A 56,251-nucleotide genomic window follows, 5' to 3' on the forward strand; every position below is an offset into this window, starting at 1 on the left:
CGAGGGCATTTCGTTCTCGGTGAAAGCAGGTGATCGTCTCGCCGTGCTCGGCCGCAACGGCATGGGCAAGACCACGCTGCTGGCGACGCTGATGGGCCTGACGACGCGCCATGGCGGTGAGATCAGGATCGGCGACCAGGACGTCACGGCCAAGCGGACCTCGGCGCGCGCCGACCTCGGTATCGGCTATGTGCCGCAGACCCGCGACATTTTCGCCTCGCTGACGGTGGAGGAGAATCTGCGCACCGGGCTGAAGGGGCGGCCGGCGTCGGCGCTCGATGAGGCCTATGGGATGTTCCCGAGGCTACGTGAACGCCGCGGCAATTACGGCAAGCAGCTGTCAGGCGGAGAGCAGCAGATGCTGTCGATGGCCAGGACACTGCTGGGCAAGCCCTCGATCCTGTTGCTCGACGAGCCTCTGGAAGGTCTGGCGCCCGTCATATGCGACGAGCTGATGGCATTGCTGGCGAAACTGGCCGCCACCAGTGAAGTCACCATCATTCTGGTCGAGCAGCAAATCGAACGCGCGCTGGATTTCGCGAGCAGCGTCATGGTGATGGAGCGTGGCCGCACGAGCTGGAGCGGGGCGCCGGATGTGCTGACCGCCGACCGCGCGCTGGTCGATCGGCTGGTCGGCGTCGGCATTCACTAGACCCCGGATTGGCGCGCCGCCCGGCGCGTCAGGCCCGAAAGATCGTGATCGCCAATACCAGCAGCACGATGCAGATCACGAGGAAGATATAAAAAAGCACGCGCGCGACGTCGGCCGTCGCGGCGGAGATGCCGGTGAAGCCGAATAGGCCGGCGGCGACGGAAATCAGAAAGAAGATCAGCGCCCATTTCAGAAGGCTCATCGGGGAACTCCGGTTGCAGCAATTCCGGAACGCCCCGCTGCGAGATTTGGTTCCGGCTCGCAACCAAGCTGCCGTACCTACCTAGCTCGCTAATGCGGCACCGGTCCGGGGGGATGCGTAACAGCCTACTAATTAGGCAGCGCAAAGGTATTGGTTAGCATTTTAAACCCGCCCTTAACCAAAACATCCCTAATGAATGGATAGTAGACCTGCTCCCCGCAGTGGATTTGTGGTTCGGGGGACAAAGGGTTCAGTATGCGTGTCGCGGTCGGTCATGGGTGGTTGCGCTGGGTGAGCACCGTTACGGCGCAGGGATGTGCGGCGCCAGCGCCCCGTAGTAAAGTCTGACGCGCATGTTCACCAAACGCGCCATCGTTACGAATACGGAAGCCGCCGATGGCGCGGCGGGCGAGAGCCCGCTGCTCAGGGTTTGGCGCAATCGTAGCCTGTTCGGCGCTGTGTTTCTCGGCGTGATGATCCTGACGGTCATTGCGCTGGTCGTGCTGCCGGTGCGCTATCTCGCCACAGGTTCGGTGATCGTCGCCGAACAAGAGCCCAGCAACAGCAACGCATCGGCCGCCTGGGCGCAGAAAATCGGTGACCCCGCCGACGTCGAAAGCCAGCTCTTGATCGCGCGCTCGCCGCGGGTAATGCGGCTCGCCATGCAGCAGCCGGGCGTCACGGAAGCTGCCATTGAAGAGTGTCAGAGCAGGAGCAGCAGCTCCACCTGCGAAAAAATGCGGACCGATACGGCGGCGCTGATTGACTACGTGTCGGGGAATTTCGCGATCGGTGCTGTCGGACGTTCGCGCGTCATCAATATCTCCTACACTTCGTCGATCCCCGAAGTCGCGCAGAAGATGGCGAATGCGCTGACCAATGCGTTTCTCGACGAGCAGCGCACATCGGGTGCCAGCAGCCGCGAGGTCGCCGCGTCCTATCTTTGGAAGGAAGCCAAGCAGCTGGATGCAGAGTTGCGCGACGCTGACGCCAAGATCCAGGCATTTCGCCGCAACAAGGGTCTGATGCGCGGATCGCTGGCGCCGATTAGCTCGGAGCGGCTGAGCAGCATCAGCCAGCAGCTGTCGACCGCCGAGACCGCGCGTGCCGATGCGCTCGCCCGCTTGCAGGAGATCAAGGCCAATCAGGCGCGCGCTGTCGATTCCCCTTCAGTGCTGTCGAACCGCTCGATCGCCGATCTCAAGCAGCAGCTCACGGTCGTCACCGCGCAGCTCGCCAGCCAGGCCAATGTGCTCGGGCCGCGGCACCCGTCGCTGCGCGCGCTGGAGCAGGAGCAGTCCGCGATCAAGGAGCGCATGGCGACGGAAGTCGCGAGCATCGCCGCCAGCGCGCAGAAGGCGTTCGACGCCAATGATGCCCTCGTGAACGCGCTCAGAAAGCAGATGGATGCCGTGAAGGCTGAAGTCGGCTCGGCGACATCGGACGAGGCCTCGATCGAGAGCATGGTGCGCAGCACCGAGATCAAGCGCCAGCAATATGCCGATCTCTACAAGCGCGCCAGCGAACTCGAAACCGAGCGGCGCGTGCTGATTGGCAATACACGACTGGTCAGCCTTGCCGAACTGCCGACCAAGCCGTTTTTCCCGAAGAAAATTCCGTTCCTGGCCGCTGGCGGCACGCTCGGCCTGCTGCTCGCATTCGTCGCAGCCTTCTTCGGCGATCGCGTCAATCTTGCGGGTCTGTCCCGGCTGCGGACTGCAACTATTCGCCCGGTGCGCGCAGCCGCGCCTGCCGCCGCTGCGCCTGCCGCCGTAACTGCACCTGTCGCAGTCGCTGCACCAGTCGCTCCAGCCCCTGTTCAGGCGACTGCCCCCGTGGCGCCGCGTCCCGGACCGCCACTGCCGACGTCGTCATCGGAATTGGCCGTTGTCACCGGCGCGCCCGTTCTGGCACGATTGCCGACCGTCAAGCGCGATCCATCGGAATCGCCGATCGGTGCGATCCTCACGGCGCAGTCCGGCGCCTCGCTGGCGCGTGCGCTGCCGCTCGCGCTGCAGGATCGGCACTATCAGGATGCACTCCGCGATCTGGCGACGGGCCTGCTCGCGTCGAACGACGCCAGGACACGCCGCAAGATTCTGGTCGCGTCGCCGACGACGGCCGAGGGCAAAACGTTTCTGACCCTGACTCTGGCGCAATATCTCGCAACGGCTGGCCGCAGCGTGCTGGTGATCGAATGCGATTTCGGCGCGCCGAAGTTCGAAACAGCCTTGGGCTTGCGCAGCAGCTTGGGGCTACAGGGGATTCTGCGCGGCGACATCACGCCGCGCGAAGCGGTGGTCCGCACCGCGACTCCCAATCTCGACGTCATTCCTGCCGGGCCGTTCTCGGCATCCGCCGAATTGCTGATGCGTAAACCGCTCGGTGATCTCCTGCTCTGGAGCCAGATCTACGACGTTGTCCTGATCGACGCGCCATCGCCGGGCATCCAGACCGATCTGGGTGTGCTGGCCAGGCAGGTCGACGGCGTGCTGCTCTGCATGCGTTCCGGCCGCTCCTCGATCGGGCAGGCAGTGGCGACATCCAGCGCGATCCGTGTCGCTGGCGGCAATGTCTTCGGTATTGCCGTCACGATGATGCCGGACGCCAATACGCCGAGCGGCACAGACCGGGTTTCGAATAATGCCTATGCCGGAGCGACATGATGCCCGCTCCCAGCGTTCTGTTCGTCTGCCATACGGGCTCGATCTCCGGCGCTGAACTCGTTCTGATCGATCTCGTTCAGCCATGGGTGGGCGAGGCGGCCTTCCTGTTCGAGGATGGCCCGCTGCATCAGGCGCTTGCAGCCATGGGCCTGAAGGTGCGCGTGTCGCGGTGGGGCGAGGGGCTCTCGGACGTCAGGCGCGACAGCTCGATCCTGAAAGCCTTTCCGCTGATTGGCCGGCTCGGGGCCATCATTGCCGAATTGACGCGCGAGGCGCGCCGTCATGACGTCATCTATGCGAACTCGCAGAAGGCTTTTGTACTATCGGCCGTGGCCGCCACGCTGGCGCGGCGTCCGCTGATCTGGCACCTGCACGATATCATCAGCAGTGAGCATTTCGGCGCCACGCAGCGCCGCGTACAGGTCGCACTGGCGAATTATTGCACGGCAAAGGTGGTCGTTCCTTCGCAAGCTGCTGCAGATGCCTTTGTTGCACAAGGCGGCCGCAAGGAGCTGGTCGCGATCGTGCCCAACGGTCTTGATGTGCCGCCGGACGCCAGCACGCCGCTCGAGATCAGGCGCGAGTTGAAATTGCCCGAAGGACCGCTTGTCGGCGTCTTCAGCCGCCTCGCGGCCTGGAAGGGCCAGCATATCGTGTTGCAGGCCCTGGCAAAGACGCCGGGCGTCAGCTGTATCATTGCAGGATCTGCGCTGTTTGGCGAAGAGCCCTATGCCGAGAAGCTCAGCCGGATGGTGGCGGATCTCGGTCTTGGGGATCGCGTGCATTTCCTTGGTCAGCGTAGCGACGTGCCGCGGCTGATGCGTGCCGTCGATGCGATGATCCACCCGTCGATTGATCCCGAACCCTTTGGTCGTACGCTCGTCGAAGCCATGCTCGCGGATGTGCCTGTGATTGCAACAGATGCCGGCGCTGCCTCCGATATTCTCGAGGCCGGCAAGGCGGGGACGCTGGTGCCGCCAGGGGATGCCGATGCGCTGGCCGCCGCTATTACCAAGGTCATGTCACGCCCGCCTGAACTGGCGGGCCAGCTGCAATATGCCGAAGCGCGGGCGCGCTCGCATTACAGTGTCGATCAGATGCTGCAGACGGTTTCAAACCTGATCGGGCGAGCGGCCGCGGGAGCGCCCGTGTGACTACACATGGCCGATCAGCTCGCAATTTGAGTTCTCGGACGGCTCCTGATCGGGCCGTAGCGGCGCACCCATGAGCGGTGCCCGGCATTCGACGCGCAAGTTTACAGCGATTCTCATCAGCGGTGCGCTGACCAGCAAGCTGCTGGGCTTCGGCCGCGAGATATTGATGGCGCAAGTGCTTGGCGCCTCGCTGGTCGCCGACGGCTTTCGTGGTGCGATCACGGCGGTGATGTTGCCGCTGGCCTTCCTGCAGAATGAGACCGTCCCTGCTGTGATGATCCCGATGCACCGGGATGCGCTGAAGGAGGGCAACGGACCTCAGCGCCTCGGTGCCATGACGGTGGCAATCACCGGCATCGCCATGATCCTGATGGTTGGGTTACAGGCGCTGGGCGAGCGGGTTGTGGATGCGCTGGTTGGCGGCTTTTCGGCGGAGGGGCGTAGCCTCACTCTCGACTTCATTCGCATCATGGCGCTGGGTATGCCGGCGTCGGCGATGATCAATGTGCTGGCCGCGGGGGAAATCGCGCTCGGTCGGACCCGCCTGACGAATATCCGCGCCAGCATTCTGAACATCGCTGTACTCATGGGCATCGCGCTGCTCGCTGTGTCCGGAAATTTCCATACGCTGGCCTGGTCGTTCTCGGTTGCCTTCAATGCGCTCGGTGCCTGGGGTCTCTACACGATGTGGCGCGAGGGTGTGCTCAGCTTCAAGGGCCTGTCGCTGTCATCGGTGCTGGCATCGGGCCGCGATTTCTTCCGCCGGCTGCGACCGCTGCTCGCGCTGCCGGTCGCCGAACAGGCCAATGTCTGGATCGAACGCCTGCTTGCATCGCGGGTCGGGACCGGTGCGGTGGCCTCGATGGATTATGCGCGGACGTTGACCGAAAGCGCGTTGCTGCTGATCAGCCAGCCGGTCGGGCTGGCGGTGTTGTCCAGCCATCCACCAAAGGATGTCGGTGTGCAGATCGAAGGGATCGCTCGGCCCATTCTCGCACTCGCGGTGCCGGCGTCAGTCTTTCTCGCGATGTTCGCGCCGGAGATCGTGCGGCTGGTTTTTCTGCGTGGCGCCTTTAACGAGCATGCACTGTTTCTGACCAGTCAGGCCTTGCGCGGCATTGCACCTGGCCTATGGGCTGCGACGCTTGGCTGGATCCTGATCCGCATCCTCAATGGCGCAGGCCGGAATCTTGCCGCCGCGGCCATCATTATCTGTGCCTATCTGGCTAATATCGTAGTTAACCTTCTCACCTCATACCTGCCCACGGCGCACGAATGGGGCACCTTGTTGCTTGGACTGGGTGAAGCCGCCCGTGGTATCGTTCTTCTGGCTGGCGTCATGATAGTCTTGGGGTCCCGGCGCAAGCTGCTCTACCTGATGTTTCTCGCGTGTTTCCCGGCAGCGCTGATGGCGGTCTTCAGCTGGCAGATTCATGAGGTTCTGACGGGCCCGTGGCAGCGACTTTTCGCCGGTGGTTTTGCCTATCTGGTCTGCCTTGCGCTCTCTGTCGCGGTGCTGATGCCGGGCGTCTACATTGCGGCATTTGCGCGCGTCCGGGGGCGCTTGTGATTTTAATATGCGTTTCTGTATTAGAGAGTGCCTTGATCGTCTGAGGACTTTTCGATGAAGCACCTGATATCCAGCGCCGCCCGACGCATGGCTTCTTCTGAAGCGCTGGTCCGCCCGATCAGCATGGCTGCCGATATGTTTATGGGTATGCGTGGCTGCCTGATGACCTTTCACCGCGGCGCCTCCGCCCATGCCTGGGAAAAGCTGCCGAACCGTGACTTCTATCTCGATACGAATTTTCTCGATCGGTTTCTGTCGCATCTGAAGGAGCGCGGCTGGGACGTCGTGACGATGGAAGAGGCGATCCAGCGCTCGAAGGCCGGTAAGTCCAACGATCGCTTCGTCAACTTCTCCGTCGACGATTGCTATCGCGATACGTATGAGGAAATCGTGCCGCTGTTTCGCCGGCACAGCGTGCCGGTGACACTGTTCGTTACGACCGGCATTCCTGACGGCACGCTTCCGCTGTGGGCTGCAGGTCTGGAAGATACATTGCTCAACAACGATCGCGTCATCCTTGAAGACGGTGCGATCGACGTGCCGACGTCTGACGCCAAGCGTGCGGCGTTCCATCGCATTGCAGACCGCTGGGACGGTCCGCAGGCGTCGGCCTCTTACAAAAAGTTTTGCGAGCTTAATGGTGTCGACATCGACGCAATGCACAGGAAGCACGCGATCACCTGGGAAATGATCGAGGAGTTGCGCGACGATCCGTTGGTGGAGATCGGCGGCCACACCGTGACGCATGCCCGCATTTCGTCGCTGTCGCCCGATGGCGCACGCTTCGAGCTCAAGGGCAGCCGCGACCGGTTGGTCGAACGCCTTGGAATTCCCGCTCGGCATTTTGCATTTCCCTATGGACGTTCGGGCGATTGCGGTCCGCGCGATTTCGCGATCGCGCGCGATGCCGGTTATGCGAGTGCGGCGACGACCCGCAAGGGCCTCATGCGCAACGGCCAGGATGCCTACAACCTGCCACGCTGCACGATCAACGGTGCGGATCGCAGTCTCGCAACCATGGAATTGCATCTATCTGGCCTGACGGGCGTGGCCGCGAGGATGACGGGGCGTGTCTAGCAGTCGTCGTCTCAAGGTTCTCTCGATTGCACATTCCGCCGTCAGCCGCGATGCGGGGCGTCTGCGATACTATCCACTCGTCGGGCGCGATGACGTCGATATGCATCTCGTCGTTCCGGCTACCTGGTATCAGTTCGGCCGTACGATTATTGCGGATCCATCCGACGATCCCGGCATGACCGTGCATGTGATGCCGATCCGCCTGCCGCGCGCCGGCCCGATGAGCTGGTATCTGCATTTTTATCCGGGCTTGCGGCGTCTCATCCGCGAGGTCGATCCGGATGTGATCCATCTCTGGGAAGAGCCGTGGAGCGTCGTCGCGATGCAGGCGCGCATCCTCAAGGGGCGCGCCGCGATGGTCCTGGAAGTCGATCAGAACATCCTGAAACGCTTGCCACCGCCGTTCGAGTTCATCCGCAAGGACGTGCTGCGGAACACCGACCATATTCTCTCGCGCAGTCCGGAGGCGACAGCAGTCGTCCGCGTGCGCGGTTATGCGGGGCCAGCGTCGCCGATTGGCTATGGTGTCGATCTCGCGACCTTTAATCAGACCGGCGCGCGCCAGGCTCCGATTGCGCCCGGGCAGGGACTACGCATCGGCTATGTCGGGCGCCTCGTCGAGGAGAAGGGTCTCGACGATGCGCTCGATGCCATGAAGCGCGCCACGGCACATGTGATATTGGCGATCATGGGCGAAGGCCCGCATGAGGCGGCGCTGAAGCAGCGCGTTGCCGAACTGGGTCTGGCGGATCGAGTGACGTTTCAGGGCTGGGGCAAGCCGGCGGATGTCGCGGCGTTTCTGCGGAGCCTCGATGCGATGATCTTGCTGACACGCACCACCAGCGCCGTACGTGAACAGTTCGGCCGGGTAATCGTCGAGTCGCAGGCTTGCGGCGTGCCGGTGATCGGATCAATGGGCGGCGCTATTCCCGATGTTGTCGGGAAGGGCGGCTGGATCATTCCCGAGTGCGATCCGGGGGCGCTGGCGACACTGCTGGATCGGCTTGCTGGCGATCCGCAGCAGTTGCTGGATCGCGGCGCGGCCGCGCGCGACAACGTGCTGACGCGTTTCACTTACGAGGTGGTGGCGAATGCGCTGGTGTCGGCCTGCCAGCAGGCCGCCGATGCAAAGCGTGGGGTTGACCAGCGCCGCCCTTAAAGCAGGCGTCTGTGATCAGGCGCCGACTGCCATGGCGCCCGGCGCAAATTCGTTCTTCGACGCCTGCACCTGCTCGAGCAGCTCGATATAGCGCGAACCGACATAGTCCCAGCCGTAATTCAGTGCCGTGGCATGCGCGCCTTCGCACAGCCGGGCCAGTGTCGCCGGATCGGAGAAAGCCATCGCGATCTTCTCTGCGACGTCTGCGCCGTCCATCTTGATCCGATAGCCGTTCACGCCGTCGACAAGGTAATCCTCGATGCCGCCGACCGGCGTTGCGAAAACCGGCGTCGAACAGGCCATGGCCTCCATGCAGACCAGCGAGAAAGTTTCATAGGCAGTCGGCAGCACAAAGGCATCGGCCGCGGCGTAGAGGGCCGGCATATCGGTGCGCGATCCCGCGAACACCAGCCGATCGGCTGACGTCTTCGCCAGTTTGCGATAGGGCACCGGATTGTCCGAGCCCACCACGAGCATCCAGACATCGGAGCCAAGACGTTCGAGCGCGCTGATGGCATGCGCGAGACCCTTGCGGCGAAATTCATGGCCGGCGAACAGCAGAAGCCTGGCGTTCGCTGGGATGCCGAATTCTTGACGGATCCTGAGACCGGCCGCGGTGTCGCGGGCGAAGCGATTGAGGTCGATGCCGTTGGGGATTACGCGGATGCGCGACGCTGGCACCTTGTAGATCTGTTGCAGTTCGGTTGCGACGCGCGGCGAGACCGCAACATACATGCGATAGCGCAGGCCGCCGATCATCCAGCGATCACGCAGGGCCACCCACAGATGCAAGGGATTCAGCATCCATGACCAGGAGCCGGCGTTACGCTTTTCGGCGAGGCTCTGGGCGTTGACCGCGTGCACGACCAGCACATCGCCGGTCAAGCTGTCACCGTGACTGATGATGACGGCCTTCGGATGGTGATAGGCGGCGCGCGTCGCCAGAAGTGTGAATGTCGGGACTACGAGGACGCGACCAAGATAGCGCAGGATGCCGCGCGTCTTGATGTGCGAAAGCCAGGCGCCGACGCGCTCGATGCGCGTACCTGGCGTTGCCTTTTCGCCGACGGCGCTGGCGAGAACAGTGTTGGCGATTTTGGCGCGACTGAAGGCGCATGCGAGTTCGCTGGCCACGCTTTCAACGCCGCCGACCGAACTCAATTCCTGGACGATCTGGACGATCTCGATGGTCATGGGCCGACACTATGAAAACGGGTGGACGCCAATTCCGTAGGTGCGCTGATAAGTCGCAATTTCATCAATGTCCTGCTTTCGCAGGCTTTTGTTGCCAATACAACGTCTAAGATTTGACCTTCGCGATAAGGCATATCGGCGGAAACACTCGGACACAGTCGAGTGAATGCAGCCGCGCCGCGCCAAGTAGTATTCCGCTCTACCTGGAGTCGGTAATTGGCGCGGTCGCATGCGTCTTATTGGTGCGATCCTATGTCGACGACGCCTCGTAGGGCAGCATTTACCAGCGCTTCGGGCCGAATAGTGAACGGCATCTTGAAGTGACATCTGAAACAGAGCGCGGAAATGGATGTTGTGACCCCACTTCAATATCGAGTCATGCTTAACACGCGGTGTTCCAAATTGATCACGCAGGTTTCAAATAGACACAGCGCTGATCGAGCGTGGGACAGTTACGGCCAGGCTGCATAAGACGGGCCGTGCTGACTTGGATCGAGCCGCGCGCGACGCCGATACGCGCCGGGCGACGCATTCTGATACTTGCGGAAAAAGCGATTGAAATAGCCGGGATCACGGAAGCCGAGGCCATAGCCAATCTGCTCGACAGGCAGATCGAGCTGCCGCAACCGCATACAGGCTTCGTGGATCAGGCGCTGATGCACGATGGCGCGCGGGCTGTAGCCCTTCTCGCGCTTGCAATGCGCGTGCAGCTTGTCGTCAGTGACGCCAAGTGCAGCCGCATAGCGTGCGATAGGCCAGCCGTCGCGATAATGTAGTTCGACCATCTGCAGGAAATTGCCGACGAGGCGGGGACCGTCGCCGCGCTGTGCTGCATCGTCGGATGCTTCCTCCGAAATCATCGATCGCCAGAGATGCAGGCACAGCAACAACACATGCGTCGATGTCATCGTCGCGCTGCCGCGGCCGGGCGTGCCCAACTCACGCACCAGCGTGCTGCAGGATTCCGTGATGGCCGCAAACATCGTCGCGAGTTGCGCGCCTTCGCGCAGGACCAGCCGGTCGATGGTTCGCCGCAGATGCAGCGCCTCGGCACTGCCGGCGACGGTGCGGGTGAGGACATCGTCCGACACTGAAATCAGATAGCCTTGCGCGCCGGCTTCGACCTCCAACGTGCCTTCGTGATCGCCGGGTAGCCACAACAGGCCGGGGGACTGAATGGCAATCGTGGTGCCGCGCATCGTGGCGGTGCCGTGCCGGGTTTCGATCACCAGCAGGTGCGAGCGCCTGGCAACGGACTGCCGGATGATCCAGCTGCGCGGCGCCAGTCCGGGTGCGAATCTGTCGGCATGCAAAGCGGGACGCAGCTTCTCCATGAAGCCGGCCGGACCCGAAACGATGTGCGCGGTCTCAAGCACTGGGACAATCCGTCGCGTGAAATAGCTCGTCTACACGGATCAATACAATCTTTCCCCGGATGCGTCCAATTCCCAGCCCCAACCGCTGGACTAGTCTCCGGCCATCGAACGCCACAAGGCGTCGGTGAAAAGGAATCCGGGGAGGATAACATGGTGTCAGCAGTCAAGCGCTTTGCGGCGGGACTACTCGCAGTGGCCGGTGCGGCTGCCGTCGGATGGGGCGGCGGAGCCGAGGCCCAGACGTCGGTCAAGATCGGTTATGCCATCTCGCGCACCGGCCCAGCCGCTGGCGGCGCCGCGGTGACGACGATTCCGAACTACGAGCTGTGGGTGAAGGAGGTAAATGCCGCCGGCGGCCTCAAGCTTGGCGACAAGCGCGTGCCGATCGAAGTCGTCCAATACGACGACCGCTCAAGCGCCGAGGAAGCCGCCAAGGCGCTGGAGCGCCTGATCACCCAGGATAAGGTCGATTTTATCCTGCCGCCCTGGGGCACAGGTCTGAATCTCGCGGTCGGCCCGATCCTGAACAAGGCCGGCTACCCGCACATTGCATCGACGGCGGTCACCGACCGTGCGCCCGAACTGGCGAAGCGCTGGCCCAACAGTTTCTGGCTGCTCGGCACCAGCGCCGACGCAGCCAAGACGCTGGTCGATCTGCTGACGAAGCTGCGCACCGAAGGCAAGATCGGCGACACCGTGGCGATGGCTAGCATCGCCGACGGCTTCGGCATCGATCTCTCGGGTGCAGCCAGGCCCGCGCTTACGGCCGCCAAGTTCAAGCTCGCCTATGACAAGACCTATCCGGTCGGCACGCAGGATCTCAGCCCGATCATCAATGAGGTGAAGGCACTGAACCCCGACGTGTTCATCGCCTTCAGCTATCCGCCGGACACGATCGCGATCACTGAACAGTCGCGCATCTCCGGTTTCAATCCGAAGATCTTCTACACCGGTGTCGGCACGGCATTCCCGCTGTTCAAGCAGAAATTCGGCGCCAATGCCGAGGGTGTGATGGGCATCGGCGGCTGGAGCGGCGACAGCCCGGCCATCAAGGACTATCTGGCGCGCCACAAGGCGTCGGCGGCGAATGGCGCGGAGCCGGATCGCTGGGCCAGCGCGGTCACCTATGCCGGTCTGCAGATGTTGCAGCAGGCGATCGAACGCGTTGGCAAGGTCGATCGCGCTGCGGTCATCAAGGACCTGCAGAGCGGCACGTTCGATACGGTGATCGGCAAGGTGAAGCTCGAGAACAACATGCCGACCAAATACTGGTGGGTCGGGCAGTGGCAGGACGGCGAGTTCTACGGCGTCGGCCCGTCGGGTAACGAGGGCGCGCGTGCGCCGGTCGTGCCGAAGCCCGCATGGAAGGCGCAGTGATCGCGTCGCTCCTGTATCTGGTCTGACAGAATGACAAACGCGGTTCTCACCGGCCTCGTGCTGGGCGGCATGTATGCGCTGATCGCCATGGGGCTGACCCTGCAATATGGCGTGGCGCGGATCATGAACCTGTCCTATGGCGAGTTCCTGATCGGCGCGGCCTTTGCGTCCTATTGGCTATTCACCGGCTGGGCGCTCAATCCGCTCGCAGGACTGGCGTTTGTCATTCCGGTCAGTTTCGGCATCAGCTATCTCTTGTACCGCGTGTTGCTCACGCCGCTCGTGCGCCGCGCGCGCACCCGCGACGCCCTTGAGGTCGATAGTATCTTGGCGACCTTCGGCATGATGTTCATCGTGCAGGGCATCATGCTGACCATGTTCGGTGGCGCGTACTTCAGCTATTCGTTCCTCGCCATTCCTGTGAAGATCGTCGGCGAAGTATTGGCGCTCAATCGCCTGATTGCTTTCGGCCTCGCGGTCATCGTTGGTCTGGCGCTCTATCTCACGTTGACCCGTACGCGGATCGGCACCTCGATCCGTGCCGTGGCCGTTGATCCCATTGCGGCGCAGCTCGTCGCCATCGACGTGACCAGGACATCGGCGCTGGCCTTTGCGCTCGGCGGCGCGCTGGTGGCGTCTGCCGGCGTGCTGATCAGCATGTTTCTGACCTTCAGCGCCACCTCCGGCGTGGTGTTCACCATGAAGGCGCTGATCGTGGTCGTGATGGGCGGCGTCGGCAATCTGCTGGGCTGTCTCGTCGCCGGGCTGGCGCTGGGATTGAGCGAAGCGCTGGTGGCGACCTTCATCGATCCCGGGCTGACATTGGCAGTGAATTTCGCGCTGTTCCTCGGCGTGCTGCTGGTGAAGCCGGCCGGCATCTTCGGAAGGGCGCAGCGATGAGCCGTACCCAAATGACCACCGGTGCGATCTGTCTCGCAGCCGTCGTTGCGCTCGCATTCGTCCCGATGATTGTCGACGCCTATCACCTCGCGCTCGCGATCAGTCTGTTGCAATTCACGGTGCTGGCGACGGCATGGGGCATGTTTTCGGGCCCGACGCGCTATGTGTCGCTGGCGACCACAGCCTTCTTCGGTGTCGGCGCATACACCGTCGCCGTTCTGGGCGAACAATTGCCGTGGTCGCTGGTGCTGCTGATAGCGGCTGCGATCGGCGCGGTCATGGCTGTCATCGTCGGCCTGTCGACGCTGCGACTGAGCGGCGTGCATTTCGTCATCTTCACCTTCGGTCTCGCCGAACTCGTGCGCCAGATCGTGGTCTGGTACGAGGTCAACAAGACCCGCGTGCTTGGGCGTTACGTCTTTGTCGATATTACTCAGAACGACATTTACTGGCAGCTGCTGGCGCTTGCCGTCATCGTGTTCGGAACCGGCTGGCTAATCGCCCGCTCGCGCTTCGGCTTTGCGCTGCGGATTATCGGCGAAGACGAGACCGTGGCGCGGCATTGCGGCATCAACGTCACTATTGCCAAGGTCGCGCTGTTCACCATCTCGGCCACCGTCATGACGCTGGTCGGTGCGGTCATGGCGCCGCGCTTCACCTATATCGAGCCGTCGATCGCCTTCAACGCCACGATCTCGTTTGAAGTGGTGATCATGGCACTGCTCGGCGGCGCCCATCGGCTGTGGGGCCCGGCGCTCGGCGCCATTCCGCTGACGCTGCTGTTCGACTTTCTGTCCGCGCGCTTCCCCAGCACATCGACGCTCATTATGGGCGTGGTGTTTCTGCTCATCGTCTACGCGCTGCCATCAGGTGTGGTCGGCCTCTGGGAGAAGTTGAAAGCCTGGCGACCCTCAGCCTCGAACGTGCGGGGAGCACAGGCATGACCGCCAGTGCAACGCCAGTGCTTCGCATCGAAGGTCTGACTCGCGCCTTTGGCGGTCTCATCGCCGTCAACGGCATCGATCTTACGGTCCATGCTGGCGAGATCGTCGGCCTGCTCGGTCCCAACGGGTCCGGCAAAACGACGGCGCTCAACCTGATCTCCGGCGTGCTGTCGCCGAATGCCGGCGTGATTGCCTTCGCCGGCCACGATATCGCGGGCTGGCCGACCCATCGCATCGCGCGTCTCGGTCTCGCGCGCACGTTCCAGCTGGTGCGCGTGCTCGACGGCATGACCTGCGGCGAGAATGTTGAGGCCGGGCTGGCCTTTCATCATGCGCCGCTTGCACGCGACGCGAAGGTGGCGGCTGCGGCCGGCCTGCTCGCGCGGGTCGGTCTCGCCGGCTTTGCCGGACGGCCCGCATCGGAGCTCACTTATATCGACCGCAAGCGGCTCGAACTGGCACGCGCGCTGGCGCTGCAGCCGCGCCTGCTGCTGCTCGACGAATGGCTCGCCGGTCTGAACCCGTCCGAATTGCTGATCGGGATCGAGCTGATCCGATCGCTCAAACAGGAGGGGCTGTCGATCCTGCTGGTCGAGCACGTGATGGATGCGATCCGTTCGCTCTGCGATCGCTGCGTCGTGATGAGCAGTGGCCGCAAGATTGCAGAAGGGCCTGTAGCTGCTGTGCTGGGCGACCCCGCGGTGATCGAAGCCTATCTGGGAGTGCCGGCGGATGCTTGAGGTCTCCAACATCAGCGTCACCTATGGCCAGCATCACGCGTTGAGCGATGCGGCGCTCCATGTCGAGCGCGGCGAGATCATTGTCATTCTCGGCGCCAATGGCGCCGGCAAGTCATCGTTGCTCAAGGCCATTGCCGGCTTGCTGCCGTCACCAGCCAAGATCGTCAAACTCGCCGGTCGTGATCTGTCCCGTCTGCCGCCTCATGAGATCGTGGAAGCCGGGCTCGCGCTGGTACCGGAAGGGCGCGGTGTATTCGGCGAGTTGACCGTGGCCGAAAACCTGTTGCTCGGCGCCAATCCAAAGCGTGCGCGGGCGGTCGAGGCAGCGCAGCGTGCCAAGGTGATGACGCTGTTTCCGCGGCTTGGCGAACGCTTGGCGCAGACGGTGCGTACCATGAGCGGCGGCGAGCAGCAGATGGTCGCCATTGGCCGCGCACTGATGTCCAATCCCGACATCCTTCTGCTCGACGAACCGTCGCTCGGCCTGTCGCCGTTGCTGGTGCGCGAGCTGTTCGCGGCATTGCGCAAGGTCCGCGACACGGGAGTGGGTCTGCTGCTGGTGGAGCAGAACGCCCGCGAAAGTCTCGCTATCGCCGATCGCGGCTACCTGATCGAGAACGGCAGGATCACCGGCAGCGGCACCGCTGCGGCCCTGCAATCCGACGACGCGGTGCGCCGCGCCTATCTCGGCGGACTCGCCAGTGGTGCCGCCTGATCATTCAAGAAACATTCAACGGAGGATACCGTCATGAACCAGATCAATCTGCTGCTCGAGAACCAGGATGTGCAGGCCATCGACGGCGCGACTTTCGATCGTCTTAATCCGATGACCGGTGACATCGCCTCGCGCGCTGCTGCTGCGCAGGTCGCCGATGCCAAGCGCGCCGCCGATGCAGCGGCCGCTGCCTTCCCTACGTGGTCGGCGACCGGTCCTGGCGCACGTCGTGCCATCCTGCTGAAGGCCGCTGATATTCTCGCCAGCAAGGCGCCCGATTTTATCAAGCTGATGGCGACGGAAACCGGCGCAACTGCCGGCTGGGCCGGCTTCAATGTTCATCTCGCGTCCAACATGCTGCGGGAGGCTGCGGCGATGACCACGCAGATTGCGGGCGAGGTCATTCCCTCCGACAAGCCCGGCTGCATCTCGATGGCGATCCGCCAGCCCGCGGGCGTTGTGCTCAGCATCGCGCCGTGGAATGCGCCGGTTATTCTCGGCACCCGCGCCGTGGCTCTGCCGCTGGCCTGTGGCAATACGGTCATCCTGAAGGCCTCCGAAATCTGCCCTGGCACGCATCGGTTGATCGGCGAGTGCCTGCGCGAGGCTGGCCTGCCACCCGGCGTGCTCAACGTCATCACCAATGCGCCGGAAGATGCGCCCGCGCTGATCGATGCACTGATCTCGCATCCTGCCGTGCGCCGGATCAACTTTACCGGTTCGACCCGCGTCGGCCGCATCATCGCAGAGACCGCCGCCAAATATCTCAAGCCAGTACTGCTTGAACTCGGCGGCAAGGCGCCGTTGGTGGTGCTCGACGATGCGGATCTTGATGCAGCAGTGGCGGCCGCTGCCTTTGGCGCATTCATGAATCAGGGGCAGATCTGCATGTCCACCGAGCGGCTTGTTGTCGATCAGAAGATCGCCGACACCTTCGTGGCCAAGCTCGCGGCCAAGGCGGGTCATCTTGTCGCCGGCGATCCCCGCAAGGGCGATACACCGCTCGGTTCACTGATAGGCAAGGATGCTGCGGATCGCATGCAGGCGCTGATCAAGGATGCGGTGGCCAAGGGCGCGCGCGTCGTGGCCGGCGGCAGCGTCGATGGCACGCTGATGTCGGCTACAGTGCTCGATCACGTCACCTCGGCGATGCGCATCTATAATGAGGAATCGTTCGGCCCGATTGTCAGCGTGGTGCGTGTCGATGGTGTCGAGGAAGCCGTGCGGGTGGCCAACGATACCGAATACGGGCTATCGGCAGCGGTGTTCGGCCGCGATATCGCCCGCGCGCTGGATGTCGCCAAGCGGATCGAGTCTGGAATCTGCCACATTAACGGCGCGACTGTGCATGACGAGGCGCAGATGCCGTTCGGCGGGGTGAAGGCGTCGGGCTACGGTCGGTTCGGCGGCAAGGCTGGCATCGCCGAATTCACCGAACTGCGCTGGATCACCATTGAGACTGGTCCGCAGCATTATCCGATCTGATCGTGTCCGTTAAACGCGGGCGTCAGAGGGTGACGGCCGCGTAAGCCTTGCTAATACCCGTGGCTGCATGCTGCAGATGTTCACGCAGCTTGATTTGGCTGGCTTTCGGCGTGCGGAACGCCGGTGTCACGAAAGAAATCGCGGCGATCACGCCACTGGAATCGCGGACGGGAACGGAGACGGCATAAACATGCGGTGTGATTTCCGCGCGCGACTCCGACCATCCCTGCTCGCGGATCACGGCGAGCTCGCGCACCAGCAGCCTGCGATGCGGTGCGAAGCCGGGATCGCGCCGAACGGCGTCGTCGAGGATTGTGTCGCATTCAGCTTCGGGCATATGCGCGAGCAGCATCTTCGGGCCTGCACCGCGGTGCAGCGGCAAGGCCGTTCCGACCTCGAAGGTCAGGCGAATGCGTGACGACGATTCGGCGCGCTCGATACACACGGCGCGATCGGCCGATCGGCGCAGCAGGATGATGGTCTCTCCGACCTCCTGAGAGACGCGCTTCATGAAGGGGCGCGCAATGGAGGCGAGATCGGTACCGGCTCGGGCCGCCTGAGCCAGGCCGATGACGCGCGGCGCGAGCACAAACGAGCCGCGGCCGTCTTCGTCGATGAGGTCGGCTTCGCGCAATATGCCAATGTACCGATAGGTCGACGACAGTGGCACCCCGATCTGTTCAGACAGGCTTTCTGCGGAATGCCGCGGGCGATCGGTGGAGAAGGCCAGCAGGGCGCGAAGTATCTTTCGCGAACTGCCATCTGCAGCAGCAGGACGGTCCGTCTGGTCGACGCGTTTCGACGCAGTTGCGGCTCTCTTGATGGCCAACGGAACCTCCATTCGATAATGCTTGCCAATGGAAACGGCAGCATGTGGATATCATTTGCGCACCAACAAACATTGCCGTACGCGTGCCTTCTTATAAGATAAGATAGTGTTCTCAGCAATTGAGAAGTAGCAAATCAGCCCATGAAGCTTCCGCCGCTGGACTATATTTGCCCTGTCACGCTGCCCGAGGCGATTGCTGCGCTCGCGGCTCATGGCGGCAATGCCAAGGTGATCGCGGGTGGGCAGAGCCTGATGCCGATGCTTGCTTTCCGGCTGGCGGCGCCAAGCGTGTTGGTCGATATCGGACGGCTGCCAGATCTCAGAAGTATCAGTATTTCCGCTGAGGGCATCGACTTTGGCGCCCTCGTGACCTGGCGGGATATCGAGCGTGATGCGCGGCTCGCACAGGCGCATCCGCTACTGGCGGCGGCCATCGCCCATGTCGCGCATTACCAGATCCGTAACCGCGGCACCGTCGGCGGGAGCATGGCCCATGCCGATCCGGCCGCCGAGATGCCGGGCATTGCGGTGACCTGCGATGTGATGCTGACGATCGTCGGATCGACCGGGACCCGCATCGTGCGCGCAGATGAATTCATCACCGGCGGCCTCAGCACGGTTCTGGGGGCCGACGAAATCTTGACCAGCATACGCCTGCCGCTCTGGAAGAAGGCGCGGCGCTGGGCCTTCGAGGAATTCGCACGCCGCCGCGGAGATTTTGCGCTGGCGGGTGTTGCAGCATTTTACGACATCGACGCGCAGGGCCTGGCGTATAATGCGCATATAGGGGTGATCGGCGTTGCCGATCGTCCGATGCGGCTGCCCGGTGTCGAGGCCATTCTCGATGGCCGCCGGATCGATGCCGACGTGATTTTACGAGCCGCTGCTGCCGCGCGTGAAGCGGTCGATCCTGCCGATGATATCCACGCGGAGGCTGCCTATCGCCGCGACCTTCTCGGCGTGTTGCTGGAGCGGGCTCTGGCGCGTGCGGCCGACATCACTTTGCCGGAGGCTGCATGATATCGGTGCGCCCCGTCCGTTTGACCGTCAACGGCACGCAAACGACCATCACGGTTGAGCCGCGCACCACGCTGGCGGATGCGCTGCGCAACGAATTGCGTCTGACCGGCACGCATCTGGGTTGCGAGCACGGTGTCTGCGGTGCCTGCACGGTCATCGTCGATGGCGCCGCTATGCGCGGCTGCCTGATGCTGGCAGCCCAGGCAGAAGGGCGCGAGATAACCACCGTCGAGGGTCTTGGCAGCGCCGCGCATCTCGGTGCGTTGCAGCTTGCGTTCCGCAAGCATCACGCTTTGCAATGCGGCTTCTGCACCGCCGGCATCCTCACGACTGCCCATGCATTGCTGACCGATGAGCCGCACGCGGACGAGGACCGCATCCGCGAGGTGATTTCCGGAAACCTATGTCGCTGCACCGGTTATCTGCCGATCATCGCGGCGATCATGGAAGCCCGCATTGCCTATAGCGACGTGCAATGTGAGGCGGCGCAATGAGCGATGTCGCCAAACTCCTGGTCGGCAGCGCGGTCGAGCGCATGGAGGATGCGCGCTTCCTGTCGGGATCCGGCAATTTTGCTGACGATCTTGCCGTCGAAGGCATGCTGCATGCCGCGATCCTGCGCAGCCCGATCGCGCATGCGCGGATCATTGCGATCGATGCATCGGCTGCGCTGGCCATGCCGGGCATTCACGCCGTGCTCACGGCCCGCGACGTTGATGGCGATATTCCCGTCATCCCGCTTCGCCTGGCGCCGCTGCCTGAGTTCGAACCGTTTCGTCAGCCTGTCATCGCAAGCGACAAGGTGCGCTATGTCGGCGAGCCCATCGCGGTCGTCGTCGCCGACAGTCGTGCTTTGGCCGAGGATGCGTTGGAGACGATCGGTATCGAATTTGAAGCGCTGTCCGCAGTCACAGAGCGCGGCGCAAGTGAAACCCCGCTGTTCGACTTCGCCGAAGACAACGTTGCGCTGCGCTACGATGCCGGGTTTGGCGATGCCGATGCGGCCTTCGCGTCGGCGGACTATGTGCGCACCGAGCGCTTCAGCGTGCAGCGCCACACGGCGCTGCCGATGGAGACGCGGGGCCTCCTCGCAGAATGGAATTCATCGGCCGGTCGGCTCGTCGTCACAGGCGCGACAAAGGTCACGTTCTATAATCGCCGCGCGCTGGCGCAGATGCTGGGTCTTCGCGAGGATGACATCGATCTGATCGAGATCGATGTCGGCGGCGGCTTCGGTGTACGCGGCGAATTCTATCCCGAGGATTTCCTGATCCCCTTCGCGGCCCGTAAACTGGCACGTCCGGTCAAATGCATCGAGGATCGCCGCGAGCATCTGATGGCGATCAATCACTCACGCGATATCGCTTGTGAATTGTCGCTCGCCTGCCGCAGCGACGGAATGATGCTGGGTTTGCGCGGCCGGGTATTCGCCGATATGGGCGCCTATATCCGCACCAATGGCGGCGTGGTGCCGGCCAAGGCGGCGCAGTTTCTGCCCGGCCCTTACCGCATTCCCCATGTCAGTGTGTCGGTCGAAGCCTTCATGACCAGCAAGACGCCGGTCGGCACCTATCGCGGGCCGGGCCGCTTCGAGGCGAATTTCTTTCGCGAGCGGTTGATCGACATGGCCGCCATGGATCTCGGCATCGACGTCGTGGAATTCCGGCGCAAGAACCTGATCACCGAACAGGAATTGCCTTATCCGATCGATGGGCTCGTACCCTATGAGGGGCCGACCTCCTACGACACCGGCGACTATGTCGAGGTCTTCGAGCGTGCCTTGAAGGAGATCGGCTGGCACGAGAAACGTCATCTGCAGGGTAAACTGATAGATGGCGTACGTCATGGCATCGGGCTCGGCTGTTTCGTCGAAAGCGGCGGAGCCGGCCCGAAGGAGAACGCCGCGCTCACCCTCGAAAAGGACGGCTCGCTGACGGTGGCCGTCGGCTCATCGGTGCTGGGGCAGGGTCTGGAGACGGTGCTCGGCCAGATCGCGTCGGATACGCTGTCGATCCCGTTCGATCGCATCCGCGTGCTGCATGGCTCGACCACGCTGCTCGATGAAGGCTTCGGTACCTATCATTCGCGTGCGGTGGTGATGGGCGGTTCGGCCGTGCTCGATGCAGCCACCCGGCTCAGCGAGAAGATCCTCGAGCAAGCGTCCAATCACCTGGGCAGGCCGAACAGCGAATTGAAGATCGTGAATGCGAACGTCGTCGCCGATAACGGCGCGTCGGTGTCGCTCGCCGCGCTCGCAGTCGGTAGCGAATTGCGGGCAGAGGGCACATTCGCCAACGATGTGCGCACCTATAGCTACGGCACCCATGCGGCGCATGTCACCGTCGATCCACGTACTGGCGCGGTGAAAGTTCTCGATTACATCGCAGTCGAAGATGTCGGTCGGGCCATCAATCCGGCCATCGTGCACGGACAGGCGATCGGCGCTATCGTGCAGGGACTGGGTGGCGTTTTCCTCGATCATCTGATCTATGACGATCAGGGACAGCTCTTGAACGCCTCTCTGGCCGATTATCTGGTGCCGACCGCGAGCGACTTTCCAGTGCTGCGGGCGGTGACACTGGAGCTGCGGCCATCGCCGAGCAATCCGCTGGGTGCCAAGGGCGCGGGCGAGGGTGGCATCGTCGCTGTGGCCGCAGCGACGGCTAATGCGGTCGCAGCAGCGCTGGCGCCGCTGAATGTGGAAATTTATCACCTGCCGCTGACGCCGCCGCGTCTGTGGCGCCTCATCAAAGATGCGCGCAGGCGCGCAACGAACGCCGCATAGGGACTGATTGTGCCGATCGATATCCATGCCCATTATGTGCCGCCGCAGCTGCTGTCTGCGATCGAAGGCCGTGGCGCCTATTGCGGCGTCAGGCTGCTGCCATCAGGGAATGGCAAGCCGCCGGCCCTCGGCTTCGACTACGGCTTCCGGGTTCGGCAGTTCTTTCCGCAACTGGTCGAGCCGGTTGAGCAGCGCCGCGCCAGCCTCGATCGCCAGGGTCTCGACCGGCAGCTGGTGGCCACTTGGCCGGATATCTACGGCTACGGTCTGGCGAAAGATGCCTGTGCGCATTGGCACCGCATGCTCAACGATACGCTGGGCGAGTGGTGCCATACGAACAGCGACCGCTTTTCCTTTGTCGCATCGGTGCCGCTGGTCGACGCCGCCGATGCCGCGGCCGAGCTCGATCGCGCCGTTGGCCTTGGCGCTGTTGCTGTCATGGTCCCGGCCAATGTTGAAGGCGTCAATATCGGCGAGAAGCCGCTCGATCCGTTCTGGGCCAGGGTGGAAGCCCTGGGGCTGCCAGTTATCCTGCATCCCGTGCTGGTGGATGCCGCGCCACGCGCCGCAAAATTCGCGCTGACGCAGATTGCCCAATACACATTCGATACCACGCTCGGTATCGGTTCGATCATCTTCTCAGGTGTGCTCGATCGCTTCCCGGGGCTCTCGATCGTCCTCAGCCATGGCGGCGGCACATTTCCTTATCTGCTCGGCCGTTTCGACGTAATGCATGCGCGGATGGATCGCGCGGGACAGGGCGATGTCGCTCAATGCGACCCGTCGGTCTACGCCTCGCGCATCGGCTATGACAGTATCGTTCATGCGCCGAAGGCATTGCGGTTCCTCGCCGATACCGTGGGCATCGAACGCGTGGCGCTCGGTACTGACGAGTCCTTCCCGCCGGCAGATCGCGATCCCCTCGCCAGCGTCAAGGCGGCGGGTTTTTCCGCTGCCGATATCGAACTGATTACTGAAACCAATCCGAGGCGTCTGTTTCCACGTTTGCCCTGAGCTGCGGCACGTTCTGCTGTATCACTTTCATGCGAAATAAAGAGGACCGATCATGCTGAAACGTCTGCTTGTTGCCGCCGGTGTTGCGATGTCGATGCCAGGTCTTGCGAACGCCCAGGAGATGAAGACGGTCAAGGTCGGGACGACCAATCTGTCATCGGATATCGGTCTGTTCCTCGCCGAGAAGCGCGGCTACTTCAAGGAAGAGGGTGTCAAGGTCGAATTGATACCGTTCGACTCCGGCGCCAAGATGGTTGCGCCGCTCGGCGCGGGTGATCTCGACGCATCGGCAGGCGCGGCCTCCGCCGGGCTTTATAATGCCGTCAATCGCGGCCTCAAGCTGAAGATGGTAGCCGACAAGGGCACCAATATCGCGGGCTATAGCTACAAGGCGCTGATGGTGCGCAAGGATCTGATCGAGTCAGGTGCGTTCAAGTCGCTTGCGGATCTCAAGGGCAAGAAGGTCGCGATCATCGCCAATGGCGCGGCCGATGAATCCGTCATCAATCAGGCGCTGAAGAAGGCCGGGCTAAAGGACGAGGATATCGAAAAGGTCTTCCTTCCGTTCCCGCAGCATCTCACCGCCTTCGCCAACAAGGCGATCGACGCCGCGATTTCGGCGGAGCCGGGCGTGACGGCGATGGTGCGTAACAATGTCGCTGTGCGCTTCGTCGGCCTCGACGATTTCTATCCGGTGCAACAGACGGCCATGCTGTTGATCAATGGCAAGTTTGCCGAGGACCGCAAGACGGTGACGGCGTTTCTCAAGGCCTATCTACGCGGCGTGCGCGCCTATGCCGCGACGCTGAAGGACGGCAAGATCGCGGGGCCCGGCGCTGAAGACATGATCAAGGACATCGCCGAGATGACGGGGATCAAGGACACGGCGCTGCTGCATCAGATCGTGCCGGTGTTTATCGATCCCGACGGCCAGATCAATCTTCCAAGCGTCGAAACCGATCTCGCTTATTTCAAGTCGCGCGGGCTGGTTACCAGCGATATCGAGGCAGCCAAGGTTGTCGACATGTCCTATGTCGATGCACTGAAGCCGGTCCTGGGGCCGTTCGCGCGGCCCAAGTGAAACGGTGTAGAGAAACGTAACGATGGCAGTGCAGATGTCGACAGCAGCAATCGGGGATAGCGGGCTAGTGCCCGCGCCGAAGATCAGCCTGCGCGACGTCACCAAGCGGCACGATACGCAGCTTGCGCTCGACCGGATCACGCTCGATATCCCTGCCAGTACCTTCTTCGTTGTGGTCGGTCCAAGCGGCTGCGGGAAGACGACCCTGCTGCGCATGCTCGCCGGGCTGGATGCGCCATCGGACGGCCGGATCGACATCGCCAATTCGCAGCCCGGCCATCCGCAGAATTCCATGGTGTTCCAGGGCGACTCGTTGTTTCCCTGGATGACCGTATGGGACAACGCCGCTTATGGCCTGACGATGCGTAACGCCGCGAAGGCGCGCATCGATGAGGTGGTTGGGCACTATCTGAACAAGACCGGCATGTATGGTGCGCGCACGCTTTATCCGCATCAGCTCTCCGGTGGCATGCGACAGCGCGTTTCCATCGCGCGCGCCTTCGCCAACGATCCCGACATTCTGCTGATGGACGAGCCGTTCTCGGCGCTCGACGAGCAGAACAAGACGTTGCTGCACGAAGAGCTGCTGCGGATCTGGGAAGAAACGCGCAAGACCGTGGTCTTCATTACCCACAGTGTCGATGAAGCCGTCACGCTCGGCGACCGCATCATGGTCATGACAGCGGGGCCGGGGCGCATCAAGACCATCGTGCCGGTCGATCTGCCGCGGCCGCGCAACGTGGTCGAGCTCAGGCACACGCCGGCCTATGGCGAGCTGGTCTATGACATCTGGGCTCAACTGCGCGAAGAGGTCGACCGCGCACGCAGCCGCGAGCCGGGGAGCAAGGCATGAGCGCGGGCCAGACTCGCTCGCTGTGGAGTGACCGCACCATCAGCGTCCTGTCGCCGCTGGTGCTGCTCGGCCTGTGGGAAATCTGCGCCCGCACCGGCATCGTTGACGTCAGGTTCTTTCCGGCGCCCTCTAACATCATTGGGCATCTGTTCGAGCTCGCTTCCTCCGGGGCGCTGTGGCGTCATGTGGGAGCCAGCCTGTATCGCCTCGCTGCCGGTTTTATCGTTGGCTGCGTGCCGGCCATCGTGATCGGGCTTGCCATCGGGCTCTATCGCCCCGTGCGAGCTGCCTTCGATCCCTTGATCTCGGCGACCTATCCGATCCCGAAAAGTTCGCTGCTGCCGCTGATCCTGCTGATTTTCGGTCTCGGTGAAAGTTCGAAGATTGCGATGGTCGCGATCGGCGTGTTCTATCCGGTGGTCATCAACACGGCGGCCGGCGTGCGCCAGATTGCCCCGATCTTCCTCGATGTCGGCCGCAACTTCGGCGCCAGCCGCTTCAATATGTTTCGTACCGTGGCGCTGCCCGGGGCATTGCCCCTGATCATGACCGGCATCAAGCTCGGCGCCGGCATGGGGCTGGTGCTGATCGCCATCGCCGAGATGGTCGGCGCCAAGCAGGGGCTCGGTTACATGATCTGGAATGCGTGGGAGCTGTTCGACGTCCAGACCATGTATGTCGGCCTCTTCGTCATCGCGATCATCGGCTTCGTGATGAACGCCGGCTTCGATGCGCTGGAGCGCGTCATCGTGCCGTGGCGGAACGGCTAGAGCGTCTTCAACTGCTCGCTCACGGCCAGCAACTGTCGCCGAATGTTGGATGCCGCAGTCACTTCCCAGAACGCGCCGCGTGTCGCCGGGCCGATGGCATAGAAGCCGGGTTGAACATGACCGGTGCTGTCACGCAGCTCGCAGGCTGGGGCGACATCGAGGCCGAGGCCGTTGAAGCCGGTCCGGACTTGCCCGGTCGCAAGCAGCGACTTGATGAGCGGGTCGCCCAAGCGATCATAACGCTCTTCCGGGCCGGTACAGTTCAGAATCCAGTTGGTGGCGAGGTTGATCGTTTCGCCGTGCCCGCGCTTGCGGATAGTGACGGCATGTCCCGACGGTGTCGCAACCGCGCTGGTGATGCGACCTGCGATCACATCGAGCTGCTTGTCTCGCTGCAACTGCTCCAGCAGCTCGGCGACGTCGGGTGCCAGCCGATGCCGGTGCACCATCCAGATCGCACGCAGATGCCGCGCAAAGCGGGCGCGTTCGGTCTCGGAGGCGTTCCTGTAGAGTTCACCAATCGACAGTCGAAACGTGTCGACCATGGTTTGCCATGGAATTCCTGCGGCCACCTTGCGGCGGGTGTCCTTCAGTAACGCCGCCAGAAGGCCGCGCGCGGTGGGCACCGGGAATGACGTCATGGGATCAGGATCGGTCTGCGCGGGCACATCGACCAGTGGCAGCAATCCGCGCCGCGAGACCATCGTGATGGGTGCGCGCATGCCACGATGGACGAGATCGATCACCATATCGACCGCGGTGGCACCGGTGCCGATGACCAGCACGCGATCGTCCTTGCCGATCGGATCGAGCGCGCCCGGCGCCCAGACGTTGGTGATCGAGCGCGGCGAGGCATCGACGCCAGGAAACGGCGAGGGCGGCGGATTGCCAAGACAGAGGAACACCAGATCGGCATCGATGGTTGCGCCCGATGCTGTCGCAACGCGATAACCATCGCCCTGTCGCGTCACACTCAGAGCCACATCCTGCCGCGGCGTTACGCGTCCGCTACCGGTCAGTTCGTTGAACTTCGTCGAGATGTAGTCGCCATAGACCCGGCGAGGCACGAAGGAGGTTGAATAGTCCGGCCAGTCGGCCTGGCCTGTCTCGGTCAGCCATTCAACAAAGCCGTCATCGTCGGCACCGAGCCCGCCCATCTTGTAAGCGGGAACGTTGATGCGGTGCCACTTGGCCTTGGCGGAATAGGCGAGCCCACGTCCGAAGGCGCCGTCGCGATCCAGCACGGTGATCGTCCCGATCTGCGGCAGCTTGGAAAGGATAAGCGCGGCAAACGCGCCGGCCACGCCGCCGCCGATGACGGCAACACGCAGAGAATGGGGAGAGACTGATGTCATGCTGCCGGACGATGCGAGGGAGGGGGTCGAGAGATCAAGTCGGCGGCGCGTAGGCGGCCGGATCGACCGATGTTGGGCGGCCATCGAGCGCGAGCCGGCCGATCCGCGCGGGCGTTTCGGCGATCACCTTGCCGCGGCGCACGACCGCGAGCCGCGTTGCCTTCAGGCGGATCGCTTCGATGGGATCGTGCGCCTGCAGCAGCACGAGGTCGCCGTTGCAGCCGACATCGAGGCCGTAGCCATCGAGGCCCATGATCTTTGCCGGATTGGTGGTGACCGTATCGAAGCAGAAACGCATCGCGTCGCGGCCGGTCATCTGCCCGACATGCAGGCCCATATGCGCGACTTCGAGCATGTCCGCCGAGCCCAGCGAATACCACGGGTCCATACAGCAGTCCTGGCCGAAGGCCACGTTAATGCCGTAGGGCCGCATCTCCGGCACGCGGGTCTGGCCGCGGCGCTTCGGATAGCTGTCGTGGCGGCCCTGCAGCACGATGTTGATCAGCGGGTTGGCGATCGCAGCGACACCGGCCTCCGCGATCAGCGGCAGCAGTTTCGAGACATAGTAATTGTCCATCGAATGCATCGAGGTCAGGTGCGAGCCGGCGACGCGGCCTTGCAGTCCGAGACGCTGGGTCTCATAGGCGAGGGTCTCGATATGGCGCGAGAGCGGGTCGTCGCTTTCGTCGCAATGCACGTCGACGCGCAGTCCGCGCGCGGCGGCGATCTCACAGAGTGTCTTCACCGATGCGGCGCCATCGGCCATGGTCCGCTCGAAATGTGGAATGCCGCCGACGATGCTGACGCCCTTGTCGAGGGCGCGGGCAAGATTTTGTGCAGCCGAGGGTGAACGGAAATAGCCGTCCTGAGGGAAGGCCACCAGTTCGAGATCGAGATAGGGCGCGACCTGCTTCTTGACATCGAGCAGCGCGTCGACAGCCAGCAGCCGGTCGTCGCAGATATCCACATGGGTACGCACCGCGAGCAGGCCCTGTGCCACCGCGAGATCGCAATAGCGCAGCGCGCGTTCGACCAGTGCCTCATAGGTGAGGTGTGGCTTCAACTCGCCCCACAGTGCGATGCCCTCGAGCAGGGTACCCGACACATTCAGGCGCGGCAGGCCAAGCGATAGCGTTGCATCCATATGGAAGTGGATGTCGACGAAGGGCGGCGAGACCAGATGCCCGGCGGCATCGATCACACGTCCGGCTTCTCCCGCCAGATTGGGTTGCACCGCGACGATACGGCCCGCTTCGATGGCGATATTCTGGCCCGTGCGGCCGTCGGGAAGCGTGGCGTTGCGAATGAGGAGGTCGAACGGCATGAAACCCTTGCTGCTGCAGGTGCGATCGCCGAATTATCGGCGTTGCGCTGCAGCAATGCAAGACGGTCCCACGCGGACGGCATCCGCCGGTCCGTTTTGACCTGTATCAGTGAAACGATTGTTGTGCGGCGCGGAGCAGATCGATCGGGCTCCACGGCTTGGCCATGAACAGGGTGCCGTCGGGCAGCCGACGCACGCGAGGCGCACCTGAGGTCACGATCACATGCATATCGGGGTATCGTTGCTTGGCGAGATAAGCGAGTTCGATCCCGTCCATCATGCCCGCGAGTTCCACGTCGGTAAAGACCATCGCAACATTGTCGCCGGATTCCTCCAGCACCAGCACAGCCGCCTCCGCGCTTTCGCATTCGATGACGTTCATCTCGCTCTCTTCGAGCAGCAGGCTGACCAGTGTGCGTTGTGCTTCGTCGTTCTCGACCACCAATGCTGTCGACCTGTGTGCATATCCCATGGGGAACCTCCGTGGTTTGTTGCGACAGGAAGGCAATGCATCAGTCTATGGGGAGTTCAGATAAAAGTGAGTTCCGTGAGCAACAATGTTGCTATCGCATATGCATGCCTGCGCAGGATGATGCGCCCGGCAGAACTACAGTCAACCCGTTATGGAAGTTGAGGTCGCAATCTGTTGCATCATCTGCGGCAGCAGATAGGGCGCGCCATCGTCGGTGCGTGCGACAGCGACGTCGATATCGAACACGCGGCGGATCACATCGCTGGTGATCGTCTCCGATGGTGTCCCTTCCGCTGCAACGGCGCCGTTGCGCATCACGATGATGCGATCCGCAAACCGAACGGCGAGATTGAGATCGTGCAGCACTGCGATCACCGCCGTGCCGTTGCGCGCACGCTGCCGCGAAATTTCGACGAGTTCGATCTGGTGACGCAGATCGAGAGATGATGTCGGCTCGTCGAGCAGCAGGATGCCAGGACCATGGGCAGCTTCGCCGCAAGCGAGCTGCACGAGGATGCGCGCGAAATGCGCGCGCTGTTGTTCGCCGCCGGAGAGCGTCGGCAATTCGCGATGCCGGAAGTCGCCAAGGCCCACTTCATCGATGGCGGCATTGACGAGCGATTGCGCAGAAGCCAGCGGCAGGTTGCCCCGACCCATCTGCACGACTTCCTCGACCGTAAACGGAAAGCTCACACTGACATGTTGCGACAGCATCGCGCGCCGCATCGCCAGTTCGGCGGGCGACCAGGCGTGGAGATCGCGGTCTTTGAGCGTGATTGCGCCGCGCGACGCACGCAGATCGGCCGACAACAGGCGCAGCAGCGTCGACTTGCCGGCGCCGTTGGGACCGACGATGGCGACCATCTCGCCGCTGTTGACGGTGAGATCGACATGATTAAGCAGCGTGGCCTGGCCGATCGTCAGCGAGATGCCGGATGCCGTCAGGACGGACGATTTGGCCATCTGTGTCACAGCCCCACCAGCCCGCGCTGACGCAGCAGGATCAGCAGGAAGATCGGCGCGCCCACGGCGGCAGTCAGGATACCGATGGGCATCTCGGCCGGCGCCACGATGGTGCGGGCCAGCGTATCGGCTCCGACCAGCAGGCTGGCGCCAAGACCGACGGAAGCCGGCAGAAGCAGGCGATGACCCGGTCCGACCATCAGCCGCAGCAGGTGCGGCACCACGATGCCCACGAAGCCGATCACGCCGCAGACCGAAACCGCTGCGCCGGTCATGACGGAGACCAGCACGATGCAGATGCGCTTGAGACGCTCCACATCGACACCGGAATGAAACGCTTCGGATTCGCCGAGGATCAGCACGTCGAGGCCACGGCTGGTGAACAGCATTCCGATCAGGCCCAGCGCTAGCATGGGCGCAATCGTCGCTGCCTTGTTCCAGGTCGCGCCGCTGAGCGAGCCGAGCAGCCAGAACGTGATGTCGCGCAGTTGCCGGTCGTCGGCGATGAACACAAGAAGGCCGATGCCGGCATTGGCGATCGCGGCGATGGCAATGCCGGCGAGCAGGAAGAGTGCAATCGACGTACGTCCGCTGCGGCTGGAGATTCGATACAAAATGATCGTTGTCAGCAGCGAGCCGATGAAGGCCGCAAGCGGCAGCAGGAACGGCTGCAGAAAACTCACATAATGCGCAAAGCGGCTGTCGCTGATGACGATGGCGCCCGCTGCAGCAAACGCCCCGCCGCTGGAGACGCCGACCAGCGCCGGATCGGCGAGGGGATTGCGAAACAGGCCCTGCATGATCGCGCCGGCGGCGCCCAGCATGCCGCCGATCATGGCGGCGATGGCAATGCGCGGAATCCGGATCGACCACAGGATCAGCTGATCGCGCGCGGCAAATGGATTGGCGGGATCGGCGGCCGCGAGGCCGAGTGCCGCGGGCAGGCGGGATAGTGGGATGCCGGCGGCGCCAACAGTGGCGGCAAGCAGCACCGTCAGCAGGAGTGCTGCGAACAGACCGCACAGGACGACGATGGTTGCAGGGCGGCGCACCCGGCCCTTCGTTCTGACAAACGCAGTCAGCTTGGCGTCGGCGGCAGTCATCTTATTGACGACAGTTGACGGCGAGCGAGGCAGGCTTGAATGAGGCTGCGTCAGCGGTCACTGCCGGATCGAGCTTCACGGCAAGGTCGCGCGCGGCGGCCGCCGTGCGTGGGCCGAAGCCGAGCAGATAGAGGCCGTCCATGGCGACCAGATTTTTGGTCTTCGCGGCCGGCGTCAGTGCGAATGCCGGGCTGGCAAACACGGTGTCGGCCTGCAGCGTGTCCTTGCCGCGCTCCATCGAGAGCACGGTATCCGGCTTGGCTGCGGCGATGGCTTCATCGCTCATGATCTTGTAGCCGTCGAAGCTGTCCGCCACATTGACACCGCCGGCCAGCTTGATGATTTCGTTGGCTGCCGTCTTCTGGCCTGCGACCATGGCTCGGCCATCGAGGAAGGACATCACGAACATCACCCGTGGCGGGGTCTTCACCTTGGCGCGCAATTCACGCAGCGCGGCAAGATCGCCGCCCACGGCATTGGCGAGACATTCGCCGCGTGCTTCGACGCCGGCGACCTTGGCGACCAGCCGGATCTTCTCCACCATGCCGGCTTCGGTGAACGTGTCCGGTACGACGATGAGCGGGATCTTGGCGGCGTCGATGACGTCGATGGTTTCCTTCGGGCCGGAGCCTGCGATGGCCAGCACCAGTTGCGGATTCAGCCCCAGGACGCCTTCCGCAGAGAGCTGGCGCATGTAACCGACATTGGGTTTGTCGGCCATGGCCTTCGGCGGATACAGGCTGGTCGTATCGACGGCAACGATGCGGTCATCAGCGCCGAGCGCATAAAGAATTTCGGTCACCGCGCCACCGATTGAGACGATGCGGGTCGGATGGCCGATAGTGACGTCGCGTCCGCGCGCGTCGCGCACAACGGCGTCTTCCGCTGAGGCGGCGGCAGAGAATGCCAGCGTGCTGGCGAGCGCTACACATTGCAGCGCATGTGCGATGCGATGACGTCGAACAGGGAGGCCCGCGGTCATTTGGTGAGGATCAGCTTGTTCTGGAACGTCAGGCGCAGGCGATAGGTCTCGTCGCCATGCGTAATCAGCAACTCACGCTGATCCGCGAACAGCTCCTTGCTGTCCATCCGGTCGCCATTTATGACCACATTGCGTCCGGCTGAGGATTTGGCGTGAGCGGCAGCGCTGCCGTCGTGAGAACCCGTATCCATAGCGCCGATCTATCCCATCCGTGAAAGTCTCTGTCATCGTTATAGGTTTTGTCGCACCTCATCGCCAAGCACTGCAGTCTATAATCAGTATAAACAGGGCGGGGATTGCTTGACCCCTCTGTTAATGAACCGTAATCGAAAATGGCAACTTGGTGGCAGGGGTCCCCGAGTCGCATTCGAAAGCCAGCAAGCTCCCTGCCTCGTGCAGCGCCAGCCAGCCACGATCCGTTGAAAAATTGTGTTTGGGGATTAGGCTATGGCTCTCGGGGGCATGACTACGCGCGCCTTGTTGTTGGGTGTGTCGATCGTATCAATGGGGGCGTTGGTCTCCGAGACAGCCTTGGCACAGGCCGCCGCGCAGGCAGGCGACGTGCAGCCGCAAAAGCCGAAACCCGCCAAGAAGAAGCGTGCAGCCGCTAAGCCGGCGGCCGTGCCGGCGCAGGTGGCTAACGCCAATGCGCAGGCCAGTCGCACTGGGCAGTCACTCGATGAAATCACGGTGACGGCTTCGAAGACCCAGGAGCGCGCCATCGATGCGCTGGCCCCGGTCAGTGTCGTGACGCAGGAGCAGATCCAGCTGCAGCAGCCGAGCCGGCTGAGCCAGCTCTTCTACAATGTTCCTGGTGTCTGGATGCAGGATCGTGGCGATGATCCGTCCACGGCGATCAATATCCGCGGCTTGCAGGACTTCGGCCGTGTCGCCGTTGTGGTCGATGGTGCGCGCCAGAACTATCAGCGCTCCGGTCATAATGCGAATGGCTCATTCTTTCTGGATCCCGAACTGATCGGCGGCATCGATATCACCCGCGGCCCGACTGCCAATATCTACGGCTCCGGTGCCATCGGCGGCGTGGCCTCGTTCCGCACCAAGGACATCAATGACGTCCTGCGGCCCGGCGAGCGCTGGGGCGTGGATATGAGTGGTTCCTACGGCTCCAACAATGCCCGTGGCATGGGTTCGGTGTTCGGCGGTGTGCGTGTCGACCCGTCCGTCGACGTGTTTGGCGGCGCGGTCTACAGGACACAAGGCAACTACAAGGACGGCGACGGCACCGAGATTGGCAACACCGGCAACGATATCGCTGCGGGCCTGATGAAACTGACCGTTCGTCCTGCCGATGGTCACGAGATCAAGTTCGGCGGTATCTTCCAGGACTACCAGTACAGCATCGGCCAGTTGAACCGCGGTCCGACCACCACGGCGGCGCCGGCAGCGGCCATCGCCGGTTCGTCGGTCTATGGATCCACGGCGAAGACCTATACCGGTACGGTGACCTGGAAGTACTCCAAGCCGGATGACATGTTGTTCGACTGGAGCGCCACGCTGTACGGCAATCGCACCGACAACGATCAGGTGAAGACCTATAACAACCGCATCACCGCGGGCTCAGGCACCTGTACGCTGGCCAACCCTGGCAACAACATCTCGGGCTGCGTCGGCGACCGCCGCGGTTACCTGCTGGATACGATCGGCGTGGACGTCAACAACACCTCGCGTTTCGATCTCGGCGGATGGCGCAATGCCGTTACATACGGTTTCGATGTCTTCAACGACAAGGTTTCCACGTTTGATTCACGCGGTAACTCCAACATCACCACGCCAAGCGGCGACCGTACGGTGGGCGGCGGTTTCATCCAGCTGAAGAACAACTACTCGACCTGGCTCGAAGTCATCAGCGCGCTGCGTTACGATCACTACGAACTGAATTCGTCGGGCACAGGGATCGCCGGAACGACGTCGTCGAGCGGTGATCGCCTCTCGCCGAAGATCACTGTCGGCGTTACGCCCGTTGCAGGTTTCACGCCTTATGTGAGCTATGCCGAGGGTTATCGCGCGCCGTCGATCACAGAGACGCTGATCGCGGGTGGTCACGCCACGGGTGGCGGTCCGACGCTGTTCAACTGTCCCGATGGCACCTCAGGTCTGTTCTGCTTCCAGCCAAATCCGAACCTGCGTGCTGAAGTCGGCAAGAACAAGGAAGTCGGTGTCAATCTGAAGTACAATGGTGTCTTTACAGCCGGCGATAGCTTCCGTGCCAAGTTCAACGTCTTCCGCAACGATGTCGACGACTATATCGATCTGGTTGCGTCGACCCCGGTCGCGTCGCCGTTGACGTTCATGGGCTTCCCGATTCCGGGCCGGTTCAGCCAGTTCTACCAGTACCAGAATATCGCGTCGGCAAAGATCGAGGGCTTCGAAGCCGAAACGTCGTATGACGCAGGCGACTGGTTCCTGGGTGTCGGCGCTACGGTTCAGCGCGGCAAGAACACTCAGACCAATGTCGGTCTGGCAACGATCCAGCCGCACAAGGTCACGACCACTGGTGGTCTCCGCCTGCTGGATCGCAAGCTGGTCATCTCGGCTCAGTGGTCTTCAATTGGCGCCATTACCGACATCCCAGTCGGCTATGTCCCGTCGACCGCCTACGATCTCGTCAATCTGTACGTGGCCTATCAGCCCACGCCTGATATCACCCTCAACTTCGGCGTCGACAACATCCTGAACCAGTACTATCGCCCCTACGCCATTCCAGGCGCGGGTGCGGATGGCACCACCCAGAACGACGTGCTCTGGACCAGCCCTGGCGCGGGTATTGTTTACAAGGGTGGCCTGAAGGTCCATTTCGGCGGCGCGTAGCTGTCGCAGATCAAGGCAACCTCAAAGAAATCGCGCTCATGTCCGGGCGCGATTTCGCTTATAGTGGGCAACGAACACATCAAGGAAGGAACTATCCATGTTCATCGCCATGAACCGCTTTCAGGTCAAAACCGGATCCGAAGCCGCTTTCGAAAACATCTGGGCGACCCGCGAATCCTATCTCTCGGAATTGCCGGGCTTCATCGAGTTCAGCCTGCTGAAAGGTCCGGTGGCTGAAGATCACACGCTGTATTCGTCGCACACGGTCTGGGCCAGCAAGGCGGACTTCGAGGGCTGGACCAAGTCCGAGCAGTTCCGCAAGGCGCACGCCCGCGCGGACAACAAGTCGGAAGGCGCCAGCCTCTATCTCGGTCACCCGAAATTCGAGGGTTTCGAGGTGATCCAGTCCGAGCGTCGCAAGAGCGCTGCGGCCTGATTGCAGGCACTGCGTCTCACACCAATGATCGATCACGGAGCCATCTCATGCTGAATACGGATCTCGCCGCGCTGAAAACCTATATGGCGGAGAATCCCGGCGCCGTGATCGAGACTGTTGCGCGCGAGCGCAACGTCACGCCGCGTGCGGTGCTGGAAGCGCTGCCCGAGGGGATGGTGACGATCGGCGGCGGCGCTGACGTGTTCGTCACCGCGATGACTGATATCGCCGAGTGGGGCGAGGTGACGCTGATCGTGCACACCGAGGACGGCATCTTCGAGACTACGGCGCCGCTGTCACCGGGCGCCATCGGTCATGGCTACTACAATCTGACACAGCCTAAAGGACTGCATGGCCATCTGCGTCATGAGCGCTGCGGCGGTGTGGCTTTCGTCGAGCGCCCTTTCATGGGCAAGTCGTCGGCCTTCGTCGCATTCCTCAATGTCGATGGCGGCGTGATGTTCAAGGTCTTCGTGGGCCGTGACGAGACCCGTGCGCTGAAGCAGGATCAGCTCGAACGTTTCCGTGCGTTGGCTGGAAAGCTCGCTGCCTAATCGCGCGTCTACCCTTCCTCATTATCCTTCATCTGCGCCACCAGCATCTCGGCGACCAGTCGCGTTGAGGGCGATGCCATGCGTGCAGCCGACTGCACCAGCGTCACCTGTGTTGACTCCAGCCTGCGGTCCCGCGGCTGGATCGCGACCAGTGTGCCGGCGTTGATGGCCGCCGTCGCCGAGACCATCGGCAGGAAGGTCGCAAGGTCGGTGCGGGCAGCCACGGTCTGGGTGAAGGCCAGCGAGTTGGTCTCGCTGCATATTTCCAGTCGCACACTGGCCTGTGCGCAGGACTTGTCGAGTTCCTGACGAATGCCGAACGATGGGTCCGGCAAGATCACGCGCAACCCTGCAAGATCCTTCATCGCGTATGAGTTCTGGCTGGCCAGCGGATGAGTGGGCGCGACGATCAGGCAGACCGGTTGTCGCATGCGTCCGAGTTCGATCAGATCGCGTCGTGGCGCACGACCGAAGATCAGGCCGAGATCGACCTCGTTCTGGCTGACCATCTCGACCACGTCGCGAGCGCCCACGGCGGTAACAGATAGCGCGATCCCCGGATATTGCTGCGACAGGTCGACGAAAGAGTTGGGCAGGAAGCTCGACAGCATGCCTTCGACCGTAGCGATCTTCACCTGGCCGCGGCGCAAGGATGCGAATTCCTCGACCTGGCTGCGCAGTCCGTCGAGCTGGCTGCGGTTCTCGACTGCATAGCGATAGAGCACGTGGCCGGCATCGGTCAGGTTCATGCCGCGCGCGCCGCGCTCGAACAGCTTGACCGCGAGCTCCTCCTCCAGCCCCTGAACCTGTCGGCTGATGGCGGAGGGGGCGATGCGGAGCGCTGCGGCGGCCTGTTTGATCGATCCGGACTCGGTAACCACGCGAAAATAGCGAATGGCGGTGGATTCGATCATCGTTGGTCCCTCGCGACTGGCTGCCCAGCGCGATGGCAGGACCTGACTAGCGTTCTGATTTTCAGACCTCTCACATCGAAATTCAATGCTTTTATTCGAAATCTAAATCAGACAGACTTTTTGACAGGTCACGGTCCCGTCATCGATGGAGAATTTGGATGTTTCATCCCCGGCTTGCTGTCTCGGCTTTTTCCGCATCCCTCCTGCTGGCTGCGGCTGGCCTGGGAGCGACCTCCTCAATGGCTTCGGCGCAGGATGTCATCCGCTTCGGCGCGCCGCTGCCGATCACCGGGCCGCTGGCGCCGGAAGCCGTGAAGCAGCAGCAGGGCTATGACCTCTGGGCCGAGCAGGCCAACAAGGCCGGCGGCATCGATGTCGGCGGCAAGAAGTACAAGGTCGAGATCGTCTATTCGGACTACCAGTCGAACACGCCGCGTTCGGTGCAGACCACGGAACAGATGATCACCCAGGACAAGGTGAACTTCATGTTCGGCCCGTTCGGTTCGGGCGCCGCCAAGGCTGCCAGCACGATCGCCGAGAAGTACAAGGTGCCGATGCTCGCCGCGACGGCGTCGTCATCCCAAGTCTACGATCAAAACTACAAATATCTGTTCGGCACTTTCACGCCCAACGACACGCTGACCACGCCGCTGACGCAGCTCGTCAAGGCCAAGGCCGCCGACGTCAAGAAGGTCGCGATCCTCGCGCGTAACGATCTGTTCCCGCTGGCCATTGCGCAGGAAATGGAAAAGTCCGCCAAGACCAATGGTCTTGAGGTCGTGTACTTCGAAAAATACGCCATCAACACGCTCGACCACTCCGCCACCCTGTCGCAGATCAAGTCGCTGAATCCGCAATGGGTGTTCGTCACCGGCTATACCAACGATCTCCTGCTGATCCGCAAGCAGATGGTTGATCAGCAGATGAAGGCCAATGTCGTGACCATGATCGCCGGTCCGGCCTATCAGGAATTCATCGAATCCGCCGGGGCGAGCGCCGAGAACATCTCCAGCGCCTCGTGGTGGCACCCGGCCGAACAGTACAACGGCAAGGACATTTTCGGCACCACGGCCAACTTCGTGAAGCTGTTCAAGGACAAGTACAAGCTCGAGCCCGACTACGCTCACGCTTCGGCTGCGGTCTGCGGCGCGCTGTTCCAGATGGCCATTGAAAAGGCCGGCTCGCTGGACCGTGACAAGGTGCGTGACGAACTCGCCAAGATGGACGTCGTGACCTTCTGGGGCCCGGTCAAGTTCGGCGCCAACGGCCAGATCAACTCGCTCGAACCTCCGGTCTTCCAGATCCAGGCAGGCAAGCCCGTGGTGCTGTTCCCCGATGCGATCAAGCAGGGCGACTTCAAGCTCGGCGTGAACTGAGCAGCGGCCGAGACCGGCGAGGAATCCAAATGCTGGCCATCCAGGTCCTGATCAATGCACTCGTGCTTGGGTGTCTCTATGCCTGTATCGCGATCGGTTTCTCGCTGGTCTGGGGCGTGCTCAATGTCATCAACCTGATCCACGGCTCCTTCATTGTGCTCGGCGCCTATCTGGCATGGGGTGCGTATAATTCGCTCGGGCTGTCGCCCTGGTATGCGCTGCTGATCGCGGCGCCGGCCTTCTTCGTGTTCGGCTATCTGCTACAACGGTTGCTGCTCAACCGCGTCATCACTGCTCCGGTGCTGGTGACGCTGACGCTGACCTTCGGGCTCGATCTGATCCTGAACAATGCGATGATCTATTACTTCAAGGCCGACTACCGGAAGCTGATCCTCAATCCGCCCACGGGATCGATCTCGATCTTCGATGTGGTCGTGCCCGTTGATCGCCTGATCGCAACGGCCTCAGCGCTGGCGCTGACCTTCCTGCTTTATCTGCTGTTGCGCCGCTCGAAAGTCGGCCGCGCCATCGTCGCTGTCCGGCTTGATCGCGATGCGGCGGTACTGATGGGCGTCGATGTCAAGTCGATCTACGCCATTGCGTTCGGCCTTGGCGCGGCGCTGGCCGGCTGCGCGGGTGTGCTGATGGCGCTGATCTTCCCGATCTCGCCGCTGACGTCGTCGGCCTATCTCGGCAAGGCCTTCGTGGTCTGCGTGCTTGGTGGTCTCGGCAGCGTGTCCGGGGCGCTGGCCGGCGGCATATTGCTGGCTTTGGTCGAAGGCGTCGGCTCGGTCTATCTGGGTCCGGCCCATGCAGTGACGCTGTCCTTTGTCCTGCTCATCATCTTCCTTGTCGTCAGGCCCCAGGGCTTGCTCGGCCGAAAGGGTTTTGAATGACCCGGACCAATATCGCGCTTCTCGTCCTCATCGCCTGCGTTGCCGCGCTGCCGCTGGTCGGCGACGCCTATGCGCTGCGCTTGGGCACCATGGCCTGCATGTATGCGATCTTCGCGCTGTCATGGAACATCGTCGGCGGCTTCGCCGGCTATCCGTCCTTCGCGACCGCGGCGTTCTTCGGCCTCGGCGCCTACACCACCGGCATTCTCATGAACAAGGGCGTGCCGCTGACGCTGTCGCTGCTGGGGTCGCTGGTATTGTGCCTGTTGCTTGCTGCTGCCCTCGGTGCGGTGCTGCTCCGCCTGCGCGGCCATTACTTCGCCATCGCCAGCCTCTCGCTGGTCGAGGTGTTCCGCGAACTCGTCAACAATGCCACCGACCTCACAGGCGGCGGCATGGGCCTGAACATTCCGCTGGTGTCCGGCTCCAGTGTCCTCTCCGACGCGACGTTCTTCTTCTATGCCATGTGGGGCCTGCTGCTGATCACCGCGCTCGTCGTCATCGCGGTGTCGATGTCGAAGCTCGGCTTCGGCCTCAACTGCATCCGGCAGAACGAGACGGCGTCGAACATGGTCGGTCTCAATTCCACGCTCTACAAGGCCGTGGCTTTCGGCCTGTCCGCCTGTTTTGTCGGTGCTGCCGGCGGGCTCTACGCGGCCTGGGTGCACTACATCGACCCGTCCGATGTGTTCGACATCCTCTATTCGGTGAAGCCGATTGTGATGGCGCTGATGGGTGGGCTCGGATCGCCGCTCGGCGTGGTCTGCGGCGCCTTCGTCTATCTCGGCCTCGAAGAGGTGGTCTGGCGCAATTACATCCAGATCCATTCCGGCGTGCTGGGCGTGCTCATCATCCTGTTGCTGCTGTTCCTGCCGCATGGGTTGGTCTCGCTGCATGCCGGCAAGATCTGGCGCGGGCTGACCGGACGAAAGGCAAAGCATGTCTGAGATCCGTCACGAAATCCTGCATCTCAGCAACGTCTCGCGTCACTTCAGCGGCTTGAAAGCTCTGAGCGATGTCTCGCTGTCGGTCAACAAGGGCGAGGTAGTCGGTCTGATCGGCCCGAACGGCGCAGGCAAGACCACGCTGGTCAACACGATCTGCGGTGTCACCCCGGCATCGTCGGGCGTCGTCACTTTCGATGGCCGCAACATCACGCGGATCAAGACCTATCAATCTGCGCGGCTCGGCCTGTCGCGCACCTTCCAGATCGTGCAGCCCTTTGCGGAGTTTTCGGCACTCGACAATGTCGCTGCCGCCGCCTTGTTCTCGCAGCCCGGCGAGAGCCTGAAATCGGCGCGTGAGGCCGCCCGCGCGCATCTCGCATTCGTTGGCCTCGACGCGCAGGCCGATCAATCCGCGGCGACGTTGACGCTGGCCATGCGCAAGCGGCTGGAACTCGCCAAGGCGCTGGCCATGAAGCCGAAGCTGCTGTTCCTCGACGAGGTCAATGCCGGCCTCAACAGCGCCGAGGTCGAACGCGCCACCAAGCTGATCCATCAGCTCGCCGCCGACGGCATCACTATCGTGATGATCGAGCATCTGATGAAGGTCGTGCTCAATGTCTGCACCCGCATCGCGGTGCTGCATAACGGCCGGCTGATCGCCGACGGCGCGCCGCGCGACATCATCAAGGATCCCGCCGTCGTCGATGCCTATCTGGGCCAGCAATATGCACAACGGAACGCCGCCCGTGGCTGATCATCCGATGCTCGAACTGAATGGGGTCTGCGCCGGTTATGGCGAAATCCAGGTGCTGTGGGGCATCGACATGGTGGTGCGCTCCGGCGAGATCACCGCGCTGATCGGCTCCAACGGCGCCGGCAAGACCACGCTGATGCGTGCACTGTCCGGGCTGATCCTGCTGACCTCCGGCAAATATATCTCCGAGGGCGTCGATCTCTCGAAGGCGACGGCAGCGCAGATGCTGGCTCACGGCGTTGTCCATGTGCCGGAAGGGCGACGGTTGTTCGGTGCCATGAGCATCGAGGACAATCTTCTGATGGGCGCCTATTCGCGCAGTGTCAGCCGCACCGAGCTCAATCGCGATCTCGATCGCGTCTACACGACATTTCCCAAGCTCCGCGAGCGTCGCAACCAGGCGGCGGCGACATTGTCTGGCGGCGAACAGCAGATGTGCGCCATCGGCCGCGGGCTGATGAGCGCGCCGCGTCTCCTGATGATCGACGAGCTTTCGCTTGGTCTGTCGCCGCTGCTGGTGGAGCAGCTGGTTGCGGCGCTGCGCCAGTTGAATTCCGAAGGCATGTCGATCCTGCTGGTGGAGCAGGACGTCACCACGGCGCTCGACCTCTGCCATCACGCCTACATCATGGATATGGGCCGCATCGTGCGCACCGGGCAGGGCGCCGAATTGCTGGCCGATCCCATCATTCGCGACGCCTATCTCGGCGTCCTCGAAGACTGACTTTGATTTCATCGCAAGAGGCCAACCATGATCGAGACCGTCGAAGCCCCCAATAGCGGCTACCGTTACATGCCGGGCGTGTTCCAGTATTCCTGCGGCGTCGGCGCGCTGCCCGGCTTCGCGCTGGAGCGCGTGCGCTTCTCCAAAGTCGTTCCGCTGAAGGAAGGCTTCGCCAGGGTTGCCGAGATCATCAAGGCCGCCGGCCGGCCGCTGACCGCCTTTGCGGCCTGCGAACTGCGCTCGCCGGCGCCGTTCACGGAGCAGGGCTTCATCGACTTCAACGAGATCTACATCAAGACCCTCGAAGACTGGGGGATCATGAAGGATCGCGTGAATCCCATCGCGCGCAGCAATGTGTGTCCGAAGATTGATCCGCCGTCAGAGCCAGGCTTCCACGCCTTCTCTTTCACGACCGTCGCACCGAATGCGCCGGCGTCCTTCGTCATCGCCGGCAGCGGTGAGGCCGCGGAAGGCAAGGGCGACTATCGCGACAACACCGTGCGTCTCGGCGACATCAGCCCGTCGGGCATGCTGGAAAAAGCCAAGTTCGTACTCGACGAGATGGAGCGCCGCATGAGCGCATTCTCCGGCACCTGGGAGCAAACCACCGGCGCGCAGCTCTACACCGTGCGCGACGTCTATGCGCTCTTGGAAAGCGAACTCGGTCGCCGCGGCGTGTTCCGCAACGGTCTGACCTGGCACTTCAACCGTCCACCGGTCGTCGATCTCGAATACGAGATGGACTGCCGCCGCGTGCATGTGGAGCGCGTGGTCGAGGTTTAACCGCCTCAGTGATGACTGACGCGCAGATCTTGCGAGGTCTGCCGTAGTCGCCGGGTGAGTTCGCGCGCCAGGTTGCCTAGCAGCCTGGTGGCGAGCACTGGATTTTTCTTCAGGATCACGTCGAAGCCGTCGCGCGGGAATTCGTAACAGACCACCTCGTCGTCGGCGACGATGGTCGCCGAGCGCGGCACCGATTCCACCAGCGCCATTTCTCCGACCGTCGTGCCGCGGCCAAGTCCGGCGATGCGGCGTCGCTCGTGATGTCCGTCGGTACGCAGCAGCACGCTGACGCTGCCTTTCAGGATCAGCCACATGCGGTCGCCGGCGTCGCCCTCGCGGCAGATCGTATCGCCGCATGCAAATTCACGCCTGGTCATCACCGCGGTCAGTTCGGCCATCTCGCCGCCCGAAACGCCATCGAGAAAGTCGATCTGCTCGAGAGCCAGTTCATCCGCTTGCCCCTGCCTCGCAGCGGAGCGGTCGAGCATGGTCTGCTCCATCCACTCCAGCGCGGAATCGAGATCCTGTGTCATTGGCGGTGATGCGGGATCGTGCCCGATTCCGTTGCCGATGATGGCGGCATGGACCGGCCGGACATTGCAGTAGATCAGTCGCCGTTTCTTCTCAGTCGCCTTCTGGCGCAGCGTTCGCAACGCATTGATGCCGGACACGTCGAGGTCGGAGATGGCACCCATGTCGAGCAGCACCATATCCGTGCTGTTGAACAGGTCCTTGACGCGGAGCGAGAGGTCGTCGGCATTGCCGAAGAACAGCGCGCCTTCAAGCTGCAGGATGGCGCGCTGCTGCCCGGTCTGCTGCAGGATCGCGAGATCGTCGGCCGAGCGGATGCGCTTGGAGAACAGCGTGTCACCGAGATGAGCGCGGCGCACCAGCGGCCGGCTCATATTGATGACGAAGATGATGCAGGACAGGATGATGCCGACGATCACTCCGGAAACGACAGAGCTGAACACGGTTACGGCCATCACCGCGAGCACGACGATCAGGTTATAGATCGCGTGCCGGCGAACCTGCGGTTCGCTGCTCGATCGAATGTCGGTCAGCAGTTGCAGATTCCAGCGATCGAACAGCACGATGCCGATCACGAGCAGCAGGCCGGCGAACACCGCGCGCGGCACCTGTGCGAGCATCGACGACAGCGCGAATGTGATGGCTAACAGGCTGAGCGCCACGAAAATGCTGGTCCAGCGCGTGCGGCCGCCCATGCGATAGCCGAGCAGAATAACGGAAGGGATCGCCGATCCGCCGATGCCGCCGCCCAGCGCTGCCGCCGCATTGGCGATGCCTTGTGCGGCGAGGTCGCGCACCGGATGGATATGCGTGTCGTCGAGCTGCTGTGCCACGCGAAACGCCAGCATGGTCTCCACCGTGCCGATGATTGCCAGCACCAGCGACACCAGCACGACATGCGGAAGCACGGCGGTCAGTTCCGGCGTGATCGAGCCGTCGAACACTGCGCCGAGCGGCATTGCCGGCGGGAAGCTGACATGGATCTCGCCGATGGTTGGCCCGAGATCGAGACCGGTCGGGATGCTGATTAGATAGTAGAGCGCGGTGCCAGCGATGAAGCCTGCAAGCGATCCCGGTATCTTGCGCAGCCAGTCCGGCAGCCGCAGCCAGCCTGCTATGGCCGGATAGTTCAGAACAAAGAGCGCCAGGGCCACGACGTAAACCAGCATCGCCGGCTTGTTTGGCGACAGCGTATGCGTGGCAAAGAACGGCTTGAACTGGGAAATCACGATCAGCATGCCGACGCCATTGAGCAAGCCGGTCAGAACCGGATGCGGCGCGAATTTGATGGCACGTGTCAGGCCGAGCAGTCCGAACAGGACCTGCCACAGCCCAGCCAGAAACAAACACAGCATGATCGCGGTCACGATCATCGCAGGCTGGCTCGCAAGCGTGGCGTCATTGACCAGCGTCGTGGTCAGGCCGGCCTGCACCAGGGCCATGCTGACGCGGCTCGTCGTCACGATATAGGACGAGGTGGCGACTACGGCCGCGACCAGGCCGACGATGGCGCCGCCATACAGGCCGGCTGCAGCGCCGGCCGCGACATAGTCGGGGCCGAGCGGCGCAAACACCAGCAGTCCGCAAGCAAGACAGAGCGGCAGACAAACGAGGCTGGAGATCAGACCGGCGCTGATTTCCGACCGCCAGTCGACGAGCGGCTCGGCGGGGGGCGAAGCTTTGAGCACGGGCTGGCCTTCATCACGGAGAGACCGGCCACGTCTTCATGGATAATGGTTGTTGCCAGCTTTCGCTATTATTGTGAAACGGAACTGATCCGCAAGCCAAGATCGGGGTTCGCTCGCCGATTTCCCGCTCTACACGCCGGCGACGATCGTCTTGCGATACAGCGCGCTGTAGCTGGCAGCAGAAATATTCCAGCTGAACGATTTCGACATCGCGCTGCGGCGCATCGAGTTCAGGCGCTCCTTGGAGCCATAGGTCGCGAAGGCCCGCAGGATGCCGCCCAAAAATGACTCGGTGGAGGGCTGCGTGAACAGGAAGCCGGTCTCGCCGTCGACGATGGTTTCGGCGAGGCCGCCGGTCTGGTGACCGATCGGCAGCGAGCCGAAGCGCTGCGCATACATCTGGCTCAGGCCGCAAGGCTCGAAGCGCGACGGCATTAGCGTGAAGTCGCTGCCGGCGAAGATACGCCGTGCCTCGCGGTCGTTGAAGCCGATGGCGACGCCGATCGCATCCGGACGGCGACGATGCGCTTCCATCAACGCATTCTCGATCGCGGTCTCGCCGCGGCCGGTAACGACGATCTGTCCGCCGGCGGACACGATGGCGTCGGCCGCCGACAGCACGAGGTCGACGCCCTTCTGATGCACGAGGCGGGCGACCAAACCAAAAATGGGCCCGCGGGAGAGCGCGAGCCCAAATTGTTGACGTACCCCGTCGGCATTGGCGCGTTTGGCTTCCCAGTCGCCCGCGCCGAACGGTCTCATGAGCTCCGCGCAGACGCGCGGATCCCAGCTTTCATCGATCCCGTTGAGAATGCCTGTCAGACGCGACTCGTTGGAGCGCTTGGTCAGCAGGCCTTCCAGCCCGCAGCCGAGTTCCGGCGTGGTGATCTCGCGCGCATAGGTCTCGCTCACAGTGGTCAGGTGCGACGAGTAGATCAGCCCGCCCTTGAGGAAGGAGAGCTTGTCATAGAATTCCAGCCCGTCGATGTGAAACGACTCCGCAGGCGCACCGATCCGGCGCAGCGAGGTTTTCGGGAACAGGCCCTGATAAGCGAGATTGTGGATTGTCAGGATGGTCGGGATCTTCACCCCGCTCCAGGCGAGATAGGCTGGCACCAAGGCCGCCTGCCAGTCATTGGCATGGACCAGATCGGCCGACCAGTTCTTGTCGAGCTTGCCGGACGCGAGCAGTGCCGCGGCGGAGGCGAAGCGTGCGAAGCGGATGTCGTTATCAGGCCAGTCGCGGCCGCAAGCATCGCCATAGGGATTGCCGGGACGATCGTAGAGCTGCGGGCAGAGCAGGATGTAGATAGGCAGGCCATCTTTGGTCGCGGCAAGGCCGACCGAGCAGGCGGGCATTTCCGCCAGTGCCGGGCATTCGCCGACGATCTCGATGTCAGGAAACTGTGTGACGACGTCGCGGTAGCCGGGAAGGATGATGCGAACGTCGGTCCAGATGCGCAAGGCTCTAGGGAGGGCGGCGGACACGGCTGCAAGGCCGCCCACCCGGATGAAGTCGTCAATCTCTGGAGTGACGAACAGTACCCTCAAGAAACGCCCTCGTGTCCGCCGCGACTACAAGGATACGAAACTGGTCCAGCGTCTTTGGGTACTTACGGAACCGAAGGGCAATGGAACTCAGTTTTGTTACTTGCGCTGCAAAATATCTGTCTCTGCACTGCAGTATATCACATCACTTAATACGGCATTGCAAAAGAGAAATGTGAGTTCGCAAAATTATCTCTGAAATCAGTGACCGGGTGACGACGGGACGATCAGCCGCAGGAAGCTCATGACGCAGCCGAGCGCGGCAAAGCCGGCGCCGAGCGCCAGCGCCCAAGTCGCACCGCCATGGCCGAACAGGCCGAAGCAGAAGGCGGCGAGTGCCGCGCCCATGCTCTGGCCGGTCAGTCGGGCGGTGGCGACGATACCGCTGGCGCCGCCGCTGCGGCCGGCCGGCGCGCTCGACATGATCGCCTTCATGTTCGGTGCCTGGAAAAACCCGAAGCCGGCGCCGCAGATCACCATCCGCCAGACGATGTTGGCGACGCTCGGGTCGGGCGGCAGGGTGGCCAGCAGCACCATGCCGATGCCGAGCAGCGCGAGGCCAATGCCGCCAAGCAGGCCCGCGGGGTAGTGGTCCGACAACCGGCCGGCGATGGGCGCCATGATGCCGACGACCAGCGGCCAGGGCGTCAGGAAGAAGCCGGTCTCGACTGCCGAACGATGCAGAACTTCTTCGAAATAGAACGGCAGCGACACGAAGGCGAGGCCCTGGACGGAGAAGGAGCAAACCGCCGTTGCGGCCGACAAGGCAAACAATGGCCTACGGAACAGGTCGATCGGCAGCATCGGTGCGGGATGATCGGCCTGCCGGCGGAGCAACAGCCAGCCGAACAACAGGCCGGCAACCAGTTCTGCGACGACAATGGACGGTGCCGTGTGATGGGCCGCGCTGTCGATGCCAAGGATCAGCAGGCCGAGGCAGAGCGAGGTAAGCAGCGCACCGAGAAAATCGAAGGGATGGGTGGCGCGCGTGGTCTTCGGCAGTGTCTTGAGGCTGATGACAATGGCAGCGAGGCCGAAGGGCAGGTTGATCGCGAACAGCCAGGGCCAGGTTGCAACCGACAGGATGCCCGAGGCGATGGTGGGGCCGAGGGTGAAGGCCGTCGCGACGACGAGGGCGTTATGACCGAGCCCGCGGCCGAAATGGCTTGGGGGGTAAACCACGCGGACCAGTGCGGCATTGACGCTCATGGCGCCAGCGGCCCCGAGGCCCTGCAGCACCCGCGCGAACAGCAAAGTGTCCAGCGACCATGCGAATGCGCAGGCGACGGACGCGATCGTGAACAGGATCAGCCCGCCGAGATAGATGCGCTGATGGCCGACGATCTCGCCCAGCGCGCCGAACGGCAGCAGCGTGGCGACCATGGCGATCTGGTAGACATTGACCACCCAGATCACATCCGCTGGCGTGGCTTTCAGATCGGAGGCGATGGAGGGCAACGCGATATTGGCAATGGCGGTATCGAGCGAGGCCATGGCAAGGGCGGTAAAGATGGCAAGCCGCGCCCAACGCTGCTGGCTCGGCGTCAGCCCTTCCGTCGGCTGGGGAGCCTGTGCCGCGATACCGTCTGCCATAGCTGGGGATTCCTGGGGGCGACCGAACTGGCCGCCGATCCGCGCTATCTAGGATAGTTCGCTTTGCCCCTACAGGCGTGCAACTGCATGAGGCATATGCACATCTTTATTCCCAGCGAAAAATCCGCTTTCGGCTGATCATATCGCTGGCGATTACATCGCTGTCAGAGCGGCTTGGCCTTGAACCAGGTCCCGGACGCTACCGCCGTGGCGATGATGGTGCCGTAGACGACCAAAGCGAAGGTCAGGCAGGCGAACAGCCAGGTCAGCGATCCCGTCAGCCGCAGCGCCAGCCAGCCGCCGCCGATCGAGATCAAGAGGCGCAGCACGCCGGCCAGCAGGGGATAGAGCATCTTTCCGGCGCCCTGCGAGGCGAAATACAGCGACAGGCCGAGGCCGAAGAAGCCATAGGCGGGGCCGACGATGCGCAGATAGGCGCTGCCGGTCTCGATCATTTGCGGGTCCGAGCCGAACAGGCCGAGCCAGGCGGCTGGCCAGATCGCGGCCGCCAGGCCAACGGTTTCGGTGATCACGAACACCATGCCGCCGCCGATCAGCGCAGCGCGTAGCGCGCGCTGCTCCTGTCCCGCGCCGATATTGGTGCCGACCAGGGCCACCAGAGGTCCGCCAAATCCAAACGCCAATGGCACCATCAGATATTCCAGCCGCACGCCGGTGCCGAACCCGGCCACGGCGTCGCCACCGGCAAAGCCGCCGACCAGAGCGGTGGTCAACAGCACCGTAAAACTCGTCTGCAACGAGATGACCGCGGCGACGGCGCCGACGCGCAAGATGTCGGCCGACAGATCCCAGCGCAGCCGCGCCAGTTTGAAATGGACGATGCAGCGGCCGGAGAGGATGTAGCCCCCGAGCACGGCGCCGACGGTGAAGGTGGACAGCACTACGGCCCAGCCGCCGCCGGCGATGCCGAGTGCGGGAATGGGGCCCCAACCGAAGATCAGCAGCGGTGACAGCGGGATCAGCAGGACAACGCCGATACAGATCGACAGCGACGGCACCAGCATGTTGCCGGTGCCGCGAATGATGCTGGCGAAGCCGTTCATCAGCCAGACCAGCACGCTGCCGCCAAATACGACATTGGAATACTGCATGGCGGCGTCCAGCGCGCCGCCGCTGACGCCCATCGCGGTGTAGATCGCGCGGCCCCAGATCAGGAAGATCGCCGAGCCGATGAGGCCGAGCAGGATATTGATGAGCGTGGCGTGCATCACCAGCGCCTCGGCATCGTCGGTGCGCCTTGCGCCGAGCGCGCGGGCGATTGCTGAGGAAATACCGCCGCCCATGGCACCAGCCGACAGCATCTGCATCATCATGAAGCCGGGAAACACCACGGCCATGCCGGTCAGCGCGTCGCTGCCGAGATGCGACACCCACCAGGTCTCGATCAGGCCTGTTGAGGCCTGCGCCAGCATCACCAGCAGATTGGGCCAGGCGAGCTTGATCAGCGTGGAGGCGATTGGCGCCTGCAGCAGCATGCGCGTCCGCGGATTCATCTCGTGGACGGGTGCGGCCGTGGCGGCGACAATGGCCTGCGGCGTTTCCAGTTTCATGGTGATCCGTCCTTCTGCGGGCGCGGTTTGCTGAGCCGTCGTTGTACGCGTGCGCTGGCGGCAGGGCCGGGCGCATTGGCGTGGGTGGCTTCGGTGATTGGTTTGCCGGTACGGCGGTCGACCAGGATGGGATCGGCGGTCTCGCCGGTCTCCTTGTCGATCAGAACGACGCTTTCACCCTCAGGCGCGAAGTGCCGGTTGCCCCAGCTTTGCAGCGACCACAGTACGGAGCGGAAATCCCGGCCGCGCGGGGTCACGATATATTCGTAGCGCGGCGGCTTTTCACAATATAGCCGCTTCTCCAGCAGCCCGGCCTCGACCAGGACTGCCAGCCGGCGGGTCAGCATGTTCGGCGCGATGTTGAGGTTCTTCTGGAACTGGTCGAACCGCGTCATGCCGTAGATGGCATCGCGCATGATCAGAATGCTCCACCACTCGCCGACGCGCTCAAGGCTGCGGGCAACCGGGCATTCCAGTTTTTCGAAACTCTTGCGCTCCATGGCGGGAAGATAGGCGAGTAACTATCATCATGCAAGTCACTTGTCAGGACGGTTATGTGGGGGCTCTGGCCCCTCAATTGTCGTCCCCGCCTAGCGCGCCAATGGCGCGCGCGGGGCGGGGACCCATAACCACCGTGTGAGTAAATGAAAGAAAGGCCTCTGCCACAGCGCAATCAGCGCTGCGGAGGCTATGGATCCCCGCCTTCGCGGGGATGACAGCTGAGAGAGTGGCGATGACGTGGAGAGAGTAGGGGCGACGCGGAGAGAGTTGGCCCCTTATCCCACCATCCGCTCGCGCCCGACCCAGAAGCTTGCGCGCAGCGCCTTCTTGTCGATCTTGCCGACGCCGGTCATTGGCAGTTCGGTGACGAACTTGATGTGTTTCGGCGCATGGGCCGAACCCTTGTGTGTCTTCACCAGATTGATCAGTTCGTTGGCGTCCGGCTTCGCGCCGCCACGCGCGACCACGATGGCAGTGACGGCCTCGCCCCATTTGTCGTCGGGAACGCCGACCACGGCGCACATGGCGACATCGGCATGGGTGGTCAACACATCCTCGATCTCGCGCGGGAAGATGTTGAAGCCGCCGGAAACGATCATATCCTTCTTGCGGTCGAGGATGAACATGTAGCCGCGCTCGTCGGCGCGGGCGATGTCGCCAGTATGCAGCCAGCCGTTCTTCAGTGTTTCCTCCGTCTGCTCTGGACGTTTCCAGTATTCCTTCATGACATGCGGAGCCCGGACACAGATCTCGCCGGCCTCGCCGGGGGAGACTTCCTGATCGTCATCGTCGAGAATGCGGACGTCGCAGACGGCGATGGGGAATCCGCAGGACAAAAACAGCTCGGGCTTCCTGGGATCATGGTCGGTCTTGCGCAGCACGGACACCGGGTAGCATTCGGTCTGCCCGTAGAGCTGCGAGAACACCGGGCCGATGCGTTCGATGCCTTCCACCAGCCGGCTGGGCGACATCGGCGATGCGCCGTAAAGCACCAGATCGAGCGACGATAGATCGGTTTTTGACAGCGTCGGATGATCGAGCAGCACATAGATCATGGTTGGCACGAACAGCGTGAAATTGATCCGCTCGCGCTCGATGGTCTTGAGCACCGCCTCGGGATCAAAGCCTTTCAGCATGTGCACCGTGCCGCCGCGCATCAGCGTCGGCAGAACCTTGGTGCCGGCGACATGGCTGATCGGCGCCACCGTGAGATAGCTCGGCGTGTCCGGAATTTCGAAATCCGACAGAATAGCGCTGGCGAACCCCGAGACCTCACGATGCCGACGCAGCGCCCCCTTGGACTTTCCGGTGGTGCCGCCGGTGTAGTTCAGAACGGCGATGTCATCGACATGTGCAAAATCCCGCGCGGTGGCGCTGCCGCCTGAGCCGACGACTTTCAGCAGATCGATGCCGTAATCCGCGCGGCCCAGCGTAAACACATGCTGCAGGCCTTGCGCGCGCGAGGCGAGCTCGCCGCCGCGCTGCAGGAAATTGTCGGCATCGATGATCAGGATCGTTGCTTCGGCGTCCTCGATCTGGTCGATCTGATCCTCCATCGAGCCGAGCGGATGCAGCCACGAGATTGCGAACCGCGACAGTTGCGCGGCGACGCCGGCGCACCAGGTGTCGGCGCGGTTGGCTGTGAGCAGCGCCACTTTGGTGCCGGGAAGTGCGCCGAGGTTCATGAACACATTCTGCAGCCGCGCGATCAGGTCCGTGGTGCCGCGATAGGTGATGGTGCCGCCGGGCCAGCTGAAAGCGATGCGATCCGGATAGCGCGCCAGCGCCCGCAAGGTCTGCGCCCCGACCGTCGGAAACGCGTTGAGCACGTCCGTCATGAAGTCCTCCCGATACATCCTCGGCTTCTGTGGGCCGATGGTTGTGGCAAGGCTAACAATGAATGCCGGGCATGCAAACATAAACCCGTATGGGCATTGCAGCATTCGCGATGAACTTGTGGCGGCTTTCGTCGTTTGCCTGTGCTAGAAGCGGTCGAGCCATTTGAGCCGCGTCACAGGAGAATTTCATGCGCAAGTTTTTGACCGTGCTGGCAGCACTGGCGACCCTCAGCCTGACTAATTGCGGTTACAACGCGATTCAGACCAATGACGAACAGGTCAAGTCGGCCTGGTCGGAGGTTGTCAACCAGTATCAGCGCCGCGCGGACCTCGTGCCGAATCTTGTGAATTCCGTGAAGGGCTTTGCGCAACAGGAGAAGGACGTTCTTCTGGGCGTCACAAATGCACGCGCCAAGGTCGGCTCGGTGCAGGCGACACCTGACGTGGTGAACGATCCCGCCGCGCTGCAGAAATTCCAGGCCGCGCAAGGCGAACTCTCCAGCGCGCTGTCGCGCTTGCTCGTGGTCACCGAGAACTATCCGCAGCTCAAGTCGGACGCGCTGTTCAAGGATCTGATGTCGCAGCTCGAAGGCACCGAGAACCGCATCACCGTGGCGCGCAACCGCTACATCAAGTCGGTGCAGGATTATAACGTCGGCGTGCGCACCTTCCCGAACAATCTGACCGCCATGATGTTCGGCTACAAGGAGAAGGCCAACTTCTCCGTCGCCAATGAGAGCGAGATTTCGACCGCACCGAAGGTCGACTTCAACCCGACGCCGGCGCCCGCGAAATAGGCCGGTGCCGATCAGGCCGATCCGATGAAGGCGATCAAAGCCTGCCTGCTGGCATTGCTGCTGTGCTGGAGCGCCGCCGCTCTGGCCGATGTGGCCGTGCCGGCTCTGACGGGGCGCGTGGTCGATCAGACCGCGACGCTGAGCCAGAGCGAACAGGCATCGCTCGACAGCACGCTGCGCGATTTCGAGGCGCGCAAAGGCAGTCAGGTTGAAGTGCTGATCGTGCCCACGACAGCACCGGAATCGATCGAGCAATATTCCATCCGTGTCGCTGAAGCCTGGAAGATCGGCCGCAAGAAAGTCGATGATGGCGCGATCCTGTTGGTCGCCAAGAATGATCGCAAGCTGCGCATCGAAGTCGGCTACGGCCTTGAAGGCGCATTGACCGACGTGACCACGAAACGGATCATCGACGAGATCATCACGCCGCGCTTCAAGACCGGCGATTTCGCGGGTGGCATCACGGCCGGCGTCAATCAGATCATCAAGGTGATCGACGGCGAGCCGCTGCCGGCGCCGGATGAATGGAAGGGCAATTCGAATGCCCTCGATCAGATCATGGAATATGCGCCGTTCCTGCTGTTCGGCGTGCTGATCTTCGGCAGTATCCTGCGCAATATCTTCGGTCGGCTGTTTGGTTCGTTGGCGACCGGTGGGCTCGTCACCGCGGTGGTCTGGCTTGTCGCCGGCAGCCTGCTGTTCGGCGGCATTCTCGGCGCGGTCGCGTTTTTCTTTACGCTGATCAGCGAGGCCCTCATGTCGGGCGGCGGAGGCGGTGGACGCCGCGGTGGTGGCTATATGGGAGGCGGTGGTGGTTCCTGGTCATCAGGGAGCTCATCGAGCAGCGGCGGCTTCAGTGGAGGCGGTGGCAGTTTCGGTGGCGGCGGCGCTTCGGGGAGTTGGTGATGAGCCTCAAACGCATCGGCAAACATCTGCTCGGCAATCGCTCGCGCGTCCGCAAGGCGTTCCCTCCAAAGGCACTGGCGGCGATCGAACAGGCCATCAAGGCCTCCGAAGCCAGCCATGCCGGCCAGATCCGCTTTGTCGTCGAAGGCGCGCTCGACGGCGCGCCGCTGTTCCGCAATCAGATGGCGCGCGAACGCGCCATCGATGTGTTTGCGCAACTGCGCGTCTGGGACACCGCGCATAACAATGGCGTGCTGATCTATCTGCTGTTGGCCGATCGCGATGTGGAGATCGTGGTCGACCGCGGCATCGATGCCCGTGTCGGCAAAGCCGGCTGGGAAGCTATCTGCCAAATGATGGAAGCCGAGTTCCGCGCCGGGCATTTCGAGCGCGGCGTGATCAAGGGCATCGACGCGGTGACACGGCATCTGGCGACGCATTTTCCGCGCGATGCCGGCTCGGTGAATGAACTGCCGGATGCGCCGGTGGTGCTATAGCCGTTACGCCTTCGCTGACTCCCGTGCGCCAACGCGCTCGAACCATGCCGCGACCTTCGTATTTCCGCGATCCCACGGCTGCTTCACCTTGTCGGCGAAATCGAGCCAGCAGAACAGCACGATGTCGGCCATCGTGAACCGCTCGCCGCAGATGAAGGTCTTGCCGCCCATCTGTCCGTCGAGCCAGCGCAGCCGGTCGATGGCGATTGTCTTCAGGCCCGGCGCCCCTTCGGGCACGCAGACGATGCGTGTCTCGAAACGCTTCAATCCCTCGGAGAAGCGATAGCCGTTGGCGATGTGCTGGCAGATGTTGAGATCGACACGCTGCCGCCACATCCGCGCCTCGGCGCGTTGCTCGGGCGTGGTGCCGATCAGCGGCGGCGTCGGATGCGTCTCCTCGATATATTCGCAGATCGCCACCGTCTCGGACACATAGGCGCCGTCGTCGAGTTCGAGCGTCGGCATCTGTCCATGCGCATTGCGCGCCAGATGCGCGGGTTCACGGTTCTCCCCGGCAGCAAGATCGACGGTCTGGACGGGGAGGCTGATGCCCTTCTCGGCCATGAACATGCGCACCACGCGCGGATTCGGTCCGATGGAATCGTAGAGTTTCATGGCGTTTCCCCGATTGTCTCGCTTGCAGCCGTTGTGCGGGGCAGGCGGGTGCGCGTCAAGCAACGGTTCCCGCCGCCGGACGAGAGGTGAAATTTTCGTAAGCACGGCAACCGGTAAGGATTTGGCAAGCAATGAAAGTTACCAAAGTGTTCATCTATTCCGGAGAATTTGATCGTGAGCGAGCACAAGGCCGATTCCACCCCAGACGTCAGCGGCGATCACGTCGACACCGGCGCCGCGGCGGCGACCGGTTCCCACGATGCTGATATCCACGTGGATTCGCCGAAGCTCGCACCGGAGCAGGGCGACGAGCGCCCCGCCCAGATGCCAAAGAGGGAAGCGCCGAAGCTCGGAGCGCCCGGTCGGATCACCATCATGGCTCCCTCCCGCGACAGCGGCCCGCGTGACGGCGCATCCCATGAAGGCGCAACGCGCGAAGGTTCTTCGCGCGAGCACTCCTGGGAAGACTTCGTCAATTCCGAACCGAAGATTGAGCAGGCGGAGAAGGCTGGCCGCAGCCGGATGCTCGCGATCGCCGCGATGATCGCGCTGGGTATCACCGTCGGTGCGGTTGGCGGTTCGGTGGCCATGTCGGGCCTCGGCAAGCTGTTTGCCGCAGACGACACCAAGTCCTCCAATCAGGCACTGGAAGAGCATATCGCCCGTCTCGATGGCGAGCTCACGGCGCTCAAGGCCGAGGTCGACCGCAATGCCAAGCAGTCCATCGCGGCGCGCGCGAAGTCTGCCGACCGTCTCGACAAGCTTGAGAAGGCGCAGGCCGAACCGGCCGCGAAACTCGCCAAGCTCAGCGAAACCGTCGAAAAGCTGCGCACCACGCCGCCGGCTGCAGCTGCGCCCGCGCCGGCCCCTGCACCGGTTGCCTCGGTACCGGCCAAGGAAGTGACCGGTTCGATCAACGCCCCGGTGCCGACCCCGACACCGAAGCCCGAAGTTGCGCGCCTGCCCACGGTCGAAGGCTGGCGCATCATCGACATCGCCGGCGGCGGTGCCACCATCGAGGGCCGTGCCGGAATCTTCGAAGTCTATGCCGGCGATCCGGTTCCCGGCCTCGGCCGCGTCGATGCGATCCGCAAGCAGGATGGCCGCTGGACGGTGGTCACGAGCCGCGGCCTGATCGTCGCCCGCTGATCCCCTCTTCCTGTGATGAATGCGTTCGGGCCGCTGCTGGTGCAGCGGCCTTTGTTTTGGGCTAGCTTCCCGACGTGACGTCTGGGATAGCGCCGTGCGACTTCGCTTGAGCTTCATTGCCGTGCTGCTCTGCCTCGTGGCTCCCGTCGCGCAGGCTGACGGGGGCAACGGTCTCGCCGTCACCGATCCCGGGGCATTGCGGGCGCTGGAAACGCACAGCACCCACGGTCTCGGTCTCGCGCAGCTGCTCGACCCCGCCCGATCGATACCGATCCCGAGCGACGCCCTGTTCGCTCTGCCCGCGATGGCGCCGATCCGCGCCGCGCTGGATGATGCGTTCACGCGCTATCTCGCCGAGCATCAGAACCGCCAGCCGCGCGTGAGCATTGGCGTTGGCCCGGGCCACGACGTGCAACTGTTCGACCAGGCGACGTTGACATCGCCTGATGCGCGCTTCGTGCTCGCCGGAATCGTCAACCGCATGGATCGCGCCTATGTCGCGCCGGATACTTGCGGTGAAATCAGGCTGATCTATCGGCTCACGCGCACGGCCGCTGGCACGACGCCGCCGCGCCTGCCGATGACACTTAACCTCGTGCTTCATGCGAAGGATCCGAGCGATGCGTCGGTGACATGCGCGGATCTCGCCAAACGCTGGCTCGACTCAGCGTCGTTCGTTGAGACTGGCGTAGCGCTCGCAGATCGCTTGCTGAAACCGGATGGCCCGCTAGCGACAATCACAGCCGCGCATATCGATCGCATCGAGACCAATCTGCAGATCGCGCATGCGCCCAAATCCGATACGCAGGAATTCCGCACGGACTATCTGCAGAACGTCTTTCGCTTCGATGCCAGTGCGAAGCAGTTTCGCGAAGCGCCGATGGAGAACCAGATCGACCGCGACCGGTTGCTGGCTGACGCCGAGCTCGGTCACGCGTTTCGCGACTGGCTGCTCGCGCCCGCCAACCTCCACGCCTTCGATCGCGGTACGGTTTTGATCCCCGAGAAATTCCTCGCGACATCGTCGCTGGCGTCGACACCG

At 62.9% G+C, this 56,251-nt stretch carries 52 protein-coding genes (2 of these 52 cut by a window edge); 33 read left to right on the plus strand and 19 right to left on the minus strand.

Annotated features, from left to right (window positions below; all coding sequences use genetic code 11):
• Positions 1-652, plus strand: partial view of an ABC transporter ATP-binding protein gene (locus AB8A33_RS06140; RefSeq protein WP_439091958.1) — the 3' portion only. 62 nt of this gene lie to the left of the window's left edge; the window shows 652 of its 714 coding nt (coding positions 63-714); its start codon lies off the left edge, out of view; it ends in the stop codon at positions 650-652.
• 28 nt (positions 653-680) lie between these two features.
• Here AB8A33_RS06140 and AB8A33_RS06145 read toward each other — a convergent pair whose 3' ends face one another.
• Positions 681-854 carry a DUF1328 domain-containing protein gene (locus AB8A33_RS06145; protein WP_439091959.1) on the minus strand — a complete coding sequence of 58 codons (174 nt, stop codon included), beginning with the start codon at positions 852-854 and terminating at the stop codon, positions 681-683.
• A 353-nt stretch (positions 855-1,207) separates the two neighbouring features.
• Between AB8A33_RS06145 and AB8A33_RS06150 the strand changes: the two genes are divergently transcribed.
• From AB8A33_RS06150 to AB8A33_RS06170, 5 genes are all read left to right on the plus strand, one after another.
• A complete protein-coding gene (locus tag AB8A33_RS06150; protein ID WP_439091960.1) occupies positions 1,208-3,520 on the plus strand; it encodes a GumC family protein in 2,313 nt (770 codons plus the stop codon).
• Entirely contained in the window at positions 3,517-4,674 is a 1,158-nt protein-coding gene (locus AB8A33_RS06155; RefSeq protein ID WP_439091961.1) for a glycosyltransferase family 4 protein, read from the plus strand. The genes AB8A33_RS06150 and AB8A33_RS06155 overlap by 4 nt, the downstream gene beginning before the upstream one ends.
• A 70-nt stretch (positions 4,675-4,744) precedes the next feature.
• Positions 4,745-6,244: a lipid II flippase MurJ gene (locus tag AB8A33_RS06160; RefSeq protein ID WP_439091962.1), complete on the plus strand. Its 1,500-nt coding sequence runs from the start codon at positions 4,745-4,747 to the stop codon at positions 6,242-6,244.
• A gap of 54 nt (positions 6,245-6,298) precedes the next feature.
• On the plus strand, positions 6,299-7,321 hold the full coding sequence (locus tag AB8A33_RS06165) for a polysaccharide deacetylase family protein (RefSeq protein ID WP_439091963.1): 1,023 nt from the start codon (positions 6,299-6,301) through the stop codon (positions 7,319-7,321).
• Positions 7,314-8,480 (plus strand): glycosyltransferase family 4 protein, encoded by a 1,167-nt coding sequence (locus AB8A33_RS06170; protein WP_439091964.1) that lies wholly within the window; start codon positions 7,314-7,316, stop codon positions 8,478-8,480. Before AB8A33_RS06165 ends, AB8A33_RS06170 begins: the two co-directional genes overlap by 8 nt.
• 15 nt (positions 8,481-8,495) lie before the next feature.
• Here AB8A33_RS06170 and AB8A33_RS06175 read toward each other — a convergent pair whose 3' ends face one another.
• Both AB8A33_RS06175 and AB8A33_RS06180 read right to left on the minus strand, forming a co-directional pair.
• A complete protein-coding gene (locus AB8A33_RS06175; RefSeq protein WP_439091965.1) occupies positions 8,496-9,674 on the minus strand; it encodes a glycosyltransferase family 4 protein in 1,179 nt (392 codons plus the stop codon).
• Positions 9,675-10,126: 452 nt separating this feature from the next.
• On the minus strand, positions 10,127-11,050 hold the full coding sequence (locus tag AB8A33_RS06180; RefSeq protein ID WP_439091966.1) for a helix-turn-helix transcriptional regulator: 924 nt from the start codon (positions 11,048-11,050) through the stop codon (positions 10,127-10,129).
• A 150-nt stretch (positions 11,051-11,200) separates the two neighbouring features.
• On the opposite strand from AB8A33_RS06180, the gene AB8A33_RS06185 reads away from it, so the two are divergent.
• Genes AB8A33_RS06185 through AB8A33_RS06210 form a run of 6 tightly spaced genes read left to right on the plus strand, consistent with a single transcriptional unit; the run spans position 11,201 to position 17,211 of the window.
• On the plus strand, positions 11,201-12,427 hold the full coding sequence (locus AB8A33_RS06185; RefSeq protein WP_439091967.1) for an amino acid ABC transporter substrate-binding protein: 1,227 nt from the start codon (positions 11,201-11,203) through the stop codon (positions 12,425-12,427).
• A 30-nt stretch (positions 12,428-12,457) separates the two neighbouring features.
• Entirely contained in the window at positions 12,458-13,327 is an 870-nt protein-coding gene (locus AB8A33_RS06190) for a branched-chain amino acid ABC transporter permease (protein ID WP_439091968.1), read from the plus strand.
• The gene (locus AB8A33_RS06195; RefSeq protein ID WP_439091969.1) at positions 13,324-14,271 is read left to right on the plus strand and encodes a branched-chain amino acid ABC transporter permease; all 948 of its coding nucleotides are present in this window, start codon (positions 13,324-13,326) and stop codon (positions 14,269-14,271) included. The genes AB8A33_RS06190 and AB8A33_RS06195 overlap by 4 nt, the downstream gene beginning before the upstream one ends.
• Entirely contained in the window at positions 14,268-15,011 is a 744-nt protein-coding gene (locus AB8A33_RS06200) for an ABC transporter ATP-binding protein (protein WP_439091970.1), read from the plus strand. The genes AB8A33_RS06195 and AB8A33_RS06200 overlap by 4 nt, the downstream gene beginning before the upstream one ends.
• On the plus strand, positions 15,004-15,726 hold the full coding sequence (locus tag AB8A33_RS06205) for an ABC transporter ATP-binding protein (RefSeq protein ID WP_439091971.1): 723 nt from the start codon (positions 15,004-15,006) through the stop codon (positions 15,724-15,726). The genes AB8A33_RS06200 and AB8A33_RS06205 overlap by 8 nt, the downstream gene beginning before the upstream one ends.
• Positions 15,727-15,759: 33 nt before the next feature.
• A complete protein-coding gene (locus AB8A33_RS06210; RefSeq protein WP_439091972.1) occupies positions 15,760-17,211 on the plus strand; it encodes an aldehyde dehydrogenase in 1,452 nt (483 codons plus the stop codon).
• A 22-nt stretch (positions 17,212-17,233) separates the two neighbouring features.
• On the opposite strand, the gene AB8A33_RS06215 is transcribed toward AB8A33_RS06210, so the two are convergent.
• Positions 17,234-18,040: an IclR family transcriptional regulator gene (locus AB8A33_RS06215; protein ID WP_439091973.1), complete on the minus strand. Its 807-nt coding sequence runs from the start codon at positions 18,038-18,040 to the stop codon at positions 17,234-17,236.
• A 141-nt stretch (positions 18,041-18,181) separates the two neighbouring features.
• Here AB8A33_RS06215 and AB8A33_RS06220 point away from each other — a divergent pair, with 141 nt between their 5' ends.
• Genes AB8A33_RS06220 through AB8A33_RS06250 form a run of 7 tightly spaced genes read left to right on the plus strand, consistent with a single transcriptional unit; the run spans position 18,182 to position 25,563 of the window.
• Entirely contained in the window at positions 18,182-19,060 is an 879-nt protein-coding gene (locus tag AB8A33_RS06220; protein WP_439091974.1) for an FAD binding domain-containing protein, read from the plus strand.
• On the plus strand, positions 19,057-19,554 hold the full coding sequence (locus AB8A33_RS06225) for a (2Fe-2S)-binding protein (protein WP_439091975.1): 498 nt from the start codon (positions 19,057-19,059) through the stop codon (positions 19,552-19,554). The genes AB8A33_RS06220 and AB8A33_RS06225 overlap by 4 nt, the downstream gene beginning before the upstream one ends.
• Positions 19,551-21,845 carry a xanthine dehydrogenase family protein molybdopterin-binding subunit gene (locus tag AB8A33_RS06230; RefSeq protein ID WP_439091976.1) on the plus strand — a complete coding sequence of 765 codons (2,295 nt, stop codon included), beginning with the start codon at positions 19,551-19,553 and terminating at the stop codon, positions 21,843-21,845. Before AB8A33_RS06225 ends, AB8A33_RS06230 begins: the two co-directional genes overlap by 4 nt.
• 9 nt (positions 21,846-21,854) lie before the next feature.
• Positions 21,855-22,859, plus strand: coding sequence for an amidohydrolase family protein (locus AB8A33_RS06235; protein ID WP_439091977.1), 1,005 nt, complete (start codon positions 21,855-21,857; stop codon positions 22,857-22,859).
• Between the two features lie 52 nt (positions 22,860-22,911).
• Positions 22,912-23,940, plus strand: a complete 1,029-nt coding sequence (locus AB8A33_RS06240) for an ABC transporter substrate-binding protein (protein WP_439091978.1) — start codon at positions 22,912-22,914, stop codon at positions 23,938-23,940.
• 34 nt (positions 23,941-23,974) lie between these two features.
• On the plus strand, positions 23,975-24,793 hold the full coding sequence (locus AB8A33_RS06245) for an ABC transporter ATP-binding protein (RefSeq protein WP_439091979.1): 819 nt from the start codon (positions 23,975-23,977) through the stop codon (positions 24,791-24,793).
• Positions 24,790-25,563, plus strand: coding sequence for an ABC transporter permease (locus AB8A33_RS06250; RefSeq protein ID WP_439091980.1), 774 nt, complete (start codon positions 24,790-24,792; stop codon positions 25,561-25,563). The genes AB8A33_RS06245 and AB8A33_RS06250 overlap by 4 nt, the downstream gene beginning before the upstream one ends.
• On the opposite strand, the gene AB8A33_RS06255 is transcribed toward AB8A33_RS06250, so the two are convergent.
• The 7 genes from AB8A33_RS06255 to hemP form a co-directional block, all read right to left on the minus strand.
• Complete coding sequence (locus AB8A33_RS06255; protein ID WP_439091981.1) at positions 25,560-26,918, minus strand: FAD/NAD(P)-binding protein; 1,359 nt, start codon at positions 26,916-26,918, stop codon at positions 25,560-25,562. The two genes, AB8A33_RS06250 and AB8A33_RS06255, sit on opposite strands and share 4 nt — an antisense overlap.
• A 34-nt stretch (positions 26,919-26,952) precedes the next feature.
• Entirely contained in the window at positions 26,953-28,242 is a 1,290-nt protein-coding gene (locus tag AB8A33_RS06260) for an amidohydrolase family protein (RefSeq protein ID WP_439091982.1), read from the minus strand.
• 106 nt (positions 28,243-28,348) lie between these two features.
• Complete coding sequence (locus AB8A33_RS06265; protein ID WP_089265330.1) at positions 28,349-28,714, minus strand: response regulator; 366 nt, start codon at positions 28,712-28,714, stop codon at positions 28,349-28,351.
• Positions 28,715-28,855: 141 nt separating this feature from the next.
• On the minus strand, positions 28,856-29,677 hold the full coding sequence (locus tag AB8A33_RS06270) for a heme ABC transporter ATP-binding protein (protein WP_439091983.1): 822 nt from the start codon (positions 29,675-29,677) through the stop codon (positions 28,856-28,858).
• 5 nt (positions 29,678-29,682) lie between these two features.
• Entirely contained in the window at positions 29,683-30,780 is a 1,098-nt protein-coding gene (locus AB8A33_RS06275; protein WP_439091984.1) for a FecCD family ABC transporter permease, read from the minus strand.
• 1 nt (position 30,781) lies between these two features.
• Entirely contained in the window at positions 30,782-31,762 is a 981-nt protein-coding gene (locus tag AB8A33_RS06280) for a heme/hemin ABC transporter substrate-binding protein (RefSeq protein ID WP_439091985.1), read from the minus strand.
• The gene (gene hemP / locus AB8A33_RS06285; protein ID WP_068735289.1) at positions 31,759-31,953 is read right to left on the minus strand and encodes a hemin uptake protein HemP; all 195 of its coding nucleotides are present in this window, start codon (positions 31,951-31,953) and stop codon (positions 31,759-31,761) included. Before hemP ends, AB8A33_RS06280 begins: the two co-directional genes overlap by 4 nt.
• A 256-nt stretch (positions 31,954-32,209) precedes the next feature.
• Between hemP and AB8A33_RS06290 the strand changes: the two genes are divergently transcribed.
• From AB8A33_RS06290 to hutX, 3 genes are all read left to right on the plus strand, one after another.
• Positions 32,210-34,591 carry a TonB-dependent hemoglobin/transferrin/lactoferrin family receptor gene (locus AB8A33_RS06290; protein WP_439091986.1) on the plus strand — a complete coding sequence of 794 codons (2,382 nt, stop codon included), beginning with the start codon at positions 32,210-32,212 and terminating at the stop codon, positions 34,589-34,591.
• Positions 34,592-34,688: 97 nt separating this feature from the next.
• Complete coding sequence (locus tag AB8A33_RS06295) at positions 34,689-35,027, plus strand: antibiotic biosynthesis monooxygenase family protein (RefSeq protein WP_068735293.1); 339 nt, start codon at positions 34,689-34,691, stop codon at positions 35,025-35,027.
• A 47-nt stretch (positions 35,028-35,074) separates the two neighbouring features.
• The gene (hutX, locus tag AB8A33_RS06300; RefSeq protein WP_439091987.1) at positions 35,075-35,581 is read left to right on the plus strand and encodes a heme utilization cystosolic carrier protein HutX; all 507 of its coding nucleotides are present in this window, start codon (positions 35,075-35,077) and stop codon (positions 35,579-35,581) included.
• Between the two features lie 8 nt (positions 35,582-35,589).
• On the opposite strand, the gene AB8A33_RS06305 is transcribed toward hutX, so the two are convergent.
• Complete coding sequence (locus tag AB8A33_RS06305) at positions 35,590-36,495, minus strand: LysR family transcriptional regulator (protein ID WP_439091988.1); 906 nt, start codon at positions 36,493-36,495, stop codon at positions 35,590-35,592.
• A gap of 158 nt (positions 36,496-36,653) precedes the next feature.
• Here AB8A33_RS06305 and AB8A33_RS06310 point away from each other — a divergent pair, with 158 nt between their 5' ends.
• From AB8A33_RS06310 to cnbZ, 6 genes are read left to right on the plus strand one after another with little or no spacing between them, the layout of a single operon-like run.
• Entirely contained in the window at positions 36,654-37,871 is a 1,218-nt protein-coding gene (locus AB8A33_RS06310; protein WP_439091989.1) for an amino acid ABC transporter substrate-binding protein, read from the plus strand.
• A 29-nt stretch (positions 37,872-37,900) separates the two neighbouring features.
• Positions 37,901-38,767, plus strand: coding sequence for a branched-chain amino acid ABC transporter permease (locus AB8A33_RS06315; RefSeq protein ID WP_068735300.1), 867 nt, complete (start codon positions 37,901-37,903; stop codon positions 38,765-38,767).
• Complete coding sequence (locus AB8A33_RS06320; RefSeq protein WP_439091990.1) at positions 38,764-39,714, plus strand: branched-chain amino acid ABC transporter permease; 951 nt, start codon at positions 38,764-38,766, stop codon at positions 39,712-39,714. The genes AB8A33_RS06315 and AB8A33_RS06320 overlap by 4 nt, the downstream gene beginning before the upstream one ends.
• On the plus strand, positions 39,707-40,468 hold the full coding sequence (locus AB8A33_RS06325) for an ABC transporter ATP-binding protein (protein ID WP_439091991.1): 762 nt from the start codon (positions 39,707-39,709) through the stop codon (positions 40,466-40,468). Before AB8A33_RS06320 ends, AB8A33_RS06325 begins: the two co-directional genes overlap by 8 nt.
• Positions 40,469-40,475: 7 nt before the next feature.
• The gene (locus AB8A33_RS06330) at positions 40,476-41,192 is read left to right on the plus strand and encodes an ABC transporter ATP-binding protein (RefSeq protein WP_439095868.1); all 717 of its coding nucleotides are present in this window, start codon (positions 40,476-40,478) and stop codon (positions 41,190-41,192) included.
• Between the two features lie 27 nt (positions 41,193-41,219).
• Positions 41,220-41,975, plus strand: coding sequence for a 2-amino-5-chloromuconate deaminase CnbZ (gene cnbZ, locus AB8A33_RS06335; RefSeq protein WP_439091992.1), 756 nt, complete (start codon positions 41,220-41,222; stop codon positions 41,973-41,975).
• Positions 41,976-41,980: 5 nt separating this feature from the next.
• On the opposite strand, the gene AB8A33_RS06340 is transcribed toward cnbZ, so the two are convergent.
• From AB8A33_RS06340 to AB8A33_RS06365, 6 genes are all read right to left on the minus strand, one after another.
• Positions 41,981-44,194, minus strand: coding sequence for an SLC26A/SulP transporter family protein (locus tag AB8A33_RS06340; protein WP_439091993.1), 2,214 nt, complete (start codon positions 44,192-44,194; stop codon positions 41,981-41,983).
• A 129-nt stretch (positions 44,195-44,323) separates the two neighbouring features.
• Positions 44,324-45,745: a glycogen synthase GlgA gene (glgA, locus tag AB8A33_RS06345; RefSeq protein WP_439091994.1), complete on the minus strand. Its 1,422-nt coding sequence runs from the start codon at positions 45,743-45,745 to the stop codon at positions 44,324-44,326.
• Positions 45,746-45,943: 198 nt separating this feature from the next.
• Positions 45,944-47,335: an MFS transporter gene (locus AB8A33_RS06350; RefSeq protein ID WP_439091995.1), complete on the minus strand. Its 1,392-nt coding sequence runs from the start codon at positions 47,333-47,335 to the stop codon at positions 45,944-45,946.
• Positions 47,336-47,499: 164 nt separating this feature from the next.
• A complete protein-coding gene (locus tag AB8A33_RS06355; protein WP_439091996.1) occupies positions 47,500-48,906 on the minus strand; it encodes an MATE family efflux transporter in 1,407 nt (468 codons plus the stop codon).
• Positions 48,903-49,406, minus strand: a complete 504-nt coding sequence (locus AB8A33_RS06360) for a helix-turn-helix transcriptional regulator (RefSeq protein ID WP_175368385.1) — start codon at positions 49,404-49,406, stop codon at positions 48,903-48,905. Before AB8A33_RS06360 ends, AB8A33_RS06355 begins: the two co-directional genes overlap by 4 nt.
• Positions 49,407-49,682: 276 nt before the next feature.
• Complete coding sequence (locus AB8A33_RS06365; protein WP_439091997.1) at positions 49,683-51,245, minus strand: AMP-binding protein; 1,563 nt, start codon at positions 51,243-51,245, stop codon at positions 49,683-49,685.
• Positions 51,246-51,433: 188 nt separating this feature from the next.
• Here AB8A33_RS06365 and AB8A33_RS06370 point away from each other — a divergent pair, with 188 nt between their 5' ends.
• From AB8A33_RS06370 to AB8A33_RS06380, 3 genes are read left to right on the plus strand one after another with little or no spacing between them, the layout of a single operon-like run.
• Positions 51,434-52,042 (plus strand): LemA family protein, encoded by a 609-nt coding sequence (locus AB8A33_RS06370; RefSeq protein WP_089265314.1) that lies wholly within the window; start codon positions 51,434-51,436, stop codon positions 52,040-52,042.
• A gap of 24 nt (positions 52,043-52,066) precedes the next feature.
• Positions 52,067-52,948, plus strand: coding sequence for a TPM domain-containing protein (locus AB8A33_RS06375; RefSeq protein ID WP_439091998.1), 882 nt, complete (start codon positions 52,067-52,069; stop codon positions 52,946-52,948).
• Positions 52,948-53,445, plus strand: coding sequence for a TPM domain-containing protein (locus tag AB8A33_RS06380; RefSeq protein WP_439091999.1), 498 nt, complete (start codon positions 52,948-52,950; stop codon positions 53,443-53,445). Before AB8A33_RS06375 ends, AB8A33_RS06380 begins: the two co-directional genes overlap by 1 nt.
• Before the next feature lie 3 nt (positions 53,446-53,448).
• On the opposite strand, the gene AB8A33_RS06385 is transcribed toward AB8A33_RS06380, so the two are convergent.
• Positions 53,449-54,060, minus strand: a complete 612-nt coding sequence (locus tag AB8A33_RS06385; RefSeq protein WP_439092000.1) for a glutathione S-transferase family protein — start codon at positions 54,058-54,060, stop codon at positions 53,449-53,451.
• Positions 54,061-54,234: 174 nt separating this feature from the next.
• Here AB8A33_RS06385 and AB8A33_RS06390 point away from each other — a divergent pair, with 174 nt between their 5' ends.
• A complete protein-coding gene (locus AB8A33_RS06390) occupies positions 54,235-55,209 on the plus strand; it encodes a hypothetical protein (RefSeq protein WP_439092001.1) in 975 nt (324 codons plus the stop codon).
• A 94-nt stretch (positions 55,210-55,303) separates the two neighbouring features.
• A protein-coding gene (locus AB8A33_RS06395) for a hypothetical protein (RefSeq protein WP_439092002.1) crosses the window boundary here: on the plus strand, positions 55,304-56,251 show its 5' portion. It continues 561 nt past the right edge of the window; the window shows 948 of its 1,509 coding nt (coding positions 1-948); its start codon is at positions 55,304-55,306; its stop codon lies off the right edge, out of view.

It is taken from the genome of Tardiphaga sp. 813_E8_N1_3 (assembly GCF_051811025.1).
Classification (GTDB): domain Bacteria; phylum Pseudomonadota; class Alphaproteobacteria; order Rhizobiales; family Xanthobacteraceae; genus Tardiphaga.

What these genes read in the sequence shown, in the direction of transcription:
- AB8A33_RS06385 (WP_439092000.1), bottom strand. Translation starts at nt 54,060, where the DNA reads ATGAAACTCTACGATTCCATCGGACCGAATCCGCGCGTGGTGCGCATG.
- hemP (WP_068735289.1), bottom strand. Translation starts at nt 31,953, where the DNA reads ATGGATACGGGTTCTCACGACGGCAGCGCTGCCGCTCACGCCAAATCC.
- AB8A33_RS06315 (WP_068735300.1), top strand. Translation starts at nt 37,901, where the DNA reads ATGCTGGCCATCCAGGTCCTGATCAATGCACTCGTGCTTGGGTGTCTC.
- AB8A33_RS06370 (WP_089265314.1), top strand. Translation starts at nt 51,434, where the DNA reads ATGCGCAAGTTTTTGACCGTGCTGGCAGCACTGGCGACCCTCAGCCTG.
- AB8A33_RS06365 (WP_439091997.1), bottom strand. Translation starts at nt 51,245, where the DNA reads ATGACGGACGTGCTCAACGCGTTTCCGACGGTCGGGGCGCAGACCTTG.
- AB8A33_RS06295 (WP_068735293.1), top strand. Translation starts at nt 34,689, where the DNA reads ATGTTCATCGCCATGAACCGCTTTCAGGTCAAAACCGGATCCGAAGCC.
- AB8A33_RS06355 (WP_439091996.1), bottom strand. Translation starts at nt 48,906, where the DNA reads ATGAAACTGGAAACGCCGCAGGCCATTGTCGCCGCCACGGCCGCACCC.
- AB8A33_RS06260 (WP_439091982.1), bottom strand. Translation starts at nt 28,242, where the DNA reads ATGCCGTTCGACCTCCTCATTCGCAACGCCACGCTTCCCGACGGCCGC.
- hutX (WP_439091987.1), top strand. Translation starts at nt 35,075, where the DNA reads ATGCTGAATACGGATCTCGCCGCGCTGAAAACCTATATGGCGGAGAAT.
- AB8A33_RS06155 (WP_439091961.1), top strand. Translation starts at nt 3,517, where the DNA reads ATGATGCCCGCTCCCAGCGTTCTGTTCGTCTGCCATACGGGCTCGATC.
- AB8A33_RS06245 (WP_439091979.1), top strand. Translation starts at nt 23,975, where the DNA reads ATGTCGACAGCAGCAATCGGGGATAGCGGGCTAGTGCCCGCGCCGAAG.
- AB8A33_RS06200 (WP_439091970.1), top strand. Translation starts at nt 14,268, where the DNA reads ATGACCGCCAGTGCAACGCCAGTGCTTCGCATCGAAGGTCTGACTCGC.
- AB8A33_RS06230 (WP_439091976.1), top strand. Translation starts at nt 19,551, where the DNA reads ATGAGCGATGTCGCCAAACTCCTGGTCGGCAGCGCGGTCGAGCGCATG.
- AB8A33_RS06145 (WP_439091959.1), bottom strand. Translation starts at nt 854, where the DNA reads ATGAGCCTTCTGAAATGGGCGCTGATCTTCTTTCTGATTTCCGTCGCC.
- AB8A33_RS06255 (WP_439091981.1), bottom strand. Translation starts at nt 26,918, where the DNA reads ATGACATCAGTCTCTCCCCATTCTCTGCGTGTTGCCGTCATCGGCGGC.
- AB8A33_RS06320 (WP_439091990.1), top strand. Translation starts at nt 38,764, where the DNA reads ATGACCCGGACCAATATCGCGCTTCTCGTCCTCATCGCCTGCGTTGCC.
- AB8A33_RS06325 (WP_439091991.1), top strand. Translation starts at nt 39,707, where the DNA reads ATGTCTGAGATCCGTCACGAAATCCTGCATCTCAGCAACGTCTCGCGT.
- AB8A33_RS06310 (WP_439091989.1), top strand. Translation starts at nt 36,654, where the DNA reads ATGTTTCATCCCCGGCTTGCTGTCTCGGCTTTTTCCGCATCCCTCCTG.
- AB8A33_RS06205 (WP_439091971.1), top strand. Translation starts at nt 15,004, where the DNA reads ATGCTTGAGGTCTCCAACATCAGCGTCACCTATGGCCAGCATCACGCG.
- AB8A33_RS06240 (WP_439091978.1), top strand. Translation starts at nt 22,912, where the DNA reads ATGCTGAAACGTCTGCTTGTTGCCGCCGGTGTTGCGATGTCGATGCCA.
- AB8A33_RS06195 (WP_439091969.1), top strand. Translation starts at nt 13,324, where the DNA reads ATGAGCCGTACCCAAATGACCACCGGTGCGATCTGTCTCGCAGCCGTC.
- AB8A33_RS06210 (WP_439091972.1), top strand. Translation starts at nt 15,760, where the DNA reads ATGAACCAGATCAATCTGCTGCTCGAGAACCAGGATGTGCAGGCCATC.
- AB8A33_RS06250 (WP_439091980.1), top strand. Translation starts at nt 24,790, where the DNA reads ATGAGCGCGGGCCAGACTCGCTCGCTGTGGAGTGACCGCACCATCAGC.
- AB8A33_RS06360 (WP_175368385.1), bottom strand. Translation starts at nt 49,406, where the DNA reads ATGGAGCGCAAGAGTTTCGAAAAACTGGAATGCCCGGTTGCCCGCAGC.
- cnbZ (WP_439091992.1), top strand. Translation starts at nt 41,220, where the DNA reads ATGATCGAGACCGTCGAAGCCCCCAATAGCGGCTACCGTTACATGCCG.
- AB8A33_RS06190 (WP_439091968.1), top strand. Translation starts at nt 12,458, where the DNA reads ATGACAAACGCGGTTCTCACCGGCCTCGTGCTGGGCGGCATGTATGCG.
- AB8A33_RS06270 (WP_439091983.1), bottom strand. Translation starts at nt 29,677, where the DNA reads ATGGCCAAATCGTCCGTCCTGACGGCATCCGGCATCTCGCTGACGATC.
- AB8A33_RS06165 (WP_439091963.1), top strand. Translation starts at nt 6,299, where the DNA reads ATGAAGCACCTGATATCCAGCGCCGCCCGACGCATGGCTTCTTCTGAA.
- AB8A33_RS06225 (WP_439091975.1), top strand. Translation starts at nt 19,057, where the DNA reads ATGATATCGGTGCGCCCCGTCCGTTTGACCGTCAACGGCACGCAAACG.
- AB8A33_RS06150 (WP_439091960.1), top strand. Translation starts at nt 1,208, where the DNA reads ATGTTCACCAAACGCGCCATCGTTACGAATACGGAAGCCGCCGATGGC.
- AB8A33_RS06275 (WP_439091984.1), bottom strand. Translation starts at nt 30,780, where the DNA reads ATGACTGCCGCCGACGCCAAGCTGACTGCGTTTGTCAGAACGAAGGGC.
- AB8A33_RS06265 (WP_089265330.1), bottom strand. Translation starts at nt 28,714, where the DNA reads ATGGGATATGCACACAGGTCGACAGCATTGGTGGTCGAGAACGACGAA.
- AB8A33_RS06305 (WP_439091988.1), bottom strand. Translation starts at nt 36,495, where the DNA reads ATGATCGAATCCACCGCCATTCGCTATTTTCGCGTGGTTACCGAGTCC.
- AB8A33_RS06280 (WP_439091985.1), bottom strand. Translation starts at nt 31,762, where the DNA reads ATGACCGCGGGCCTCCCTGTTCGACGTCATCGCATCGCACATGCGCTG.
- AB8A33_RS06220 (WP_439091974.1), top strand. Translation starts at nt 18,182, where the DNA reads ATGAAGCTTCCGCCGCTGGACTATATTTGCCCTGTCACGCTGCCCGAG.
- AB8A33_RS06330 (WP_439095868.1), top strand. Translation starts at nt 40,476, where the DNA reads ATGCTCGAACTGAATGGGGTCTGCGCCGGTTATGGCGAAATCCAGGTG.
- AB8A33_RS06175 (WP_439091965.1), bottom strand. Translation starts at nt 9,674, where the DNA reads ATGACCATCGAGATCGTCCAGATCGTCCAGGAATTGAGTTCGGTCGGC.
- AB8A33_RS06160 (WP_439091962.1), top strand. Translation starts at nt 4,745, where the DNA reads ATGAGCGGTGCCCGGCATTCGACGCGCAAGTTTACAGCGATTCTCATC.
- AB8A33_RS06350 (WP_439091995.1), bottom strand. Translation starts at nt 47,335, where the DNA reads ATGGCAGACGGTATCGCGGCACAGGCTCCCCAGCCGACGGAAGGGCTG.
- AB8A33_RS06185 (WP_439091967.1), top strand. Translation starts at nt 11,201, where the DNA reads ATGGTGTCAGCAGTCAAGCGCTTTGCGGCGGGACTACTCGCAGTGGCC.
- AB8A33_RS06380 (WP_439091999.1), top strand. Translation starts at nt 52,948, where the DNA reads ATGAGCCTCAAACGCATCGGCAAACATCTGCTCGGCAATCGCTCGCGC.
- AB8A33_RS06290 (WP_439091986.1), top strand. Translation starts at nt 32,210, where the DNA reads ATGGCTCTCGGGGGCATGACTACGCGCGCCTTGTTGTTGGGTGTGTCG.
- AB8A33_RS06375 (WP_439091998.1), top strand. Translation starts at nt 52,067, where the DNA reads ATGAAGGCGATCAAAGCCTGCCTGCTGGCATTGCTGCTGTGCTGGAGC.